Raw genomic sequence first — 57,671 nt, forward strand, 5'->3', positions numbered from 1 at the left:
TACTGTTATATATTAATTTACAACAAGTAAACCTGTTATGGAACAGCTAGTTGAAAGTTTTTTAACAGAGTATATTGTATACAAAGGGGAAGGTGGAATTTTAATATGTCAACACGTCAAGAAAAAATCCAAGCATTAGAAAAACAGTGGGAAGAAAACCCACGTTGGGCAGGCATTGAACGCGGTTATTCAGCTGAAGAGGTTGTTAAGTTACAAGGTTCTGTTGTACTTGAACAAACTTTAGCAGCTAAAGGTGCTGCTCGACTTTGGAATTCTTTACATGAAGAGCCGTTCATTAATGCATTAGGTGCATTAACTGGTAATCAAGCTGTACAACAAGTAAAAGCAGGATTAAAAGCAATTTACTTATCAGGCTGGCAAGTTGCTGCAGATGCTAACCTTTCTGGTCAAATGTACCCTGACCAATCCTTATATCCAGCAAACTCTGTACCAGCAGTAGTTAAGCGTATTAATCAAGCTTTACAACGTGCAGATCAAATCGATCATGCTGAAGGACGTGTAGATCAATTTGATTGGTTTGCTCCAATCGTAGCAGATGCTGAGGCTGGCTTCGGTGGTCCTCTGAATGTATTTGAACTTGTAAAAGGAATGATTGAAGCTGGTGCTGCTGGCGTTCACTTAGAAGACCAGTTAGCTTCAGAGAAAAAATGCGGTCACCTAGGTGGTAAAGTTTTACTTCCAACACAAAATGCTGTTCGTAACTTAATTGCTGCTCGTCTTGCAACAGATGTAATGGGTGTTGATACAATTTTAATCGCTCGTACAGATGCTGACGCTGCTGATATGGTAACATCTGATATCGATCCGCGTGATGCAGAGTTTATTACTGGTGAACGTACTCCAGAAGGCTTCTTCCGTACAAAACCAGGCATCAAACAAGCGATTGCTCGTGGTTTAGCTTACGCGCCATATGCAGATTTGATTTGGTGTGAAACTTCTAAACCATCACTTGAGGAAGCCCGTGAATTTGCGGCAGCTATTCATGCTGAATTCCCAGGTAAATTGCTAGCATACAACTGTTCACCTTCATTCAACTGGAAAGCGAATCTATCAGAAGAAGAAATCGCAGAATATCAACGCGAGTTAGGTAAGTTAGGCTATAAATTCCAGTTTGTTACATTAGCAGGTTTCCATGCATTAAACCACTCTATGTTTGAGCTTGCGCATGATTATAAAGATAATGGTATGGCTGCATACTCTAAGCTACAACAAGCTGAGTTTGCATCAGAATCAAAAGGCTACACAGCTACACGTCACCAACGTGAAGTTGGTACTGGTTACTTTGATGAAGTATCTCAAGTTATCTCTGGTGGTACTTCTTCTACAACAGCGATGGCTGGCTCTACAGAAACAGAACAATTCGTATAAGTCTGGAAAAGTACGCGTACATCTAAATTCATAATCATAGATCTGTCTCCTCCGCTCCTCCTAAAGCGGAGGATGACTATTTAAAATCGCAAAGGTGGGGGAAACAACTGATGGAACAAGCAACAACAGGTAAGCTTAAAATTGTTGGGGAACAAAACGAGCAAACAAAAGAAATTTTAACACCAGAAGCCCTTGAGTTTGTTCTTGCCCTGCACGAAAAATTTGATGCTCGTAGAAAAGAGCTGTTAGAGGCTCGTCAAGAACGTCAAAAGCGTCTTGATGCAGGTGAGAAACTCGACTTCTTACAAGAAACAAAGCATATTCGTGAGGGAGATTGGACAATTGCACCACTTCCAGCAGATTTGCAAGATCGTCGTGTAGAAATTACAGGACCTGTTGACCGTAAAATGGTTATTAATGCTCTAAACTCTGGTGCAAAAATGTTCATGGCTTGCTTTGAGGATGCATCTGCTCCGACATGGGAAAACATGATTGGCGGTCAGATTAATATGCGTGATGCTATTAATAAGACAATTGAATTCACACAAGCATCCAATGGTAAAACATATAAGTTAAACGAAGAAACAGCTGTATTATTAGTTCGTCCACGTGGTCTTCATTTACTAGAAAAGCATGTACTAGTGGATGGCGAACCGATCTCGGGTAGTTTCTTTGACTTCGGTCTGTATTTATTCCACAATGCTAAAAACGCATTGGCACAAGGTACAGGGCCTTATTTCTACCTACCGAAGCTTGAAAGCCATTTAGAGGCTCGCTTATGGAATGATGTCTTTGTTTTTGCACAAGATTATATCGGAATTCCAAAAGGGACAATTAAGGCTACTGTATTAATCGAAACCATTTTAGCAGCATTTGAAATGGATGAAATTTTATTTGAACTACGTGAACATTCAGCGGGTCTGAATTGTGGACGTTGGGATTACATTTTCAGCTATATTAAACGTCTGCGCAATCAACCTGATGTAATTTTACCGGACCGCGGACAAGTAACAATGACTGTACCATTCATGCAGGCATATACGTCTTTATGTATTCAAACATGTCATAAACGTAACGCTCCTGCGATGGGCGGTATGGCAGCACAAATCCCTGTTAAGGGTGATGATGATGCGAATGCTGTGGCTTTTGCAAAAGTTGCAGAAGATAAACGTCGTGAGGCAACAGATGGCCATGATGGAACTTGGGTAGCACATCCAGGTATGGTAGCAACGGCGATGGAACAGTTTGATGCGATTATGACGACACCAAACCAAATCCATAAAAAACGTGAGGATGTAAAGGTTACAGCGGAAGAATTAGTAGCTGTTCCAGAAGGTACAATTACACTTGAAGGTCTTCGTATTAACTGTAGTGTAGGGGTTCAGTACATTGCTTCTTGGCTACGAGGCAACGGAGCTGCACCGATTAATAACTTAATGGAGGATGCTGCAACTGCAGAAATCTCTCGTACACAAGTATGGCAATGGATTCGCCATCCAAAAGGTGTTTTAGAGGATGGGCGTGGTATTACATTGGCATTCGTACTAGAAGTCTTGGAGGAAGAGCTTGTGAAAATTAAAGAGGCTGTTGGGGAACAAGTCTATAACAGCGGTCGCTACGAAGAAGCTGCTGAGCTGTTTAAATCATTAATTGAGCAAGATGAATTTGCCGAATTCTTGACGCTTCCAGGTTACGAAAAATTAGCTTAACTTTCTTTCAGTAATCGCTGAAAGAGAGGAACTCATTCTAAAAGCGCCACGTTCTGTGACAACGACTGAGTGACCAACGTCGTGCTGTGTTGCTGCCGCTACGCTTTCGCACAGACAAAAACACGTTGCTGACGCTGCGTTAGCACTACGCTTTCGCGCAAAAAACATTTGTTGGCTCAAAGTCTCCGAACGGAATTATGCCGAGGCATAATTGATTGGAGATACAAATCTACTAAACGAACATATCCAACTTTCCTAGATTGTTGTGGACTAACTCGAATGGAGTCCACCCTATTTTCCACTAATGTTAACGAGCGGGGTCTGTTCCTCCGTTTCTTATTGAAAATCGAGCATGGTTATAAAATAAAAAGGGTCTACTTCTAAAAGTAAAGAGATTTAAAGGGGTGAAAGATGTCTTGCGGGCTTAGATGGGGAGCTTGTAAGACATCTTTTTATCTTCATTCTAAGGAGGAGCGTAAAATGCGTAATAAAGAATTATTATTAGTTCCTGGACCAACTCCAGTAGTAGATGAAATTTATGATGCCTTAGCAAGTGAAACGAGGGGACATACAGATCCCCGTTTTGTTTCGATCTATAAAAATGCCATAGAACAAACAAAAAAATTATTACAAACAGATGGCGAGGTTTTTGTCATAGCTGGATCTGGGACTCTTGCTATGGAAATGGCGATTGTTAATACAGTTGGCAAAGGAGAAAAGCTACTCGTAATTAGTCACGGTTATTTTGGTGACCGATTTACACCATTAGCCCAAGCTTATGGTATTCATGTAGAGGTACTACAGGCTGAATGGGGTAAGCAGGTCGAAGTTTCTGCAGTTGAAGAAAAATTGGCTGAGGGGGATATTAAAGCTGTTACTATTACACATGCGGACACTTCTACAGGTGTAGTATCCGATTTGGATGCTTTGGTACCAATCATTAAGAAGGCTGGGGCACTTGTTATTTTGGATGGAGTTGTGGCGACAGCTGCCCTTGATGAAAATATGAGCAAGGAATATGGCTGTCCAGACTATAAATTGGATATTGTTTTAACAGGGTCACAGAAGGCAATTGGTGTACCACCAGGTTTAGCGATTATCGCCTTCAATCAATCTGCTTTAAAGGCACGTGAAGCAATGGGTTCGATTCCTGCCTATTATAGCGATATTAAAAATTGGATTCCGGTAATGAATGATCCAGGAAAATACTTTGCAACGCCTCCTGTAAACTTAATTTATGCATATGATGTGGCGATGAACATTGTACTAGAAGAAGGGATGACAAAACGTGAGGCACGTCATGTCGCATATGGTTGCGCAATAAGAGCTGCATTGTCCACATATGGTATGGTGGCACTTGCTGAAGAAGCGGTTGCGGCACCTACGCTTAGCTGCTTACTGTATCCTGAAGGGGTAGAGGATGCAAAGTTCCGTGCGAAACTTGCAGAAAAAGGCGTGATAGTAGCTGGTGCACTAGCGCATTTAGCAGGAAAGGCCTTCCGTATCGGGCATATGGGTAACTAAACTGTTACGAAAAATTTAGATAAAACTATACAAATCTGTATAGAAGCATAGATTTATAACAGAATACCCTTCGTATCAAGCGATTGGTGCGAACTCCACGTTAATTGCTTTTAACTCCTAAAGCCTTGTGACCAAAGCGGAGCTGGAAACGGCAGACGTAACGGTGCGAAAGCAGAAAAAACAACAAGGATGGCATAAGCTGAAAAAAATTACTCAGTGTCCGTAAAGGATCATCGTGACAACGGAAAACGGTGGCGCTAAGTGCTTTGGCAATGGATGTTTAGCAGCGAACTCCTAAATCTCTAATGAGATAAGGAAGACGTTCAACGACTATCTCCTTGAGGGAGAGTAAAACCGCAAGCGAATGGCGGAAGAAAAATGTGGCTCTTATTAAAAGATAAGATGAAGATATAGTCTGCGCTTATGTGAAAGCATAAGAGGTCTACTCGTGAGAGAAAGACTGCATGAAGGGTTGCGCCTTTGTGTGAACAAGAAAAATATATACAAAAATAAAAATGTTAACAACCTCTCTAAATAGGGTAAATGCAGAATTTAAGCCTTTGGAGAGTCATATCCTAATGGCAGTAGCTTCGGCGAAACCAGGCTCGGAGAATAAGGAAGACACAAAAACGGAAGTCAAAAGATATAAGTCGTGTCACAGTAGAGATGTCTACATTTTTTAAGAAATGTATATGTTTTTCGTATCGGGAGTACAACCCCTGCAATGCTAGAAGAGGCAGTAAGATTAATAGGGGAAACATTAAATGAAGTAGGATGCATAGTGGATATAGAACAAGCTACTGCATGTTTACAAGAAAAATTAGCAATTGTTGCGAAATAGCTACTGTTGAAAAGAGATGTCTCATGATGTAATGGGACATCTCTTTGTCAATTCACAAAGCCGTCATAGCCTTTATTGCCAACGGTTTGTATAACTGTTGATTCAATTCGAGGTTCTTCTTATAGACCTCTAAAAATCTCCTTCTTCTTTATGCACAAAAAATGATAATTTGTTATGTTGGTTATATAACAAATATGGAGATGATAGGAATGTTTATTAAAATAGAGCCACAATCTGACGTACCCATTTATGAACAGGTAACACGTCAAATTATTGAAGGAATTGCAAGAGGGGATATGCAGTCAGGTGATACTTTGCCATCTGTACGTAATTTAGCCGCTGATTTAGGTGTTAATATGCACACGGTTAATAAAAGCTACCATGAGCTAGAGGAGAAAGGGATCATTACAATCAGAGCCAAATCAGGTGCTATTATTCGATCTACAGAGGAGCGAATCTTAACTCCTGAACAATTACAGCAAATTGAAAAAAATTTAAAGCCTGTTGTGGCAGAAGGAATGGTGCTCGGTGCTACAGTCGAGCAGATTGAGCGCATGATGAAAAAGGTATGTGCTGATTTGCAAATCCCAGTAGAAGGAGTGTAGCAAAATGTTGCTTGGCGTTTTTGCCATTACTTATATTGCTGTTGATTTCTTTCTTTTCGTTATAATATGAATGAAAGTAGTTATTAAAAAATCTTTTCATTCCTCGCGGAGCAACGTTCAACGATAGACTCAACGGATGCTTGCAGATTGTCTGCGGATGGGAGCGGAATTTTTTGGATTGGATGGAGGTAAGGCTTGAATGAAAATTCTCGTTGTAGATGATGATGTACATATTTTGCAGCTAGTAAATATTTATCTGACAAGAGAGGGCTATCAGGTGTTGCAGGCGGAAAATGGACAACAGGCCCTGCAATTACTTGAAGGAAACTTGCCTGATCTGGCTATTGTGGATGTCATGATGCCAGGGATGGATGGCTTTACATTAACCGAGACATTGAGCCAGGATTATGATATTCCTGTATTGTTATTAACGGCAAAGGGCGAGCTTGAAGACAAGGAACGAGGGTTTTTGGCAGGCTCAGACGACTATGTTGTGAAACCATTCGAACCTAAAGAATTACTGTTTCGCATAGCTGCCATATTGCGTAGACTAGATAAGAAAAATCAGGTAACAATCCAGGTGGGTAGACTAGTCATCGATCGTCGAAGTTTTGAAGTAATCATTGGGGAAGATACACTTGTTCTGCCTTTAAAGGAATTTGAGCTATTGGCATTACTAGCATCACGCCCGAATCAGGTGTTTACACGTAGTATTATTATGGAACAGGTGTGGGGCTATGATTATGATGGAGATGAGCAGACTTTAAATACGCATGTAAAGAGGATCCGTGAGCGTCTGCATCGTTATGAAACAGATGTTGAGATTACAACGGTACGTGGAGTGGGTTATAAGCTCGAGGTTAATGCATGATGAAAACGTTATATAGTAAGTTTGTTGTCACGACTTTGCTCGTTATGATTGGCAGCTTGTGTATCGGTTTTTTAGTAACAAATACTTATTATCATCAAGTTATAAAGGAAAAAAATGATGCTAAAAATGTGAATATTGCGCAGGATATTACGAAATACATCGAGACAGCAAAGCCTGACGATTTAGATAATTATTTTACAACTCTCGGCGAAATTGGTTATCAAATTTATGTAACAGCTGGTGATGAAGGGGAATTTTACGGTGGTAAATATCGCGATAAAACACTGTCATCTAATACTGTTGATCGTGTTTTAGAAGGGGAAATTTATCATGGTATGCGTGATTTTCCAAAAGAGACTTTTATGACAGGTTTTTTTGCGAATGAGCTAATTAATACGATAGGTGTACCATTTACATATGAAAATAAGCATTATGCACTGTTTATCAGGCCTGATATTCGCCTGTTATTCTCTGAGGTGCATACGATACTTGGTGGGCTTATTCTTGTGATGGCAGTACTTAGTCTATTGGCAATGCTACTTTTTGCAAAAGCATTAATTCGCCCTATTACACAGCTAACAGAGGCAACACATCAGCTTGCACATGAAAAGTTCGATACGTTACTGGATATAGATCGAGCAGATGAGATTGGACAATTAGCAGTTAGCTTTAATGTCATGACGGAAAAATTACAGGAGAATGATCGAATACGTAAAGAGTTTATTAGTAATGTATCCCATGATTTTCAGTCGCCGTTGTTGAATATTCAAGGCTATGTTGATTTGTTAAAGAATCCCTTGCTGACTGACAAGGAAAGGCAGGAATATACGACAATTATTGAGCTAGAAACGAAGCGTCTGTCGACATTAACGAAGCAATTACTTTTACTAACGTCACTCGATCAATCTACAAGGTTATTAAAGTGTGAGCCTTATCGTTTAGATGAGCAGTTGAAGGAAACGGTTAGAAAATATCGCTGGCAACTTGAAGATGCAGATGTACAATTATCGTATCAGCTTGAACCAGTAACATATGATGGTGATGCGGGTCTATTACAAAATGTTTGGGATAATTTATTGACGAATGCCATTAAATATAATGTTGAAGGTGGAGAAATTCATGTACACTTACAAGAATCCTCAACCTCTGTGGAAGTACTCGTCGAGGATAGCGGTATAGGGATGACTGCTGATCAATTACAAAAGGTATATGATCGCTTTTATCGCGCGGATGCCTCTAGAACAAAGCAAGGGACTGGGCTTGGACTGGCCATCGTAAAGCAAATTGCTGAGTTACATGGAGGAACGGTTCAAATGGAAAGTGTTATTAATTCGGGTACGAAGGTTCGTATCACCTTACCAAAACTGTAATGAGGAGTTCATGTAAAGTTCATGTTCACACGATAGACTACTGAATAAGTTGAAAAAGCTTAGGAGGAGTTAACGTATGGAACAAAAATGGAGTTTACGCCTTATTCGTCTTGCTGCGATTTTTGCCTTATTTGGTACGTATCTAGGTTCACATATGTCTGGTACTGGTAGTTATGAATATAGACCGATACATGCACACATTTTATTAGTTGGCTGGTTAAGCATGTTTGCATGGGGCATTTTCTATCGTGCCTTCAAAGTTAAATCACAAAAATTAGTAGCGGCACATGGTTGGACAGCAATTCTTGGTGTTTTTGGTTTAACAATCGGCATGTGGTTCTACAATATAAATCCATTTAATTTTAGTAATACATTTACATTGATTTTCTTTATCGTAGGTGGGACAACGCTATTAATTAGCTTTGCTTTATTTATCTTTGTAACATTTATGGTAGATCAAAAAGAAGACATGCAAAAATAATGATAAACCCGTGTCACGATCGTTAGAGGGTGACACGGGATATTTTTTTAGGAAAAACTATTCTATTTTTTCAAGAGACTTCTTAAGCCATTTTGTTGCCTCCGTATAATCCTGTGCAACACCTTGCCCTTTTTTGTAGAGAATACCGAGCTGGAATTGTGCTTTTTGATGCCCTTGATTGGCAGCCAATCGATACAGTTGGGCAGCTTTTACGAAATCCTTCGGTACGCCTTGTCCATGACTGTGCATTTGAGCTAATTGGTATTGTGCTTTGGCATGTCCCTTAGCAACAGCCTGTTCAATCCATTTTGCGGCTTCTGTGTAATCCTGTTCGACACCTTTTCCCTTATCAAATAAATTACCGAGCTGATATTGAGCGCCTGCATGTCCTTGGATGGCTGCAAGTCGATAGCAGCGCCGTGCCTCTTCTAAGTCCTGGGCGATACCCAATCCTTGTTCATATAACAACCCCAATTGATATTCTGCGTTAATATGAGATTGATCGGTAGCGGCTCTCCACCATTTCACTGCATCAACATAATTCAATTCAGTTGCATATAATAATGCGAGTTCGTACTGAGCGTCAGCATAGCCCTTTTCAGCAGCGGCTTTAAAAAGGGGTAAAGCTTTGTTAGGTTGTTGAAGTTGATATACATAGATGCGTCCAAGCTCAAAGCCTGCACTGAGATGTCCTTGGTGAGCAGCAAGCTGTAACCAATCTTTAGCTAAAGTAATATCATTTTCTTGGACATAAAGGACACCGAGACAGTATTGAGCATTTAGGTGTCCTTTATGCGCAGCGAGCTTAAACCATTTAGTAGCCTCTACGCGATCCTGAGTTATACCTTGACCAGTGTTATATAGCATCGCCAATTGAAATTCAGCATTTATATGGTCCTGAAGTGCAGCTAAGTGAAACCACCTCGCAGCTTCTTCAAAATTTTGCGAGATACCACGACCTTTAAGGTACAAATAGCCAAGATTATACTGAGCGCTTGCATCGCCCGCTAATGCAGCCATTTCAAAATAGGTTATAGCTTCCTCATAGCTCTGCTTGACACCAGTTCCATTGTGATAAAGGAAGCCAAGATTATTTTGAGCACTTGTATTCCCTTGATTGGCCGCTAGAATATACCACTTCGCTGCCTCGGCAAAGTTCGGTGTCATGCCAAGCCCTTGATTGTATAGAACGCCTAAATTATACTGTGCATCTGCATTTCCTAAATCTGCAGCCTCTTTATAATAACGAGCTGCTTCTTCATAATTTTGTATTACACCATGTCCTAAATGATAGAGCACGCCTAAGCTATAAAGTGCGTTTGCATCATTGTGCGAAGCGGCGCGTTCATACCACATTTTTGCTACCGCATAATTTTTCCTTACACCGCGGCCCTGGTTATAGAGTGCGCCTAAATTATATTGAGCACTTGCATTCCCTTGTTGTGCGGCAATCTCAAACCAATTTGCCGCATTTTTATAGGCCTCGGGTGACTGGTCATCTTGAAGCCATGTATTTAAATTAAACGCTGAAGTTATATCTTCAAAGGGGGCTATGTGAATCATTTTTTCCTTTAAGCTACGGTCATAGCGGTCAATAAACCATTCTACAATATCACTTATATAATCAAGAACGATTTTTGCCGCCTTTGCCTCCACGATTTCACTGCTATTACTAGAAGTCATTTTGTTTGCAAGATTCATTAATAGATATATGCGACGTGGATGAATTTTTGCAACAAAGCTTCGATTATTGAGTAATGATCGGGTATTTTTTAGCTTCGGTTCGGAATGCATTTCCAGCTTATAAAATTCATATAAAATTTCCTCCAGTACAAGGAGTGATTTTTGTAGAGATATAGCTGGCTTCGAGATGGCAAGCGAGCTAGCATCCTGAAAATTTTTAGCCAATTTAACGAAGGACAAAGCTTTTAATTTCTTGCAGTGATCTTGAGAAATTTCATATTGAATGACGATAGGGACTCACCTCTTTCGTAAAAATCCTCTTTTTTCATATATCGGGAAAAAATCAATATTATTGATGAGTTTAACTTGTTTCAGTAAATGTCTTTTGAGCGACAGGTACAGAAGTCTCCCCTCGCCGTAGCGTTAGCACTGTGCATCTGGACACAATGATGCCTAGGGATCGTTGGTTTGGAGTCATCGGTTGAATTGTCCTTTTTACATGATACTATTTTGTATAAGGATACTCGTAGAGATTCGTAGTAGCTATTGCTAAGAAAGTCATTCGGAGGATAGAAATAATGAAGAATATTGCAGCAATCATTCCAGCATTTAATCCACAACAATCACTTATAACTTATGTGCATCAACTATTAGCAACTACAATTACAAAGATTATTATTGTCAATGATGGCAGTGATGAAAAATATGCAGGCATTTTTGAAGAGTTAAAGAAAATTGACAGCTGTGAAGTGTTAGAGCATGACTGTAATATTGGAAAAGGTAGGGCATTAAAGACAGCATTTACTTATATATGGTCGCAAAGGGGTTTGTACCAGGGTGTGATTACAGTAGGGGCCCATGGTCAACATACATTACAAGATGTGAAATTAGTATTAACCATGACGAAGGTGTTTTCTGAAGGGATTGTGCTAGGGATACGTAACTTCCACTCTTCCGACAGCACTCTTTTATCATACTGGGGCAATCGTGTAACAAGCTTGTTTTTTGAGCTCCTTTATCATAGAAAACTAATGGATACACAAACAGGCTTACGATTTATCTCTATAAAAGAGCTACCATGGCTGCTAAAAGTAAAAGGTGAACGATATGACTATGACACAAATATGTTAGTTGCTGCACTTAAAAGAAAGTGTCCAATTTTTGAAGTAGAGATAGGCCAGATACGAATAAAGAAAAATACAGTGATCCAGTATGATGAAATAACAAATGCAAGGTCAATTATTGCTAAAATGCTTATGAACTATTTAAAACCAAGGAATAGGTAGGTTTAATTTTGAAATAATGTGCTAGGATAAAGAATAATAATTACTCAAGAACGTAGCGAGTATGAAAAAGGAGCAATGATGATGGAATATTCAGATCAAGTAAAAAATCGTGTGAAACGGATGGAAGGCCAGCTACGTGGGATTTTGAAAATGATGGAAGAAGGAAAGGATTGTAAGGCAGTCATTACTCAATTATCGGCAGTACGCTCAGCAGTAGATCGTACAGTAGGTGTAATTGTCAGTACGAATCTTTTAGAATGTGTACAAAATGCTGAAGGTGACGGCGAGAAAATGAATGAAGCTATTCAAGAGGCAGTCAATTTAGTAGTAAAAAGTCGTTAACATAAAGAAAAGCCAGCTTATGTAGAAAAGGCTATTCATAGATAGAAAACTCACTAAACAGGTGGGTTTTTATTTTTTGTTGCAAAAATCGATACTTATATTTTATTTAAGGGAGTTTTGACCTATGTATAAAAATTAACAATGTGGTTAAAAGTCATAGTTAGTGAACTTGTACGATAGATTTGTAGTTACTTTCTCTGTTATTCTTGATTACAAGAACATAACAAACGGGAAGGTGATTTATTATGAAAAAATGGTTGATAAGCGGTGCAGCATTACTGATGTTGAGTCCAACAGCAGCTTATGCTCAAAATACGGACACTCATCCAATACATACTTCCTCAGTTATTGCTCATAACGTAGTAGCCAATACCAAAGTAACAACTTGGGATCAATTCACAACAGAAATCGTAAAGCAATTAAATAATTTCGAATCGGAAATTAAAATTACATATAGCGGACCAATGACTGATTTCAATAAAAAAATTAAGGAGTCATTCGAAAAAGCTCAAGAGCAGGCGGTCTATGCGAGTGGTCACATGGAAAGTACTACTATTTCTGCAGATTCAGCGGGCAATGTGACATTTAAAATGAAATATTTCACAGACCAAACGCAAGAAGCGGCCGTACAAAAAAAGATTGATCAAGTATTAAAAACAATTATTAAACCTTCAATGACAGAGTTCGAAAAAGTAAAATCGATTAATGATTATATTGTTTCAAATACAGCATATAGTACTAAAACAAATGCTAGCCCTCATGGTGTATATGCATTGCTGATGGAGGGACAAGCTGTATGTCAAGGCTACGCGTTAACGGCCTATAAAATGTTGGAACAAGCGGGACTCGAAACTAAGTATGTTGTAGGTTATGTTAATGGTAACCAAGCACATGCATGGAATTTAGTGAAGGTTAATGGTCAATGGTACCATTTAGATACAACATGGAATGATCCATTACCAAATCGTTTAGGTGCCTCTTCGTACGATTATTTTTTAGTACCGGATGCACAGCTTAAGAAAGATCATACATGGATCGCTTCAGATTATCCTGCTGCAACAAGTACAACATTTAACTATATGCAAAATGTTCATTTCGCTTATCAAGTTAATAATACATTGTACTTTAGTAATACAGCGGATAACGATAAATTGTATAAGCTTGATTTAACAAACGGTAAGAAAACAAAAGTTATTGATAAACGTGCTTTGTATATTACAGGAGCGAACAACAATTTATATTTCAGTGATTACAGTAACGGTGGTTACTTAACAAAATTAAATCTTCAGACGTTAAAAACTGAGGTGCTTGTGAAGCAATCAGTGGCTGACTTAAGCATTAGTAATAATTATTTAAATTATTATGTTAATGCAAAAGAACAAAAGCTTAAAATAAACTAAGCTTTTATGTAAACAGGTCGCCGCTTGCGGATGCGACCACACCCTACAAATATCTTTATCTATTTATAAAATGAAAGCACAAAAGGACTTCCAAGTGAGTTCTTTGTGCTTTTTTTGTATATAATGAAAACAGGAAACAGTCGGAGGTGAGCATTTTGTGGAAAAAATTAGCCATTATCGTAATAATCGTAATTTTTATTGACCCAATCTATACAGCCGGTAAAGCAGTTGTACAACAAGTGATCACTTGGGCAAATAATGATGAAATAGAAACGATGCTTCTCTCAACAAAGGAAAAAATTATAGATGCTACTGCTAAGCTTTCAGAGAATGCCTCAATTGAAACGGCCACACCTATAGAAGAAAAGCCAGAAGAAGGGGTAGCCGTTACAGCTTCAACTTCCAAAACACCTGAAGCAACGTTAGTTGTCACGAATGCAAAGGAAATGGCTGATGCGATGTATGCATACTACAGTAGTTTTTCACCTACGTTTGAGATTCAATATAAAGGCAATACACAGCGGATTGAACAGATAGTGGAAGAAGCCTATGAAAATGCTATAAAGCGAGATGATTATGTATATGGGCATATTAGCAAACATTCTATTCGTTTTGAATATGGAGGGAAAACAGCTACCATCTTTGGTGAGCAAAGTTATTTAATGACACCAGAACAGGCGGCATCTGTTGAAATGAACGTCCAAGAGATTATAGCCTCTATCAATAAAAAATCATTAAGTGATGTAGAGAAGGTTAGGGCTGTCAATGATTATATCGTTGCCACCACCGCCTATACAGATCAAACGAATGCAAGTCCACATAGCGCATATACAGTGCTTGTAGAACATGGTGGTGTATGTCAGGGCTATGCATTGTTAGCGCATACGATGTTACAAAAGCTAGGGATAGAAACAAAATATATAGTAGGCTATGTTGGACAGCAAGGACATGCTTGGAATTTAGTAAAGTTGGACAATCAATGGTACCATCTCGATACTACATGGAATGATCCAGTACCTGATCGTAAAGGGTCGGTACGCTATCAATATTTTTTAGTGGATGATCGAACGATGGCAAAAGACCATACGTGGATTGCTGAAGACTACCCAAAAGCCACGGGTACAACGTATAACTACTTTCACGATGTAGATTTCCCAGCACAAGTAGGACAGCAAATATTTTATAGCAATATTTCTGACGATAATAAATTGTACGTGCTTGATTTGAAAACAGGTAAATCGAAGCGTGTTTCCCATTCGCGTGCACAATACATCGTTTATGCAGATGGTTGGTTATATTTTAGTAATTATTCACGCGGAGCGTATTTAACGAAAATTCGCCCAGATGGAAGCGGGGAGCAAATATTAAATCGTGAAGATACGAAGGATTTATTTGTGAAGGATGGCTATCTATATTTCACGACAAATGAACTGAAAAAGATGGCACTTTAACGTGATCAAAGAAAAAGAAGAGCCATACTTTATTTAATAGGGCACCTTAATTTCATTAACATAATAGAATTTTAACAACATGAAAAGCCTATGACATTACAGACTGTCATAGGCTCTTTTTGTGCGCTCTATAAGATAATAGATCGGTTGGTGCTGACATAAAGAAACTTCTATTTGCGGATACATCGATTTCATTTCCTGGGAAAAAATTTTAAAAATTAATGGATTATGCTTAATGGCACCACCATTACAATAAAGGTTAAATCCGTCTCCTTGATAGCCAGTTTTTTTCAACAAGGCGCTAGCAAGGAGCACTAACTCATGGGCAGCACGCATTGATATTTGAATGGCGGATGAATCCTTTTTGGTCACGGCATCTGCCAAAAAGGCACCCATTTTGGCAAGCTGTGCATTCGTGTAAGATGGGTGGAACAGCCAGGCAGCTAGCTCCGTAACATCGTGGATACATAAGTACTCATAGACAGTATCTTTTAATAGGGTTGGCTCACCACGCCCGTCTTCCATTCGGAAAATGGCGCGGATAACCTCTTGCCCTAACCAATAGCCACTACCTTCATCTCCGGCACGATGCCCCCAGCCACCTGCACGTACTATTTGCGAGCCATCAAATGCGTAAGCAATAGCTCCTGTTCCAGCTATGAGTAAAGCGCCTGCCTGTCCGGCAGTAACACCTAATAAAGTAGCTTGTGCGTCATTTTCAATAATAAGTGTTGTTATTTTAAGTTGTAATGCCGATAGCGCTTTATGAACAATGGCAGACACCATTTCATGATCTTTAGAAGAATCAATGCCAGCCATTGCAAAGGTAGCTACAGCAATTTGAGGGACGGCCTGACTTTGCAAAAACTGCTGTACATGTATTAAAAGCTCTTGCAATATTGCCGTAGCAGATTCAGCGCCAATAGCTTGATAGTTCGAGCCACCTATTGATTTAGTAAATTTTATTTCACCAGACTCGGCATGTACGACCGCACATGCCGTTTTTGTAGCACCACCGTCAATAATAAGTAGCCATTCCGTCATTGATTCCATTCCTCGATAAATACGGTTAATTGCTGTTCCGCCTCAACAATCATAGACTCCTTCAAGCGAATCCATTCATAAAGGTTATGAGCATTCGCCTTGGAGCGTTCAAGAGATGCCTTCATCGTTTCTGGCGCTGGGCCACCAGGTAATGTTCGGACACTGACAAAAGTCTCTGGCTTTAATGTGTTATAAAAATCCTCTTCAGAAATATTTAATGTTTTACCAGTAATCAATTTGGATTGGGTATTCGCTAGACCCCATGTCAGACTTGCAAGTGATTCCTCACCATGAGAGAGTAGGACCTTTACACACTTACTGACAATACTGTGTGCTTGGCGGAATGAAATCCCTTCAGAGCGCACTAACGTATCAGCAAGCTCCGTTACATTGGCAAAGCTATTCTCTGCACGATTTCTTAGTTTTTTCTTGTTTACATTCATCGTAACGACAAGTGAACCAAATAGCTTGTAAATCCCTATTAAACGGTCGATAGCACGCCATAAATAGGGCTGCATATCATCTTCAGTGTCTACGATATCTCCAAACGGTGTATTATGTACCATTTGCAATACTGTACTAGCATCTCCAACAACTGCAGATAGTAATGAACGTGTGTGCTCGATCGAAACGGGATTGCGCTTTTGAGGCATGATAGAGCTAATTTGTACGTATGGACTTGCCAGCGTAAAGGCATTGAATTCCTGTGTAGCCCATAGTAAAAAGTCTTGAGATGTACGACCGAGATTAAGTGCTGCAAGCTGAATAATACTTGCTGCCTCTGCAATATAATCCGCACCAGCAACAGCATCCCACGCATTTTCGATAATATCATCGAATGCCAATAACTCACACATACGCTCTCGACTAATGTTGAAGCCGGTTGTTGTTAATGCTGCTGCTCCCATACTGCTACGATTCACGGTTTTATAGACATGCTGCAAGCGTTCAAAGTCTCGTTCAAGTTGATCGATGACCGCTTTTAAATAATGAGCAAAGGTTGTGGGCTGTGCCTGCTGCGTATGTGTATAGCCAATCATAATCGTATCAACATGCTCCTCAGCAGCTGCGATTAAATCATCCCGTAATGTCAGTAATTCTCGCATGAGCAATAACAACTTTTTTCTTAAAGTCATACGATAGATGGCAATGCCCATGTCATTGCGACTTCTACCAATGTGAAGATTCCCAGCAACATCACCAGCAAGCTCTATTAATTTATTTTCGATACGGAAAAACAAATCCTCATATCGCGGGTTGTAATCCTCTATACGGTAATAGTTCAAGTCTAGTTTTTTAAGAGCAATACCGATTTGTTTGACTTCTTCTTTTTTTACAAGTCCTTGTTCTTCTAGCATTTTTAAGTGTGCAATATTGATTTGTAGCATGATTGTTAAAAAATTCTTCTTGGCTTCTTCATAAGCTGGCTGTAAGACAATTTTACGATAAATATTAGACGGGAAAATCATCCCATCTTCTTGCTGGGTTTTGTTGCGGAAATCTTCAAACATAGTAATTGCCCCCTAGTAGATTAGCAGTTATATGGCCGAACCAGCACTGCCTTTAGATAACTTCTCGGAAATAACAAGTACAATTAAAATTAAACAAATTTGTAAGACGCCATATGCACAAGCAGTTCCAAATTTAAACGCATATAATTTTTGGAATATCGCCACAGATAATGGGATTGTTGACGTACTATAAATAAGAATTGACGCTACGAATTCACCAAAGCTTTGAACAAGTGCTAGTAACGTACCTGCCAAAATGCCCGTAAATGTAAGTGGTAAGACAATACGTCTAAATGAATACCACCAAGTTGCACCTAAGCTTCGTGATGCTTCTTCGATAGACGGATCTAATTGCACAAGAGATGCCGATGTAGACCGGAAAACGAGCGGTAAATGTCTAATGAAATAGGCTAACGGCAAAATCCAGAACGTCCCAATCAGAACCTGATTAAAGGCGAATATATTTTCCGTACTAAAAGCGGCAATCAAATTGACAGCTACAACTGTTCCCGGTAATGCCCAAGGAACCATGATTAAAATATCGAGCAATGTCTTGCCTTTAAAATTTAAACGTACCATCGCATAGGCTGCTGCGACGCCGAAGAGGATATTGCCGAGTGTTGCAACGATCCCCATTTGAATGGAGTTCCAAATAGGTCGCCATGTCCGCTCATCCGTAAAGAGCGCTACATAATGATCCAGTGTATAGTCAGTTGGCAAAATTTGTGTTTTCCATGCCCCATCTACTGAAAATGAAATTAAGATAAGAACTAAAATCGGCAAAATTAAAATTAATGTACCTATAAAAGACGCGATAGTCGCAATCATCTTCATTCCTTTTGAAGAAACTTCAGATCGATGAACACTAATACCTTTGCTTAGATTTTGATAGTTTCGGCGGTTTTGATACCAACGCATAATAATTAAAAAGGTAATAGACACAAAGGATAGAATCATAGATTGTGTCGCTGCCATATCTAAATTCCCGTTCGTACGTGATAAATAGATTTGCATCGTCATCGTACGTTCGACACCGAACATTAAAGGTGCTGTATAGGACGCCATGGATATCATAAATACGAGTAAGGATGAGGCGACAATTGAGGGTGTTAACATGGGCAAAATAACCTTTGTCCATATTCGAATACGCCCTGCACCTAGGCTAGTTGCCGCTTCCTCTAGAGCTGGATCTAACCCTTTTATAGCAGCGGAGGCAGTCAAATAGAAGTAAGTGTACATTGTGAATGTATGGACAACAATAACGCCCCAGATGCCTTTTAATGAAAAGGGCACTTCATGTAAGCTGAATAGGTGTTGAAGCGCACGTGGGAATATACCGCTTTCCCCATATAAGAATGTAAAAGAAAGTACACCTACTAATGGCGGAAGAGCCATGGGTACCAAAACTAAAATAGAGAGTACACGTCTACCTGGAAAATCGTAACGCTCGAGTAAGAATGCCATGGTAACCCCAACGATTGCACAGCAAATAACACTAATAAGGGATATATATAAACTAGTCCATAATGCTTCTATATTGGCGGGGCTAGCGAAATTAAAAAACTGTTTATAATTAGCTAGCGCATCATCACTAGAAAAGCTTTCTAGAAAAGTTTGATAGAACGGGTATACCACATAGGCAAACAACACTAAAAATAAAGGTGCAACTAATATATACACAAACCAATTTGAGCTTGATAGTTGTGTCCATGCATTTCCTTCAGAAGGTTTGAGGTGCGTTTTTTCCATGTTGTTACCCTCCTATTCCCCTAAAAAATACAGTGAATCTTGGGCTATATTTAAAGTGATTTCTTCACCAATTTTTTTTAATTGACCGTTCATATTGATAATCATTACTTTTAGTGAAAAATCTAGACATTCCACAATATAGTTCACACTAACCCCTGTAAATTCCACAAAAGTGATTTTACCTGTTAATGTGTTTTCACCAGTACCTTGATGGATTGATTCAGGACGAATAGAAATAAACACTTTGTCTCCAATCATATGCGTTAAAGTGGGGGAGCTTTGTTGCTTTTGCCCAGTGAGAACAAGTCCACTTGCTGTTTTTACTTGTATATCGTTACCATTGACGGAGTCAATTGTCGCTTCCAGTAGGTTTGTCTCGCCAATAAAATCTGCTACGAAGCGGTTTGAAGGCCTATTATAAATTTCTTGCGGAGTACCGATTTGTCTGACGTTCCCATTTTCCATGACCATAATACGATCTGACATAGACATCGCTTCCATTTGATCATGCGTAACATAGATGGTTGTAACACCAAGCTCGGATTGAATACGTTTTATTTCAACGCGCGTTTCTTCGCGTAATTTAGCATCTAAATTAGACAATGGCTCGTCTAACAATAAAATATCCGGCTCTATCACAAGAGCTCTTGCCAAGGCAACCCGTTGCTGCTGCCCACCAGATAATTCATTTATTTTTCGATTGCCATATTGCGATAAATGTACAAGCCCTCTAATGCGGTCAACCTTTTGCTTAATCTCTGCCTTTGAAAATTTCCGTACTTGTAAGCCAAAGGCGATATTTTCGTCTACTGTCATATGAGGAAAGAGGGCATAATTCTGAAACACCATACCGATGTTCCGTTTATTGGGTTGAAGTCTTGTCACGTCTCCATCATCAAAAAATATTTTCCCTTCTGAAGGGTAATAGAAGCCTGCAATCATTCTTAAGGTTGTTGTTTTACCACAACCACTTGGGCCAAGAAACGTAAAAAACTCACCAGCTTGAATATGAAGATTTAAATCTTTTACACCAAACACTTGACCAAATTGCTTAGAGACATTTTCTATTTTGACACTTTTCAAATGCAATGCTCCTTTCTCGCAGTAAACTAGTTACACGAAGCCTCGAGCAAAAATTACTCGAGGCTTAAAACATGAACAATATTCAATAGATCGCTTTACGATGTTAGAGCCATTGGACAGTTAGGCGGCGTTGGTCACTTTTTCCCTTGGCCTTTAATATTGTTATCCCAATGCTCCATCCACTCGGCTTCTTTTTCAGACATGAGCTGCCAATCTATATCAAAAGTTTTTAAATCTAATTCTTGATACCACTCAGGCATTGCGGCTTTATCGATATCTGAGCGAGTAGGAATTTGATAGTATTCATTTGCTAATTGCGTTACCATTCCTTTTTCGAATAAGAATTCTACGAAGAGCTTTGCATTTTCTATATTCTTGGCATTGTTTACAACAGCTACACCATCTACTAAAATCGGTGCACCACTTTTCGGATAGATGTAATCAAACGGGTAGTCAGTCGTATATTTCTTTAATAAAATATCTTGTAAATTCCATAAAGAAACGCTGCCTTCTTGTCGTGTCATCTTTAAATAAAGTGCATTTGGATCTTGTGTATATTCTTTCGTGTTGGCATCTAATTTTAATAACCAATCGTAACCTTTCTCAGGTGTATCTGCGCCTTGACGTACAATCATAGATGAATAAATAGTACGCATCGTACCAGAAGCTAACACACCACGAATTAAAATTTGATCCTTCCATTTTGAATCTAATAAATCATCCCAGTCTTGTGGACCTGTTTCTTTCGTTAATAAATCACTGTTAATCATAATCACTTCGGGCAGTAGCATTTCCCCGAACCAACGACCATCTGCATCCTTATGCGCTGCATCAATGGAGTCGATAAAACTAGGCTTCCAAGAATGGAGTAAATCTTCATCGGCACCGACAATTAGTGCGGATTGCGTACCGCCCCACCAAAAATCTGCCTGAGGATTTGCTTTTTCACCACGTAGGCGTTCTAAGATTTGCTGTGCGCCCATCGTTAAAAACTCCACTTGAATGTCCGGGTACTTTTCATTAAACTGATCGATTACCTTTTGCACCATGGCTTCATCACGCCCCGTATAGATCACAAGCTTTCCAGATGGTGTAGCCGCTACATCCGTCTTTTCAGAATCAGACGTTTTGTCGTTAGCAGTTGCATCTTTTTTAGAATCCTTGTTGTTATCACTACTACAAGCAGCCAAGACAAGAAGCATCAGTACAAGTACAAAACCGAAGATACGTGTTTTTTGCATAATCTTCCTCCTTCCTAATAGTGAAAAACTTACATATAGCAGTATAATCCGGAGACTCTACATTAATGTTAGAATAATTGAAAAATTATAATGCCATGCTCGAATATTAAGAGAATAATAGGTATCAACGGCATTGGTGAAATAAAAAAATCCCCTCTAAAAAAGAAATTTATCAAGATTAAATGTAAATTCATCAATTTAAAAATTTCCAATAAAGTTGGTTATCAATATATGTTCAAAAACTAACAAATATTGATTTTAATAGTTTTGAAATGCATGTTACGGTTTGAAAAATAACTAAAATAAGGAGTCTCCAAAAATTGTCATCCCAAAGCTAGGGTGATGATCAAGAGGGGCTTTAATATGAGTAGTAAAGCTTTGAAGATTTTCACAGCTTTAACGATGATGTTGGGAGTGGTTTTTGGAAGTATGGAAGGGCGCTCTAGCAGACCGTAACATTGCGTTAGGCGGTGAAAACGGCAATTTCGGACCGAAAGACAACTTAACGCGTTCACAATTTACAGCGTTTATGTATCGAGCACTTGGTTTATAATTACAGAATGCTGAAAAAAGGGAGATGTATCAAAAATATGATACATCTCCCTTTCTAATTTAGATTAAAGTATTTACTTACTAACAGGTTCTAAAGATTTTTTCTTTTGTTGCCGCTGAGCAAGTATTGTCGGAAGCATCATACCGATAATAACCAAGAGAATACCTGCTATTTGTAAAGAAGTTAAGGGTTCATGTAGAACAATAACGGAAACGGTAACGGCAACGGGTAGCTCTATAGCACTTAAAATGGAGGCAAGCGCTCCTCCTACTTTCGGAATAGCTATAGAAAATAAGTAAATCGGCAAAATAATACCGAAGATCCCCAGTGCTAATCCAAATTTCCATAAGCCCTCGTTAAATAGTTTTCCATTCCAAATAATTTCAGGGTTTAGGAAAATACAAATTAAAATAAGGGCGACAAAGGAAACAATCAATACGCGTGATGTAGTGGTAATACCCTCCACATGACGTGAATTAAATTGGATAAAGCAAGCAAAGGTAAAGGCAGCTGTAAAACCAAGCAGCCATCCTTGAATAGCAATACCGCTTAAATCTACATTTAGTACACCAGCAGCTAAAATGGTTCCAGCAAATAATACAATGAGAGAAATCACTTCAGCTCGACTTGGTAAGCGTTTATGTAGCGCGCAATCTAATAATAAGCCGATCCAGGTGAATTGGAACAGCATGACTACTGCAAGAGAGGCTGGTAGATACTTTAACGATTCACCGTAGACAATTCCAGTAGTACCAGTAAATATTCCAGCGCAAACTAAAATAAGCAGTCCCTTTTTAGAAAGCTTCGGTAATTGCCTTTGCGTCGCTATAAAAATAGTTAGAACTAGCATAAAGCCAATAATATATTGACTTGATACTGCTTCTCCTGATGTAAAGCCGTGCTGCATAGCCACTTTGACAATTGTCGATAAAATCCCATAGCTACTTGAAGCGATCACTATTAATAGAGCGTATAATAAATTTTTATTCATGTTTTTGTGTTTCACATCCTAAAACTGTTTCACCATATGATGGAATGGTTCATCGATTATGGACCATGGCTCAGTAATAACAAAGCCCAGACGTTCATAAAGGCGACGAGCATCTTCTTTTTGTGTTTCAACATTTAATGATAATTTTGCATAGCCTCGTTTTTGTGTTTCTTCTATTGCAAATTGCAGTAATAATGTTCCAATTCCTTTTCTGCGAGCTTCTGGTGCTACACAAACAGTATCAATATAATATTCATCTTCGTGAGCCTCTTTATCGATGATAATAGATGGCGCATTTTTTTCTTCAAGCCATTTTACGAGATTTGCATCCATTTGAATGGCTTCAACACCATTATAGTAAACAAGAATTCCTAATACGTGCTCATTCTCAACAGCAACAAAGGTATTTAAATAGGAATGTCGATTGTCCTCACGTTTGAATAGTACAGTAAGTTCTTGTTCAACTGCTTTAGCTGTCTGTTCTCCTGTTAAACGGTTGGCAATATCACCAATTGCATCAATAATTAATGGTACAACGGCATGGGCATCCTGTGATTGCGCTTGTCGAATTGTAATACTCATTGTCAAAATCCTCACCTTTCTATATAGGCAAGTATAACAAAGATAGAGGATGTCTCAAGTTTTTGAGTATATAGAGATAAGTGTTGGCTTCTTTACTATTTTTCCGAAAGTTTAAAACTTTATTCGACAACAAATTTCGTGGTAATCTATAAGGTATAGACATTCGGGAGGACAACAATGACAAAGGAAGATAAGGATTTTATTTTAGTCTACGGAGACGCTTTTATTGACTATATTGCTGATGATGTAACAAATACATCTTTTACTAAATATATGGGTGGTGCAACGGTGAATGTTGCTGCAGGTATTAGCCGTATAGGTGCTCCATCTGCATTAATTACGATTACAGGAGATGACGAAGGCTCTGAATTTGTTCGAGATGGGCTTGCGCAAGAAGGGGTAAACCTGGATTATGCAGTTTTTGACCCTGCGAAGCGTGTTAGTGGTGTTTATGTACATTTAACAGAAGAATGTGAGCGAATTTTTAAGGATTATGTCGATGAGACGCCTGATTTACAAGTAGAAGCATCACAATTAAATGAAGCAGCTTTTAAACATGCATCTGCTTTAACTGTGTGCTCGGGTACAATGTTCCATCCTACAGCCCTTGAAACAACACGTGCCGCTGTAGAGATGGCAAAGGAAAAAGGGGCAATTATCGCGATGGATGCGAATATTCGTCCTCTTCGTTGGAGTAGTGAGCAAATTTGCCGTGAAACGATCACGTCATTTTTTGAGCATGTAGATATTTTAAAAGTCACGGATGATGAATTATTTTTCCTTACTGAAACGACTAGTTTGGAAGAGGGCATTGAGCAATTAAACAGTTATTTAGTGCCCATTATTTTAGTAACAGTAGGAGAAAATGGCACATATGCGGTATTAAACGGTGAAGTTATCCATGTACCGACAGAAAAGGTTGTGCCAGTAGATACTACAGGTGCTGGAGATGCATTTATGGCTGGTGTATTACGCGATGTTCATTACAATGGCTTACCTACAACGGAAGAGGAACTTGCTCGTTGTGTAAACTTTGGTAATAAACTAGGTGCTTTGGCAGCAACTAAAGCGGGGGCATTAACAGCTCTTCCGTATTATGATGATATTAAGCATTTGCTTAAATAGTCGTTTTGGAGCGTGCATACAATGGAGAAAAACTACGATGTATTAGTAAAGGATCGATTATTCTTTGGCGGTGCGAAAGACGCAGATTCTGCTTTTGAGCAAGAAAAGGTGGATGTTGTGATTGATGTTCGAGTAAACGGCTTAAGTACTGAGGAGCAGGAATTGGCTTCATATGAGTACAAGCATATGCCAATTGCTGATGAGGACATAGAAGTTGCGCCATCTATCCAAAAAGTAGCGAAAGAAATTGTTTCTGCCTATGATAATGGGCAGAAAGTGTACTTCCATTGTGGAGGCGGGGGAGGTCGCGCAGGTGTTGCAGCGACAGCCGTGTTAATGGAGCTTGGCGTAGCTAATTCTCTAGAGGAAGCGGAAGAGGCTGTAAAAAACGCTCGTCCACAAGTAACGATTCGCCCAAAAATGGCAGATGCTTTGCACAAGCTATATAAATAAATGAGAAGATGTACCAAAGGATTTTTCCAATTTGGTACATCTTCTTTTTTTAGTTAGTGAATTAACTGTTCATGATTTTTTTTAAAGACTTCAAACTTAGAGAAAAAAGGACTCATTACTCGAAGTTGGGGATGATATTGGTTAAAACGTCTACCATGTAAATTAACCTCACGTTACGGTAATCAAAAATAATAACTTGGTTTATTTTTGAAAATATAATTCACTTTTAATTTTTGTAAGTTAAAAATACAAATTTTGGAGTGATTTTATATGACAACATTTACACCATTACAAGAAGCTCAAGCCTTCGTTGAAGCGTTTTTACTATCTACGGAGCAGTCATCTTTAAGCCATCCTTATAAGAAGGATAAAGGTCGATATCCACGAGTGCGAAAATTTTTCCAAAACAATATATTAAATGGTACAAGTGATACTTCCACATATCAACAGGGTGTTGGACAAGTAATGATGTTCTGTGCCCAGTTCGCTCAACAAAAGGCACTAGCCGGCGAACGTGATGCAGTTTACAAGGAAATTGTTCATGCTGTTATTCCAAAGCTTATTAATAGAGCATTTAATTTTCCGACCATTAATCCATTAGCAGGCTTTATTTATCTTGGTGCGGCAATGCTTAAGAAGTTAGACGAATCCCAGGGCGATGTTTCACTTTCTAATGTTGATGTGTTGTTAGGGCGATACCGAGACTATTTTGCTAATGAAGTATTAAATTCTAAAGAATACTATGCTTTAATGTATCATCGTACGCCATCTGCTTGGATATACAATGATGAAGAAAAGTCGTACCGTTTTGCTACTGGTCCATATTCGGGGCAAATCGGATACTGGATCACGACCGCAGATTTATCCACCGATCCTCAAAAAAATTACTTAGAAATGCCAACAGTTCTTGATAGTTCAGGACAAGTTTCTTTTGCTGGTATTCAACCAGGAACAAGCGGTAGGGATTATATAGATCACCATTCCTATTACAACACTAAAAACGAGCGATTTATTCTTAATGCTTCACTTAACGCCATTGCTTTTTGGATGGCAGCGCATGTTTATGATGTAAAAGTAAATGGAACTGGAGCTTCATTAACTCCTGCATATAATATGAAAAATGCAATCCGAGATGTTCTTAGTTATACTCATTGGGGCTCTAACACCTCAGTTGCAAATGCTTCTAAAGGATGTTTCCAACAAGAGCCATTTAACAATTCATTAACTGCTAAAAGGGTTCTTCCGGTTCATGGATTTTACGAAGTAACCTTGGCAAATAATATGCTACGATCTCGATTCGATTCTCCGGCCTATAATACATTTGCAATAACATTCTTACAAATCTTTGCAAGCTTAATCGAAAATCCAACAGCTTCATCATGGTACAGTCTTGTTCCGAATGGTGATTCGGATTCAGGAGTTATGGTAACTCAGATGATTAATACCTACAAAGACATTTTCACTAACTATTCATCTATAAAAAACACTTTAATGAGTAATTTGTTTAGCCAAGCTAAATATTGGGGTATGTACATTCCGGAAAATGCTATGTTAGGCTCATCCGAGTTGATTAAAAATCCGTGGCAAATGCCTAATAAGGGTGAGGGGATTAATCAGGCCATGGTTGGATTGTTCAATGTTTATCCTGGAATTACAGGTCAAGGTTTTGCAAGTCTGAATAATAAAGTCGGAGAAGCCATTAAACTTCAACTTGATATAGGCCAAGCATTACATGGCCAAAGTCACTTCCCTTCGCACGGTCGTTCAGGCCTTTGGGATTTAGCTCGCTTAGATATATTAGCTGATGCTTCAAATGCAGATGGAACGGAAAGCTCTGCTACAGACCTTACTACTACTGATAAAGAATCTCCAAACTGTGCTGGAGCTCGTCGGGCATTTTACGCTTTAGCTATGGCGTTGGTGGTCGATAAAGTAAGGCATGTTGATTAGAAAAATAAATGGTATAGGGTAATTCTAATTTTAAAAAAATCATGCGTATGAAAAATAATAATTGATCTATACTATAAAGGATTACACTTCAAATCCTATGTGACTAGGAGGGTTAACCCGATGAGTAAGGTTGATCGATAGCTCTGAAGGACCATCATTACTGATTAAAGCTAAAGTACGGTTGTCTTAGGGATATCTTAAGATCCAATACGGAAGCGAGGCAGTGTGTCATGGAGGAATAAATGTAAGTGGTGATCAAACCCGGAAGAATATTTTTTCCGGGTTTTTTATTTGTGCGTCGGGCATGCGTATGAATGCATCACAATTTCTTTTTGGTATATTTTTTAATTATAGTAACTAAAATGGCAAGTAGAAATACGATAAGACTATTTATTAGCAAATAGTAGGCAAGATTCAACCCATAGAATACCGCAAAGGCATCACGAAGAATGAATAGTGCTAGTATAACTCCGATTCCACCAAATGCACCTGCTAGTAATAATATTGTGAAAGAAGCAAAATATAAACTTTTCCTTTTTTTGTAGGATATAAATCCAATAATATTTGCAACAACGATAGAAAAAACCATAAGTATTAAGAAAAATTCGCTCATTTAACTCTCCTTCTTTCATAAATATATTTCCCATTTACCCTAAACTGCTCTGTTAGTAAAAAAGCGATTGCTTTATTGAACAATCGCACCTCATTAGTTGAACACTTCAAAATGGATACTGCTGCGTTATTGTATCCGGATATTTTCTCAATTTCTTTTTCGTCTTTAAATTCATCGTTTTCGAACTGTACTTTAGCAACAAGCTCTAAATCGTCGAAATTTTTTTGCTCTACGATTTCTATTAGGAAGAAGGAATAATAATAGAAAACTGTGTTCCCTTTCCCTTTTCACTTTTTATTTCTATATCTCCGTTTAATCCTTTTACAATACTGTATGCAATCATCGTACCTAGCCCGGTTCCCTTCTCTTTTATAGAATAAAACGGCATAGCGATTCGATTTATCTCCTCAGAAGACATTCCAATTCCTGTGTCAATAATATCAATCACAATACGATTCTTTACCTTTTTCACATTAATTCGGAGCATCCCTCCATTAGTCATGGCTTCAATCCCGTTCGTTGCAATGTTAATTAAACACATTTTTAGATTATCGGTGTTGGCATATATATAGTAGGAACATTCATTATCGCTTTCAACTTTAACATTACATTGGATGGCGATCGGTAAAATAACCTCTATTACTTGCTCAACAATTGGTCTAATATCTAATAATTCTCTTGCAACATTTTGTGGTTTTATAAGGGACAAATAATCGTTAATAACGAGTTGCGCTTTTTCTAACTCCATTAGCATGACTTGTAAATAGTCATCCTTTTGCGTTTCAGAGATTTCGTTTTTACTAAACATCTGCATAAATCCATATACCGTAGTCAACGGGTTTCTTATTTCATGGGCTATAGACGCTGCTAATTCACAAGTCACCATAAATTTTTCTGCACGGTGAATTTTTCCTTTCATTTTAAACCTTTCTATCATTCCTTCAATTAAATAAAGAGACAATAAAACAGTCAGAATATTGATCACTATATAATTGAATAAAAAGTAAATAAAATCAGGTTGAACTTTATCGTTTATTCGTATTTGGTTCATTAAAGCGAATATAGAAAAGGAAATAGTGCAAAGAGACATAAGCAATAAGCTGAACAATATTTTTCTTTTTTTATAATAACCAGCAAGAAAATATTGAGATACCATAGTAATGGAAGTGGCCATAAAATATACAATAATGGCAGGGTAGACTCCGTCTCCGCCTAAGTAAAAACGGTAAGAAACAAATATAACAGTAATAAAAATAAAACTCCTAAAACCACCATAGAGAACAGCTAAAAGGATTGGGATAAGCCGTAAATCATATATGTATCCATAATCAAACTTAAAAGGGAATGTCATACATAGAACAACCGCAATGGATGAAAGAAAGGAAATTAATATAGTATTACGCGCTTCTTTTCCATCTTTATCTAACCAAAATATTTGATAGAAAAAAATACAAATGATAATAATGAATGCATTTAATAATAATGTCGTTATCCCCATGATCAGCGCCCCTAAATTGAGTAATAAATGTTAAAAAAGTGATAAAACACAAAAGGTTAAGATAATTATAAACATTTTTTCAAAAAAAGAAAGATGTTGAAAAAAGTGTAAAAAAAATTTGACTAACCTGCACCGTTAGCCACCCATGTAGCGCAAAAACCAACGCTACATCACAGAAAATAAAAGGTGATTAAGGTTTTTCATGGGAGTTCAATAATAGCAAGCCAAAAAGGCAATACCTTTAAAGAATCGCACTCATTTAGACTAGTTAAAATATATTCTTGATTAAACGAATCACCATTCTTGGTATAAATATTAAAATGTTCCAAACTATTTCAAATAAGATTGAATCTCGAATTTCAATAAGTATGTCTTTAAAAATGCCGCCCTGACCATTCTCTTTCCTAATTTTCATCCTCTATCTCCTAATAACTCAATATTTACTATTTCACCCCTACTAATAATTGTAGTGTAGCATTTTGTAATTTGATGAGTAACCTTGTTTCATTACCTGCTCCGTTAATTTAAGTACATTTCTTCACATACTTTAAAGAGAGGTCAACATAAATATCCAATTAAAATTATCCCACGTCTAAGAAATATATAGAGGAGAAGCTACATTTTGGGTATCAGCTAACAATAAGTTTTTGGTTTGTATGTCCGTAATATTTGTAAATTTTTTCTATACACATCAGAGCAAAATTGTTATAGTGATGATATAACAAAGGATGAGGTGATCTGTATGATGGAGGAGTTAGCAAAAGTTCCATGGGCAGTCATAGCGCCACTAATCATAGTTCAATTTATTTTAATGATTGTCGCTTTAGTCGACTTACGTAAAATCCATGCAACAAATGGGCCGAAAATTTTATGGGTGTTTATTATTATTTTCGTTAATCTTTTGGGGCCAATTGCGTACTTTATAGTTGGGAGAAAGCAAACATGACGACATTACTGCAAGTAACAAGCCTAACAAAGCAATTTGCAGGAAAAGTAGTAGTTGATGGAATTGAGTTCACATTAGCAGAAAATACATCGACAGCATTAATTGGACCAAATGGTGCAGGTAAAACAACGACTTTATCGATGTTAACAGGTCTATTAAAACCTACCTCTGGAATTGTAAAAATGTTAGATGGTGATTTAAGATCTACTATTGGTTTTTTACCACAATTTCCGCAATTTCATCCTTGGCTAAGTGCGCTAGAGTTTACTGAAATGGCTGCAAAGTTAAATGGTGTGTCTGCAAACAAGGCAAAATTAGAAGCACAAAAGACACTTGAGTTTGTGGGGCTAGGCAATGATATAAATAAGAAAATTGCTACATTTTCTGGTGGCATGAAGCAACGGCTAGGTATTTCCCAAGCAATTGTGCATAAGCCTAAATTATTGTTATTAGATGAGCCTGTATCTGCTTTAGATCCAGTTGGACGTAGGGAAGTACTTGATTTGTTAAAAGATCTACAACAAGAAACAACCATTTTATATTCGACTCATATATTGAATGATGCCGAGGAAATGACAGATCAATTATTATTTTTACGTGATGGAAAGCTAGTAGAGCAGGGAACATTGCATGAAGTGCGAGAACGCTTCGATGAACCAAATTATGTTGTTGAATTTAACACTGAAGAAGAGGCCGACCATTTTATTCAATCTGAACATATAGGCAAAGCGAAGGGCCGTTATGTATATATAGAAATCATTGATGAAAAGCCGAGTATGCAGGAGCTACTGCATCATTTAAGTAATGCTCCTTATAAAATACGGAAAGTGGAACAACAAACAGCTTCACTTGAAGAGATTTTCATGAAGGTGGCGAGAAAAATATGAGAGGATTTAATGTCCTTCTGCAAAAGGAATTCAGAGAAGCTTGGCGAAGCTGGAAGTTTTTATGGATACCTCTTGTATTTGCATTGCTCGGTATGAGTGATCCACTGACAAACTATTATATGATGGATATTTTAAATGCTGTTGGTAATTTACCGGAAGGCTTTGAAATGTTGATGCCAGAATTAATGCCAGTTGACCTATTACAAGCGTCCATCGGGCAATTTCAGACAATCGGGTTACTCGTATTAATGGCTACTTTTGTAGGGGCCATCAGTAAAGAAAGAGCAAGTGGCATGGCTACTTTATTGTATGTACGTCCTATATCGTTTGGCGCTTATTTTTTGAGTAAATTTATCGTTATGGGTACTGTTGGTTTTGTTAGTATTTTAGCTGGTTTTGCCGCGAGCGTTTACTACACGGTCGTACTTTATGGGACCTTTGAGATAGGGTCACTTGTGGCAAGTTTTTTCACGTATTTTTCTTGGCTACTCTTTGTGCTAGCAGTGACATTGATGATGAGTGCTACCTTTAAAACAATAGTTGCGACTTCATGTGCATTTATTGTTATTTTTATGGGGCAAATGATAAATGCAATAGTCGGCACATTTTGGACAGTATCCCCGTGGAAACTACCGTTATATGGCGTTCAATTAATTAGGGGCACGATGGAAATGTCTGATTTTTGGTGGAGTCTCATGATGACAATAATATCGACAATTGTTTGTATTAGTATTGGAACTTTCACGATGAAGAAAAATGCATCGATGACGAAAATTTAAAGGAAACATGGTAAAAATCTGCGTAAATTCTTTTGGTAGGGTACGAGCGCGAGAACTAAAAAAGCGTGCCTTGCCAATAGAAAATATAGCGGATTTTTACCGTATTATTTCTTAAATCATACCACCATTCATCAGTAAAATAAGACCAACTAAAAACATTACCCATGAAAGAGCTGAACTTGTGCTTTTATCAAAAAGTGCTTGTATTTTTCTTAACGGCGTAGTCATAAAGCGTCTGAATAGTATGTGTAAGCCGAGCAAGATGATTGCTGGCGTAATCATCATTAGATTATACCCGGCTATAATGGGCAACCATTCATAAAAAGCTAAATGATTACTTGTTAAAATGCCGATTGTAGCGAAATAGGGTAAAGCTGTTGCCACTTCTAATAGAGAAGTTGTGAACCCTAAAGCAATCATTGCTTCTATACTAAACGATTTTGGCTTAGGGGATCCCGAAGTATTTTTCTTCGGTACTAACCAACTCCCGACAAATAATATGGCACCTACAATTGTCATTACTAATCTAGCAGAATGGCTATTTAATGCATTGGCAATTGGATCAAAAACTACATCTAAGCCAAGCATTAAGAAAATGCCTGTACAAAAATAAAAAAAAGCTACTGTCGTTAAATATGCTAAGAGTAGTCGACTTTGCTGCTTTTTTGCCACAAGCAATACGTATACAGTCACACCGATTATAGCTGGACTAAACATATCTAATATAGCTAAGCCACCAATTAACAATAAACTTTCTGTGCTCATTGTTGGGGATCCCCTTTACTAATATTTTTAGCTTCATAAATAGTAAAAGCCTGATCAATAAAATGTAAGAAATCTTCCGCTAACGGATACAAGCCAAGCTGTTCGGACTGTGAAGAGGATTTTCGTATATCCCACATCTTTTCTAAAAATGATTCATTCCCTTTGTATTCCTCTGCTGCTTTTTCCATCATTCGTTTAATAATGCGTTGCACTGAAGCTGATTCAGCATCATAGCTTTCCTTCAATTCCCTTAATTGACCTAATAAACTAATCCACTCTAAAGAATGCGGATCATTGCGATTTATATTCGGGAGCTTTTGTATTAGCTTCAAATCAGTTTCAGAAAATATTTGTTGTCGAAATGCCTGCTTTTTCCCATTTTCTTGAGTAGAAAGTTTAATGATCTTTTGAATAAGTGATTCATTTAAACTTCCCTCGATGGTCAAAGCATGTTGTAATCCTAGTATAGCGCTTTCCATTTGCTTTAACTTGTTTTGCTCTGCTTGAACAAACGCAAGCTGATGATCTAAGCTTTCCGCCCAATCCCAAGATTCATTGAGTAATGGCTGAATTTCTTTTAAACGAAATCCTAATGTTTTTAAAAATACGATTTGTTGTAGTGTTTTCAGCTCTTCTTCACCATATAATCTGTGTCCACCTTCTGTTTTGGCTGTCGGGAATAATAAGCCAATCTCTTCATAATAACGCAGTGTTCGAACAGAAATCCCTGTTTGTTTTGATACTTCATGAATGACAAGCAATTAGCGCGCCCCCTTTTTAACTGTTACCAATATTGTACAAAATGACGTTGCGTAACTTTCAAGTAGTTTAGAGAAAAATTTTTTATCTTCATTCAGCAGAGGTTTTTGTAGCGAAAGCAAAGTGTCTAGGGCTATATTATGTACATCACTTATCTTGGAATATCCAAAACTTAGGAATATAATGTAGCTATAACTAGGATTTATCAAATAACTCGGAAAATATGAAAAAATAAATAGGGGAAGGTGAAAAAATTGGATATAGAAAATTCCAATCGCTTTCTTACAGCGTTTAATCGGATAGATCACAGGTTAAGAGATATTATCGGTGCAAAGGATTTTATGCCCTTTTATCGTCTTATCGATCAAGCTAAGAAGAAGGATGTACTAGTTCGTAAATACGAAGACGATTTGCGCTCTTACGCAGATTTACGAAATGCAATTGTTCATCATCGTACGTCCTTCGAATATGTAATTGCTGAACCACATATAGACGTAGTGGAAAGAATTGAATATATAGAGGGAAAACTGGCTAAGCCAAAACTTGTAGGACAAATGTTTTGCAAAAAAGTACTAGCTTTTCAGGAAACAGATTCGTTAAAACAAGTATTAAAAGTTATACGCCATCGTAAATTTACACAGTTTCCTGTATACAATAAAGATCAATTTAAAGGACTTGTGACGACAGTAGGAATTACAAACTGGCTAGCTATGGTAATGGTAAGCAATCAAATACCTAAGGAAGTTCCGACTTTGCACGACATTTTATTACATGAAAAAAATAGAGTGAATTACAAATTTGTGAGTAGATACATAACGATATACGAGGCTGAAGATATTTTTAAACAAGGCGTAGAGCGGGGAAGCCGTTTTGAGGCGTTACTAATAACGGAGCATGGGAAGCCACATCAAAAACTAATCGGCATCGTTACACCACTGGATATTGTAAAAATAGATTAAGCAAGACGAGACAAGCTGTTAAGGGCTTGATCGTCTTGCTTTATCCTTCAAGCTTACATATAGAGAGCCGTTTGCTTGAACTTGGGCAAAAAAGACATCTTCCACAGATTGGATATTTTGTTTTTTTAGCTTCTTCATAAGCCAATCTTCAGTCAACTCAAGTTCAACTAAGTTTTCATAAATAACCTGCCCATCTGAAGCTACTTCTGTTGGTATATAGGTTGGTGGTGTTACATCGGCCTTTACATCTTGTTTTGTAGCTGATTGTTCAGTAGGCTTTGGTAGCACACTAAGTTTACCCGTTGTTTCAAGTAATGCATATTGCACATCTTGTACAGAAAATATGGCTTGTTCTCGTAGCATCATTGTTAACTCATCCATATGCAAACGATTTTTCCTTAAAGCAGATTCTAAAATAAGTCCATTTTGAATAAGGATTGTAGGCTTATCATCAATGAGAACACGTGCTTTTTTAGATTTAATAGTAATAATAGTCATAAAATATGTTAAAGCACCCCACCAAATAAGAGAAATCATACCATCTAAAAAAGGGGTTTCAGTTTGTGAAGCAATTTCTGCAGCAATCGATCCAAATGTAATCCCTGTAATGTAATGGAAAAATGTTAGTTGACCTAGTTGTTTTTTTCCTAGGACTCGTGCCAGAATAAGAAGCACAAAGAAGGAAAGTGTTGTCCGAAGAATCATTTCCCAAAAGTTAGCATGAAAAAAACTTTCCATATATATATCAACTCCTTTAAACTACTGTCGAAAAATAGCTTGTGCAAAAAAGTCAATTGTATGCGACAATTATTCGTAAACGGAATTTTTAAATAATTTAGAAAGTGGGTGGCAACATGAAACAGGTTGGAAATTTTAATAACCCTGTTTATCCAATAATGATTGCAATAGCTGTTGCCCATCTTATCAATGATACGATGCAGGCCGTTATTCCAGCGATGTTCCCGATATTAAAGAGTGATTTAGGTTTAACCTTTACACAAATAGGGCTTATATCATTTGTCCTTAACATATTTGCCTCTGCTTTACAGCCAGTTGTTGGATTTGTCAGTGATAAAAAGCCGATGCCATATGCGTTGCCAATTGGTATGACTAGTTCGTTTATTGGTATTGCCATAATAGCGTTCACAACGCAATATTGGATCATTCTTATTGCGGTATTATTTTTAGGTTTTGGTTCGGCTATATTTCACCCTGAAGGATCAAAGGTGTCATTTATGGCAGCAGGTCCGAAAAGAGGACTTGCACAGTCAATTTATCAAGTAGGGGGGAATTCTGGTCAAGCCCTTGCGCCGCTCATTAGTGCCTATATTTTTGATGTTTTTGGACAACGTGGTGCCGCAATTGTCTTAGTGGCGGCAACGTTCGGAATTATTTTGTTGAGTAAAATTGCGGGATGGTATAAAAAGCAGTTGGAGCAAGAGCGCGTAGCAAAGAAAAAACGCGTGTTAGTTTCTACATTGCCCCCTTTAACAAAAAAACAAGTAGGTATTGCGTTAACGTTATTATTTACTATTATTTTTGCACGATCATTTTATACCACTAATATTACAAGTTTTTATGTATTTTATTTAATGGACCATTATGATGTTAGTCTTCGTCTTGGACAAATTTTAATTTTTAGCTTTATGGCATTTGGCGTCATTGGAACATTTTTCGGCGGTTCATTATCAGATCTGATTGGTAGAAAAAATGTTATTTTACTATCCGTTGTTGTACCAATGCCGTTTTGTTTAGCACTGCCGTATGTACCGTTATGGGCAGCTATGATATTTTTAGTAATTATCGGTACGCTCATTATGATTAGCTTCTCGGTAACCGTTGTCTATGCACAGGAGCTTGTCCCGACAAAAATTGGTACAATGGCGGGTTTAACAACTGGCTTTGCTTTCGGAATGGGGGCAATTGGAGCGATGGTAATTGGTGTATTAATGGATCATCGGGGTATCGATTTTACAATGATGGTCGTATCTTTGCTACCATTATTATTACTCGTGGCATTTTTCTTACCGAAGGATCAACCAGCTTCAGCGGTATAAGAACTTCCAGATAGATAAAAAAACGCGTCCTCGTGGAACGCGTTTTTTATTGACGTAGTGGTGATAAAAATTCAGCAGGTAGTCTTTCCTTATCTGCTACATAGCCTTCTAATATGTGGACTTCATGCATTTTATCATTGTAAGTGAATTTGAAAATGCCATTATCAAAGTCGGTGCCGATTTCTTTGAAAAATATACCCTCAATTGATACATATTTAGGACATGTAAATGCTACCTTAAAGTCTTCATTTTCTTTGATTAAATAAGCACGTACACCTTTTTCGTATGTATCGTTTGCATCATTGTCAGTTGGACGTTGGACAGCAACGATGTGAAAATCAACAAAAGGAACCTCTTTTAACAAGACGTTTAAGAATGAGCCCTTTGTAATTTCCTCCCAGCGACTCTGTGCGCTTTGGCCTACGATGATTTGTGAAATTCCATAATTTTTTGCCACTTCTGCAATAACCTTTTGTATGGGGCGTTTTTCATTATCCAGTAATATGAACTTTTCAATCTCAAGCTCTTCAGATAACTTTTTCCATTGCTCGATGTAGCTAGATTTCTCTGCATCAAATGCATCGAGGGGTTGCGAATCGACCGAAAGAATATACAATGGACAGTCTAACATTGTAGCCATTTTATGACCGCGTCGTATTAAACGTTCACCGTTAAGTCCATAGTAGACACAAACTAAAATACTTTCGTCTAAGCGCCCTTTTACATGCTTCATAAAAATTCCCACCTCATATCTTGTTGTTATTTTGTTATTTCTACTGTCTATTTTGAAAAAAGTATCTTAAAACAGCTAAAATCAACACTGATACAGTGCATTGTGCTCATTTATATTGTATACTTGAAAATGTATAAAAGTTAATGAAAATATATCGGGAAAACCTTGAGGAACGAGGTTTATCTCTATGCTTTACAGCGATTTACTTTATGCATCTTGTGTATTTAAACCAATTGCTTCTATATGCCACACTATTATGCAGTTAGTTAAATAGATAGTCAAGCGACTTTATATCTATGGTTTTTCGCGCATAGTCAATAGCAAATTGCTGGACGAAATTGATAGTAGGAGGTTTTCATTTGGTTACAGTTCTCATTGCGATACTTTTACCATTTATTTGTGCTGCGCTTATTCCCTTACTCTATAGGCGACTAAGGCGTATTACACATCTTGGCTGGTTTGTTTTATCTGTTCCATTCATTCTGTTTCTTTTACTCGCGCGCTACATTCCTCAAATTGCCGAGGGTAAAACGTTTATCCATACATATGAGTGGGTTCCCTCTTTTAATATAAATTTCTCAACTTACCTGGACGGACTAAGTATGATTTTTGGTTTGCTAATTACGGGTGTAGGTAGTTTAGTCATTTTATATTCTATTTTCTATTTATCAACGAAAGAATCTCTTCATCATTTTTACTGCTATTTATTACTATTCATGGGCGCTATGCTTGGCGTCGTCTTTTCAGATAATTTAATGGTATTATACACATTTTGGGAGCTAACAAGTGTGTCATCATTCCTGTTAATTGCATTTTGGCATCATCGTAAAGCCTCTCGTGCTGGTGCAAGAAAAGCCATGACAATTACCGTTTTCGGTGGCCTTTCAATGCTTGCGGGCTTTCTAATGCTTTATGTAGCATCAGGGACATTTAGCATTCGTGAAATCATAGCCAATGTCGAGGTTATACGTGATCATACACTGTTTATCCCAGCGTTAATCCTTATTCTAATCGGTGCATTTACTAAATCCGCACAGTTTCCTTTCCATATTTGGTTGCCAGACGCGATGGAGGCACCGACACCAGTCAGCGCTTATTTACATTCGGCAACAATGGTAAAGGCAGGTATCTATTTAGTTGCGCGTTTTTCCCCAGTGTTTGGAGGCGAGGCTGTTTGGTTCTGGTTAGTCAGTGTGATTGGTCTTATAACGTTGTTCTGGGGTTCATTTAATGCTGTGCGTCAAACTGATTTAAAGGCGTTATTGGCTTTTTCAACGGTTAGTCAGCTTGGTTTAATTATGTGTTTATTTGGGCTAGGATCAGTCGGCCATTATTACGGTTATGCTGAAAATTCTATACTTTATACGCAGGCAAGCTTTGCGGCGTTGTTTCATCTTATTAATCACTCAACATTTAAGGGCGCATTATTTATGATGGTCGGTATTGTCGATCATGAGGTGGGAACACGCGATATTCGTCGTCTCGGTGGTTTAATGGCCTTAATGCCTGTAACCTTTACAATTGCAGTTATTGGTAGTTTTTCTATGGCTGGATTACCTCCTTTTAATGGCTTCTTAAGTAAAGAAATGTTTTTCGCTGCAGTACTAGCTATTCGTCATGTAGAAGCCTTTTCAATTACTGATTTGGGCCTGTTATTTCCTATAGTGGCATGGGTGGCAAGTATCTTTACATTTGTTTACAGTATGATTTTAATAAGCCGAACGTTTTTCGGAAAACTACAGCCTGAAAAGATGGATAAAAAACCCCATGAAGCGCCATTAGGTATGCTACTCTCGCCAATCATACTGTGCGTATTCGTAGTTGGAATTTTCTTTTTCCCTAATGTGCTAGGACATTATATTTTAGAACCTGCTATGGCGAGTATTTATCCAACATTCCCATCAACTAGTGAATTAACACCACATATTCATGCTTGGCATGGCATTAATGCAGAATTGCTAATGACTCTTGGTGTCATTATTATTGGGATTTTCTTATTTAAAACGTTAAACAGCTGGAAGCCTGTATATCGAATATTCTCTCAAAGATATGCGTTTAATACGTACTACAATCGTATGCTTGAGTTTAGTGAAAATAGTTCTACAAAGCTTACTAATCGCTATATGACAGGTAATCTAACACATTATTTTGTCTATATATATGTATTCTTTGTTGCCTTAATTGCAGGATATTTTATTTGGTCGGATACGATTGCATTTGATTTTGCGAAGGATTCTACAATTGAGTCTTATGAGCTCATTTTAGTGTTTGTGATGATGTTCGCAGCAGTCTGGATGATTTTCGCCAAAGGACGTGTAACGGCGATGTTGTTGAATGGCGTGTTAGGCTATTCAATTGCGTTTTTCTTTGTTATTTTCCGTGCTCCTGATTTAGCGTTAACTCAATTAGTCGTTGAATCTGTGACAACTGCTTTATTCCTTCTTTGCTTTAAATATTTACCTGATTTAATGCCTGACGCCTCCCATAAAAAAGTGCAATGGTCTAAGGCGGTTATATCCATTTTCGTTGGTGCCACTGTTACATTAGTAGGCTTAGCGGTTGTCCATTTCGATCGCTTTGAGCCAGTGTCCACTTACTTTAATGATTCCTACGAATTAGCGGGTGGTTCAAATGTTGTTAACACCATATTAGGCGACTTCCGTGCATTTGATACGATGCTAGAAGTGGTTGTCCTTCTGATTGCTGGCTTAGGCGTGTATACACTAACGAAGCTAAAGCCACGAAAGGGGGAGACGGATCATGAAAATTAATGACGTTATTTTACGTACGGTTACAAAGACAATCGTATTCATTATTTTAACTCTTGGGATTTATTTATTCTTTGCAGGGCATCATGCTCCAGGTGGAGGTTTTATAGGTGGTCTCGTGCTGGCTTCAGGCATTGTTCTACTGTATTTAGCATATGACATTGAGACGGTGCATAAAGGGATGCCATTTGATTTTAAAAAGGTTGCAGCACTTGGCGTTTTACTGGCAACAGGCACAGCTATTGGCTCACTATTTTTTGATGTGCCGTTTCTATCGCAAGCTCATAGTTATATAAATGTGCCGATATTCGGGGAGATGAGCTTTTCGACTGTCACGCTTTTCGAAGCTGGCGTAGCTTTAACTGTTGTAGGTGTTGTGGTCACAATTATTTTAAGTATAAGTGAGGATGAATAGCCAATGGAGTCATTAATACTAGTTTTAGTGGGTGTATTAGTAGCTGTTGGGACGTACTTAATCCTCTCGAAACAGTTATTACGTGTGATTTTAGGAACTGCGGTATTATCGCATGCGGCGCATTTACTGATTTTAACGATGGGTGGATTGAAAAAGGGGAACGTACCACTCTTAGAAGAATCAGAAGGTCCTTACACAGATGCTCTACCGCAAGCCTTAATTTTAACTGCGATCGTGATTAGCTTTGCGGTGACGGCGTTTGTACTTGTTCTCGGTTACCGAGTCTATAAAACGAACGGTTCGGCGAATTTTGATGAATTGAGAGGTACGCCGGATGAGTAATCTGATTGTTTTACCATTAATTGTGCCGATTATTACGGCAATTTTACTTGTGTTTTTACGTGAAAATGTTATGTTGCAGCGCATCATTAGTTTATTGACATTAAGCTTTGTTGTCCTCATTAGTGTTATTTTATTGCTAGAGATTCAGGACCAAGGCGTGATGCGTATTGATTTTAGTGGCTGGGCACCGCCATTCGGCATTTTATTTGTTGCTGATTCATTCGCAGTCTTACTTGTGTTAATAGCAAATATTGTCGCAGCCATTTGTTTGTTATATGCCATGTTCACAATCGGTAAGAGCTATGAAAAGATGTATTTTTACCCGTTTGTCTTGCTTATGGTAGCGGGAGTTAATGGCTCATTTTTAACAGGGGATATTTTTAACTTGTTTGTGTGCTTTGAGGTTATGTTACTTGCTTCTTATGCACTTATTAGTTTAGGTGGCGATAAAATTCAGCTACGTGAAGCATTAAAATATGTGCTGATTAATGTTGTTGCGTCTTGGATTTTCCTAGTGGCATTAGCTTTTTTATATGGAACCGTTGGAACATTGAATATGGCACATATTTCTGTCCGTGTTATGGAGGCTGGGGCTGACCCCCTTATTACGACTGTAGCGCTCATTTTCTTAATTGTCTTTAGTTTGAAGGCTGGACTATTATTATTTTTCTGGCTTCCAGGCTCATACAGTGCACCTCCAACAGCTATAGCCGCACTTTTTGCAGCATTATTAACAAAGGTTGGAATTTATGCCCTTGTTCGCACCTTTACATTACTTTTTCCAAATAACACTGAAGTGACGCATATGGTACTTGGGATTATGGCAGGGCTGACGATTATTGCTGGATGTATGGGAGCACTGGCAGGGAGAGATGTAAGAACAATTGCTGCTTATAATGTCCTTATTGGTGTTGGATTTATAGTAGCTGGTCTTGCCATCGGTACTGAGTCTGCCTTACAGGGCGTAACATACTATTTGATGCATGATATGGTGGCTAAAGCCATGTTGTTTTTAGCCGTTGGGATGATGATTTATGTTACTGGTGAAACGGTAATCGATAACATGAGTGGGCTTATTCGGAATTATCCTTTTTTTGGATGGCTTTTCTTTATTGTTATGTGTTCACTTGCAGGGATTCCACCGTTAAGTGGATTTTTAGGTAAGATTTTAATTGGACAAGGTGCAATTGAGGGCGGAAATTTTGTTCTACTAGGGCTAGGGTTTTTATCTAGTTTAATTGTTTTATATTCACTCTTACGAATATTTCTTTCCTCATTCTTTGGGGAAACAATTATTAGTTTAGAAGATGAAAAGCCGTTACCGAAGCGCATTGTATTGCCATTAACCTTGTTGGTAGCTTGTACAATTGGTTTAGGAATTGGAGCGGAATGGATGGCGCCATATGTAATAGATGCAGCAGAAACACTCTACACACCATCAATCTATATTGATGCAGTGTTGGATGGTGCAACATGGCAAGGTGAGGTGAATAAATAATGGCGATGCAATTTATCTTGAATTTATTTATTGCAACACTTTGGTTATTGTTACAAGATGAAGTGATTCCGCAGTTTTCGACATTTTTAATGGGGTTTATCGTAGGAATAGGGATATTATATGTCATGCATCGCTTTTACGGCACACAATTTTATTTGCGACGTGTGTTTTCAATTATAAAATTATTATGGCTCTTTAACTGGGAGCTCCTAATATCGAGTTACAGCGTGTTAAGACAAATTACTACGCGGAAACTAAATATTACTCCTGGCATATTTACGTATAAAACAGAGCTCAAGGGAGATTGGGAAATAACAGCACTTGCGTTGCTCCTCACACTTACCCCAGGTTCAGTAGTGATGGAGGTTTCTGAAGAGGGCGATGTGTTTTATATCCATGCAATGGATATTGAACAATCGAAAGAAGCTGTCGTTCGTTCCATAGGAAAATTTGAACAAGCAATCATGGAGGTGACACGCTAATGATTGAAAAAATTTTACTGTTGGCGCTTGCATTATTCAGTGTATCTATTGCGTTATCGCTGTTTCGTGTTATTCGAGGACCTTCGTTGCCTGATCGTGCCATAGCACTTGATACAATTGGTGTTAATTTACTGTCAGCAATCGCTATTGTTTCGATTGTATTGAAAACAAAGGCGTATTTAGAAGCCATTTTAATATTAGGTATTTTAGCTTTTATCGGCACCATAGCGTTTACGAAATATATTGAAAGAGGTGTGATTGTTGAACGTAGATCAAATGATTGAATGGGCGGCGGTCATCCTTATTTTGATTGGCTCCATTGTAAGTGTTATTAGTGCATTTGGGATGATTCGTTTACCTGATGTATACACACGCTCACATGCTGCGACGAAAAGTTCGACATTGTCGGTTTTAACCTGTCTATTGGGCACATTTATTTACTTTTGGGTGCATGATGGATATGTTAGTGTACGTTTAATTTTAGGTATTGTCTTCGTCTTTGTAACAGCTCCTGTGGCAGGGCATTTAATATGTCGCGCGGCGTATCGCTCTCGCGTACCTTTAGCGGAAGGATCGGGAGAGGATGAGTTGAAGGAAAAGCTATTCGCAGATGAAACATAAGATAAGTAGAAGACCTCCAATTTTTGGGGGTCTATTTTTTTTAGAAATCTAAGTTATTTTATGGAATTCTTGCGATGTAGGGATAATTGTAGAGCAATTAGAAAATAGTAAGATAACGTGCATATAAGGTAAGTTGGTTTTTAGGTTTGAATAAATTGATTTATCAGAAAATTTTGTGTATAATATTTTATCCAAAAATTTTTAGTTTAGCTTGATTATTGTTTAAAAAGAGTATATCTTAATTAGCAGATAGATTTTTTATTCTTAAAAGTGAATAAATATCCATTTGGCTATTTTCGAGAACTAGATTCTCATAAACAATAAAACATAAATAAAAGGAGATTGTTGAATATGAAGAACAAATTTTTCATGCTAATGCTCGTTCTAGTCATTGGTGTACTAGCGGCATGTGGCACAAAAGAAGATAAAGCAAATAATGCAAGTTCAAATGCAGACAAAGGCACAGAAGAAAAGCAAGTATTAAAAGTAGGTACTTCAGCTGATTATGCACCATTTGAGTATGTTGACGTAGCAAAAGGTGAAGAAATGATCGGTTTTGATATCGATTTAATTAAATTAGTTGGTGAAAAACTTGGTGTAGAAATACAACTTCAAGATATGGACTTCAACAGCCTAGTGCCAGCGCTACAAGCAGGTAAAGTTGATGTTGTTATTTCTGGAATGTCACCGAACAAAGAACGTGAAAAAGTTGTAGACTTCTCTGATAAATATAATCAAACAGAGCAAGTGATCATTGTAAAAAAAGATAGTGGTATTAAAAAAGAGGCTGACTTAGCTGGTAAAAAAATCGGTGTACAAACAGCTTCTATCCAAGAAAATTTAGGTAATACTATTGCTAAAGACGTAGATGCAACAGTTGAAGGACGTACACGAATTCCTGAAATTATCCAAGACATGATGTCTAAACGTTTAGATGCCGGGATTGTAGAAGGTGGAGTAGCGAAAGGCTATTTGAAAACAAATGATCAACTAGAAGCGTTCCCAGTTAAAGAGCAACCTGAAGATTTTAAAGCAATCGCTGTTCCTGAAGGTAGCGATCTTAAAGATAAAATTAACAAAGCATTAAAAGAATTAGCTGATGAAGGTAAAATTAAAGAGCTAGAAGAGAAATGGTTAGAAAAAGTTCAATAAGCTAGTTGAAATGCGATAGCTCTATTCAGGGCTATCGCTTGTGCTTTTCATTTCCTAAAAAAAGAATGAGAAAGGAGGGGACGCTGTGAATTTAGATTTTACAGCTATCATTCCCTCTATTCCTTATATATTAAAAGGAATAGGTGTTACACTTCAAATCGCAATCGGTGCGTCAATCATCGGTTTTATAATTGGTATATTACTAGCATTGTGCAAAATTGGTAAAGTGAAAGTCTTGCGCTGGATTGCAGATTTTTATACATCGATTTTCCGCGGTACACCACTCGTATTACAATTAATGATTATTTACTATGCAGTGCCACAGTTATTAGATATTCAAATTGATCCAGTACCAACGGCTATTATTGCATTCGGGTTAAACTCAGGTGCTTATATTTCTGAAATCATTCGGGGTGGTATTAATGCGGTTGATAAAGGTCAGATGGAAGCGGCACAGGCACTAGGTATTCCATATGCAAAAATGATGAAGGATATTATTATCCCACAAGCAGTAAAAAATATATTACCATCTTTAGTGAATGAGTTTATTACATTAAATAAAGAAACAGCCGTTGTAACAGTTATTAGTGCACTTGATATTATGCGTCGAGCGTATATTGTAGGTGGCGCAACATATCGCTATCTAGAGCCTTTACTATTTGCAGGTGTAATCTACTACATTATGACGCTTGTATTAACGTTCCTTGGTAAACGAATTGAGAAAGGAATGAGAAAAAGTGATTAAAATCGAAGATTTACACAAATCATATGGACAAAATGAAGTACTAAAGGGTATTTCAACAGAAATTAAAGAAAAAGAAGTAATTGCCATTATCGGACCATCAGGATCTGGTAAATCAACATTCTTACGTTGCTTAAATTTGTTGGAGGAGCCAACGAGCGGAACAATTACAATTGCTGGTGACGTCCTGACGGATAAAGGGACAGATATTATGAAGATCCGTGAAGAAGTCGGCATGGTATTTCAACATTTTCATCTTTTCCCTCATAAAACAGTACTTGAAAATTTAACATACGCACCGATCAATGTTAAGGGTATGGACAAGACAGCTGCTATCAAAAAGGCAGAAGATTTATTAACGAAGGTAGGTCTTTTTGAAAAGCGCAATGAATATCCAAACCGTTTGTCTGGAGGTCAGAAGCAGCGTGTTGCCATTGCTCGAGCCCTTGCCATGGATCCAAAAGTAATTTTATTTGACGAACCAACCTCAGCTCTTGATCCTGAGATGGTAAAAGAGGTATTGGCTGTTATGAAAAATCTTGCGGATACTGGGATGACCATGTTAATCGTAACGCATGAGATGGGCTTTGCTCGTGAGGTAGCGGACCGAATACTATTCCTTGATGGTGGTAAGTTAATTGAGGATGCACCACCAGAGGAGTTTTTTACAGCTCCGTCTACACAGCGTGCGAAAGATTTCTTAGAAAAAGTATTATAAACGAGAAAACGCATTTAGACCTCCTTATAGGAGTATCTAAATGCGTTTTTTTGGTATCTCTATAAATTAGTAGGCAGATAGAAGGGTCGAAGCGATGGAATGAGGGACCGAGGTGACGGAAAGGAGAGTCAAGGCAATGGATAAAGGAGTCAAAGGACGGATAGAAAGGCTGAAACGATGGAAAGAAGAGCCAAAGTAACGGAAAGAAAAGCTAAAGTGACGAATAGAAGAGTAACTCAATGAGAATAATTTTGCGTTATTCTTTTTGTGCAATCTGTGGATTTTCAGAGCATTGACTTACAATTCGAACGTTTTAAGCTTATAATAGAAGAGTCAGAGATTTTTCTGAAAAAGTAGCCACAAAGTGAGCGATTGCGATTGAAAAAATTATTATACGTAGTTTTCTTTCTTGTTTTTATAGTCGTTTTTTTGTACGTAAACAATCACTGGCTGGTTGTAAATAAGCATGTATTCGAATCAGAAAAAGTGCCTGCCAGCTTTGATGGGCTTCGCATAGTACAAGTATCAGATTTACATGATGCCCTCTTTGGTGACAATCAACAGAGACTAATAGCAACGGTTAAAGCGACAAATCCAGATTATATTTTTATCACAGGTGATGTGATTGATAGCAATCGCTATGATTTGGAGCAAAGCCTACAGGCAGTTCGAGGGCTAGTTGAAGTAGCGGATGTTTATTATGTACTAGGAAACCATGAGGTAGCGACAAATAAGGTAAGTGAAATTTATGAGGCGCTCTCATCGTTAGGTGTACATGTAATGACCAATCAATCGACCGTGCTAGAGCGCAACGGGGAGCGCTTGGCGATTATTGGTATTGAAGATCCGTTAATGGGTAGATCGACGGAAGAAATGTTGGAGATTGCAACAGCTGGTCTTCCGGATGATATGCTAAAGCTGTTATTGGCGCATCGACCAGAAGTGTTTAATACGTATGTAAATCATGGTATAGATTTGGTGTTTTCAGGACATGCACATGGTGGGCAAGTTCGTATTCCTGGACTTGGAGGACTTGTTGCGCCAGGACAGGGGCTATTTCCAAAATATACAGCTGGTGTCTACGAAGACGGAAAGACTAGTATGGTCGTCAGCCGAGGATTAGGCAATAGCACTGTACCATATCGCATTTTTAATCTTCCGGAAATTATTGTGATGGATTTAAAGAAAAAATAAGCACTGCGTGAATGCTACGCAGTGCTTTCAATTTGCTTTCGTTCAATACGTTTAACAAGGAAAATACTTAATTCATATAAAATAATCATTGGTATTAATACGAGTAGCTGGCTAATAAAATCAGGTGGTGTCATGACAGCAGAACCGACCCCCATCACGATATATGACCAGCCTCGTATTTTTTTCATGGATTCAGCTGTTAATACACCGATGGATGATAAAAAGAGAGCTACTATAGGTAACTCAAAGAGAAGTCCAAGTGGTATGGTTGTCATAACTAAAAAATGCATATATTCACTTGCGGATATCATGACATCAAAATTAGTCGCTCCCACGCTTACTAAAAATGAGTAACTGAGCGGATTTACAATAAAATAACCGAAAGTTACGCCTAGTAAAAAGAGTACAAGCATTATAGGTGCATAAAGACCAAGAAAACGACTTTCTTCTTCCTTTAACCCTGGCTTTACGAAGCTCCACAAAAAATGAACTAGAAATGGCATGGAAAGCCCAAAAGCTAGCGTTGTGGAAATGGTCATGTAAAACTTGATGACCTCTAACGGACCTAAAATGATTAGTGAATGGCCTCGAGTTACAAAAGGAAACCAAATATTAATGGTGGAGAACACAATTATAAAAAATAGGATAAATACGATTAGCCCTTTAATAATTTGCTTTCGTAGTTCTGTAATATGTTCAAGCAATGATGTCACAGGAAAAAGCGGTTGATTAGCTACAATATCCTGTTCGATTGTCTCTATTATTGGAACTTCAACAAAAGCCTCCACAGATGTGGGAGGCTCAGCTGCTTTCTTATCAAGAGGGCTTAAATATTTTCTTTTTCCGTCCTCATATGGATCCATAGGAACCCCTCCTACGAAGCATCAGATTTTTTTTCGACCTTTTTTGTAGGTTCGTCATCGTCATCGATAAGCCCCTTCGTAGATTTTTTAAATTCTGCAAATGTTTTACCTACTGCACCGCCGATTTCTGGCAATTTTTTTGGACCAAACACGATTAAGACAATCACTAAAATGATGATTAAACCAGGTACTCCAATTGCTCCAAGACCTCCCATAAGTCTTGCCTCCTTTTAATAAAATATCTAGCCTTATCAATTGCTTTTACACTAAAGAACCACCTGATTTACTATACTTTACAACACCCTCTGCGCAGCGATAAGCTAGTGCCCCTAAAGTACCTGTAGGGTTATAGCCGCTATTGTGAGCAAAGCTTCCGGCACTTACGGCAAAAAGATTTTCTACATCCCAATGCTGAAGATAATTATTGACGACGCCATTCTCTGGTTTTAAGCTCATAACTGTCCCGCCTGTATTATGTGTTGTTTGATACGGTACGATATTGTAATCAGTAATTTCAGCGTTTGGAACAACGGTTTTGGCACCCATTTCTTTCATAATGTCAGCTGCACGCGCTGAAATGTATTTATGAAGTGCACGATCTTGATCTGTAAAGTTGTATGTTAACTGCATTAAAGGTAAGCCGTAAGCATCCTTATACACAGAATCAAGAGACAAATAATTTTCTTTATGTGGCATCGAAGCACCTTGTGCACCAATACCGAATGAGCGTGTATAGTAATAAATCGATTGCTTTTTAAACTCTGGTCCCCATGCCGGTGTATCAGGAGGCGCTGGATTTGAGCCGATAGGGCGAGTCCCTGTTTGTGTCAAAGCTATATTTCCACCATGAATAAAATCTAAGTCACTATGGTCGAAATTATCGCCATTATAATCATCTAAGCTTACGCCGAGAGAACCCGCACCCATAAATGTGTTGAATTGCTCATCAAAGAACCCTACAGCTCCAGGGAGTATCTGATAGCAATAGTTTCTTCCTAGTGTTCCTTTTCCTGTAGCGGGATCATATCGTTCTCCGATTTTAGAAACCATTAATAACTTCGCATTATTAAAGACATAGCTTGTAAGTACAACTACATTCGCGGGTTGAATAAATTCTTCACCAGATACCGTATCGACGTATTTGACGCCAGTCACTTTATTGCCTTGTTTTAAGATTTCGACAACGTTAGCGTTATAGCGTAAGTCGAAGTTACCTGTTTTTAATGCAGTAGGAACAACAGTAATTTCAGCAGATGATTTTGCACCATATTCACAACCGAAGCGTTCACAGAAACCGCAATATTGACAAGCATTAATTGTTTCACCATCAGGGTTCTTATAAACTTCTGATACGTTTGCAGAAGGAACCATGTAAGGTGATAGTTTAAGGTTTTTTGCCGCCTTTTCAAATTTTTCAAGCATGGGTGTCATTTTCATAGGCCCAGTAGGATAAGGATTTGAACGTTTGCCGCTAAATGGATTTTTGTCATCACCAGAAATACCTGTTGTTTTTTCGAACTTATCAAAATAAGGCTCGAGCTCATCGTATGTTAATCCCCAATCTTGTAATAAATAATCAGGTCCAAGCTTATTAGGTCCATAATGTTTGTCTGTTAGTGTCTTGATTTGGAAATCATATGGTAAGAAACGATAAGTCATGCCATTCCAGTGAGTACCAGCTCCTCCAAGCCCTTCACCGAGTAAAAAAGAACCAAGCTGACGCATAGGCAATGCTTTCATGTTGCGATTATTGCGGAAGGTTATCGTTTCCTTTGAAAGATTTTGCATTATATCGTAACGAATGGCGTAACGATACTCGTCGTGGATAGCCTGAAAATCCTCTGTGCCACGCTTTTGTCCACGTTCCAAACCAACGACCTTCAAGCCGGCCTTTGAGCACTCTGCAGCGACAATGCCGCCAGTCCATCCTACACCGACCGTTACAACGTCTACAGATGGTAATGTTGTTGCCATTTTCTACACCCCCGTATATTTAGTGGCTGCCTAATGAATTAGGCTCAATTTTTTGGAATTTCGGATCTTCGATTTGAGTAATATACGTCATTTGATGACCAGGGAAGCCTTTCATACGCCAGCCGTCCATATTACGATTTCCACCATATATTGGGTCAGAATAAGCACCCTCTAATGTTGCTGCGCGTAATAAAGTAAAGAAGAGTGCAGAAGTCACGCCACTCATTTGCACTTCACCTTTCTGGAAGGCCGTTAAAATTTCATCCATTTGCTTGCCATCTAAATCATTAAAGCTTTTTTTGTAGCGATTCTGTGCTTCCGACTCCAGCTTTTGAACACCTTGCTTAAAAATTTCTGCACGTGTTAAACGACTCTGATAACCTTGTGTTGGAGCGCCCTCGCCAAATGGTCCATGCATATATTCTTTAGAATTACTTCCGTATTGCCCTGCTAGCTGATGATCGATAAAGTAGGGCACATCTAAGCCCTTTGCTCCTGGACCTAAATCATCCTCAGGGAAAATACGTTCAGTTGCATTTGTTAAAATATTAAAATCTCTTTGATTCATAAAAAACATTTTAGCTTTTGGCGAGCCAGTCTCTTCAGTAGCAGTTCCATGCTGACCATGCTCAAGCGTGGCAGTTCCTTTACCAGGCATGTTATAGCCTACAAGACCACCTATTAATCCACCGCCGACTAAAGTGCCTGCTGCGATCCCTGTTGTTTTTAAAAAATCACGACGTGAAATATCTTTTTCAGGACTCATAGAAATCCTCCCCTCAAAATGTATAGAAACTATTCTATTTTTTATAATCAGCAAAAAAAGTAAATTATAATCAGGAAATATTGGAAAAATATTTAATTTCATTCGATTGGTAAAGTGGTTTGATGTAATCGAGATAAGCTGTGGATTAATTGTGGATAATATGTTGATAAATGCAAGCTCTTAGGAATTGATTATTTAAACTATAATCATTGATGGGGGAGATCGTAGCAATAGAACGTGCAGCAAGTGATGATGTGGATGAATGAAAAAAGGAGCTTCCCTAGCAACAGAGAGCTCCTTTTTTGTAATTTATCATCAAAAAGATCAGTTTAGTACTTCTTGCATTGCTTCCAATAGTTGCTCGGTAGAGATAATGTGCTCGCCACCGCCTTGTACCATTTGATCACTTCCGCCACCTTTTCCATTAATGAGTGGCAGTGCCTTTGTAGCAATGTCTCTCATACTTTTCTCAACTTTTGCACCACGAGCTGCGACAAACTGAAGCTTGTCTTCATTTTCTGAAACAAGTAATACGATAGCTTCTGTCTGCTCAGCGACAATAGTTCTTGCTAATTTTTGAAGCTCTTGCATAGTGCGCTGATTAAAGGCGGCAGTAATAATGCGCTCGTTACTTGAAACTAGCGCTGCTGCTTCATAATTTAGCAGCTCTTCTTTTGCCGCCAAAAGTGCTTTTTCTGTATTTTTCTGTGTTGTTAAGATTTTTGTAAGAGCTGAAGCTGCCTCAACTTCAGGAACACTCAATTGTCTTGCCACGTCAGCTAGTACTTTCTTTCGCATGGCAAGCTCTGCTAAAACTCGATGGCCACAAACAAAAGAAACACGAATATTGCCCTTCATTTTTTCCGTTCCAAGAATTTTTATCGCGCTGACTTGTCCCGTTGATGTTGGATGGGTACCACCGCAGCCATTGTAATCAAAATCGGGAATAATAACTAAACGAATATCTCCTGTCACCGCTACCTCTTTACGTAGGTTATAGTTTTCAAGTTCCTTTTCTGTAATCCACTTCGTTTCAATTAGACGATTCTCTAAAATAATGTCATTGGCACGAGCTTCCACGGCTACAAGCTGTTCTTCTGTAAGCGCGTCTACAGCAATATCAATTGTGACCTGCTCACTACCTAAGTGGAAGCTCACAGTTGGTGCATCAAAAAGCTCCACAAAAGCAGCAGTTAAAATATGTTGACCTGCATGCTGCTGCATATGATCAAATCGTCGTTGCCAATTCAATGTACCATGCACTTCTCCAGCTAAATTTGAAGAGTCGCCTTGAATATAATGACGGATTTCATCATTAATTTTCTCGACATCAATGACCTCGATATCATTTAAAGTACCCGTGTCATGAGGTTGTCCGCCTCCTGTTGGATAAAAAGCAGTGTTTGATAGCACCACGTAGTTACGGCCTTCTTCGTCAGTTCCTTTACTGACAACTGTTGCATCAAATTCTCGTAGCATAACATCTTGGTAATATAGTAGCTCTTTCAAGAAAAAAGCCTCCTTTATATGTAGAGTATCCTTAAGAGAAGCGTGTCTCTAAATTAGTTTCCATTTAATTGTGGCATAATTACTTATAGGTGTATACGAGTTTTCTAGTTGACCCATGCTGAATTTGATTTAATATATAAAAGAACAGGTTAACTTAAAGGAGATAATACAATGGAAATTACACAATTCTCAGTGGAAGAAATTTTAGATCCAACAAACATTATTGAAGGTAAGCGTTATGAATTTATTTTAGATGTAGATATCGATGAAGAAGATGAGCTTTATCATGAGGCAGGAATTGAAATTCGTGTACTAATCGCTGAGAAAGGTGAAGAGTCATTTATTTTAAATTACTTCATCATGGAAAAAGCAGAAGGTGAGTACTTAGATTTTGCATTAGAGGATGATGAGCTAGAAGAAATTTTAGCATTCTGCAAAGAAGAAATTACAAAAGCATAAGTGAATCATGCAGGTAAAGAAAAATTTCTTTACCTGTTTTTTTATTAAGAATTATTTAAGCTTGCTGAAATATTAGTGTTGTGTTTAAAGGTTAAGCTAAGTTATAGAATAAAAAAGAGGATTTTAAACAAAGAGGTGCTTTATGTCAGTTTATACACATTCTATTATGGTAGCTTCTTTAAAACAATCGTGCTATCCTTTGTGCTATTTGTACCTTGGCTTATTTATATGTATCGAAAATACGGCTATTTATCTTTTTCTAAAACAATTATTATGTTCTCACTTATTTTTTACTTTTTATCGGCACTGTGTCTAGTTTTGCTATCTTTCCCAGAAACAAGAGATACTTGTTCTCTACAATCTACGGATACAGTTTATTATAATTTGCATCCTTTTCAATTTGGCACTGATATTTTAGAAGATAGTGGGATTGTTCTAACGAATCCATCTACATGGCTTTATATTGCGAAACAACCAGCTTTTTTCTAAGCCTTCTACAATTTCTTACTGCTCATGCCGTTTGGCGTATACTTGCGTTATTTTCTTAAAAAAGAGAGTACTGGAAGCGTGCATTTCTTTTTAGCTTTTTGCTAACATTGTTTTATGAGGTAACACAAGTTACAGGAATTTATGGCATCTTTTATTGTGCGTGTTGGTGCACTAGTAGGGTTCTTTTTAGCACCTGTTGTATGGGCGCTGTTTCCTTCTCAGGCAGCGGTAGAGGCTAAAGCAGCTGAAATGGCCAAAAAAGATATCGTCAAGCCATTATCCATTTTGCTGGCACTAGCAATAGATTTATTTATTGCACATTGCATTTGGATGATCATTGGTGCTGTAATTGGTTATAGTAATGCTTTAGAATTTTTAGTAAAAATTGCTTTGTATTTGTTGGTATTTGGTGTTGTCCCAAGTTTTGCAAATGGCGCAACGTTAGGGATGAAATTTGTGCGATTTACGATGGTCAGCGAAAAAGGCAAAAGTATCATATAGCAATCTTGGCGCCGTTGTGCGGCAATTCTCGAAGTAGTATGTATGTCTAAGATCATCGCAATTCTAGGCCATACTCAATTAGATATGGACTCACCATTCTATGTACTACAAATTGTCATTACCATGCTTGCCTTTATAGCGTCCCTTGTTCTAATGATGGTTATTGCTATTCATCTAGTTCGAGTCATCATAAGTGGAGGGAGAAGACGTTTATTTATGGACCAGTAGGCAGCCTTAATAGCAACGAGGAAAAAATAAGGGGGATTGTTGGATGAAATACGTAATTATCGGCGGAGATGCAGCCGGAATGTCAGCAGCAATGGAAATATATCGAAATGTACCAGGAGCAGAGATTACTTCTTTAGAACGTGGATTTATTTATTCATATGGGCAGTGTGGCTTGCCCTATGTTGTAGATGGGCGTATTTCATCGACAAAGCGTCTTATCGCAAGAGACGTTGAAACATTTCGTGATAAGTATCGTATTGATGCCCGTGTTGGTCATGAGGTTAACGGAATTGATGTAGACAGGAAGCTTGTTCTTGGAACGCAGTCGTCAGGGGAAACATTTGAAATTCCCTATGATAAGCTACTTATTGCAACAGGCGCAAATCCTATTATGCCTGTAGAGAAGGGTTCGGATTTAACGGGTATACACACGGTGAAAACAATACCTCAGCTAGATGATTTACTAGCGGATTTAACGTCAGAAATAGAAAATGTAACGATTATAGGTGCAGGTTATATTGGGCTTGAGATGGCCGAGACGATACATGCTTGCGGCAAAAAAGTAAGATTAATTCAACGAGGTAGCTATGTTGCAAGAATTCTAGATGAAGAACTTGCGCTACATGTTCATGAGGAAGCAAAAAAGAATGACATCGAGCTTGTGCTAAATACAAAAGTAGAGGCGTTTGAGGGAAATCAACGGGTTGAGCGTGTAATTACGGACAATGGCGAATTTGATACGGATTTAGTCATTATGGCTACAGGTATTAGACCGAATACACAGTTTTTAGAGGGAACAGGGATAGCGCTAGCTAAAAATGGTGCCATTATTGTCAATCGACATTTAGAGACATCTGTCGAAAATATTTATGCTGCAGGAGATTGTGCTACCCATTTTAATATTGTGAAAGAGCGCTTAGATTATGTACCTCTTGGAACGACAGCTAATAAGCAAGGTCGTTTAGCGGGCCTCAATATGTCAGGTAAGTTTGCGCCGTTTCGTGGTATAGTGGGTACTTCAATTTTAAAGTTTTTCAATTTAACGATTGCCACGACAGGTATTAATGAGCGTAATGCGAAAAAGTTAGGTTTTGAATATGAGGCATTTAAATTGTCTGCCCGCCATATTGCTGGCTATTATCCAGGTGCCCAACGGATATTTATTAAAATTGTTGTTCGTAAGCGAGATCAGCAGCTTTTAGGAGCACAAATTGTTGGACCGGCAGGAATTGATAAACGGATCGATGTGTTTGCAACAGCTTTATACAATAAAATGACGTTACCAGATTTACTAGATTTAGATTTAGCTTACGCGCCTCCATTCAATGGTGTTTGGGATCCTCTACAGCAGATTGCCAGAAAAAATGCGCGTTTATAACATAGGGGGAATAAGAAATGAGCATTTACGACATTCAAGTTGCTTTAGAAGATGGTACTGAATATAGCTTAGATCGTTATAAGGGTAAGGCAATGTTAATTGTTAATACGGCTTCAAAATGTGGTTTTACACCGCAATTTGAAGAGTTAGAAGGTTTATATAAAAAATACCAGGATGAGGGCCTTGTGATTCTTGGATTCCCATCAAATCAGTTTAAGCAGGAGGTAGCGACTGCTGAGGAAGCGGCGTCACAATGTCGTTTGACATATGGAGTGACCTTCCCTATGCATGAAATTGTGAAGGTCAATGGTAAGGATGCACACCCTATTTTTGAGCATTTGACATCACATTCAAAGGGCTTTCTCGGCAACAGTGTAAAATGGAATTTCACAAAATTCCTTGTGAATCGTAACGGTGAGGTTGTTGGACGTTACGGATCAGCTGATAAGCCAAGTAGCTTTGAGGAGGATATTAAAAAAGTATTAGCAGAATAAAGTTAGAGGATTCACGCACAATTTTGTGTGTGAATCCTTTTTTGCTTTTTGGCAGGTGGATGTCGATAAAATTTAAAAGTTAGGTGATAACAATAAAAAGTTGGGTGACATTTTGTTAGAACTTATGTCATGTAGATAGGTTGATTGGAGTGATGACTGACGCCCCCAGGAAGCTTTGCTCTGCGTGAAAGCGAAGCGTCAGCGGCAATGTTTTATCTATGCGAAAGCGAAGCGTCAGCGGCAATGTTTTATCTGCGCGAAAGCGAAGCGTCAGCGGCAATGTTTTATCTGTGCGAAAGCGAAGCGGCAGCAACAATGTTTAATCTGCGCGAAAGCGAAGCGTCAGCGGCAAATGTTTAATCTGTAGCGAAAGCAAAGCGACAGCAACAATGTTTAATCTGCGCGAAAGCGAAGCGTCAGCGGCAAATGTTTAATCTGTAGCGAAAGCAAAGCGACAGCAACAATGTTTTATCTGTGCGAAAGCGAAGCGGCAGCAACAAAGCGCCCAGTCGGAACGGAAATCCACCCCACATTGTGCCTACGATTTAAGGTTGTTGTAAGCTTGCGTCAAATTTGCTGTAAGTTTGGGGTCGTATACTAAAGTCAGAAAGAAGAGGTGAGCGTTTATGACGCCATTATTAAAGGTACAAAATGTTGAAAAGACTTACGGCAAAGGCGCAAATACATTTACAGCGCTATCGAATATATCATTTGAAGTAGAAAAAGGGGAGTTTGTTGGTGTAATGGGGCCTTCCGGGGCTGGGAAATCGACGCTACTCAATGTATTAGCCACGATTGATACGCCAACGACTGGTGAAATCGTTATTGGCGATGCAAACTTAGCGCGCATGAAGGATGCAGAGTTAGCAGATTTTCGTCGCGACAATCTAGGCTTTATCTTCCAAGACTATAACTTACTTGATTCATTAACAGTGCGTGAAAATATCGTACTGCCGCTTGCAATTGCAAAAGTGCCAACAAAGGCCATTAATGCAAGAGTAGAACGCATAGCCGCATTGTTTGGTATAAAAGAGTTACTCGATAAATATCCATATCAAATTTCAGGTGGGCAAAAGCAACGTACCGCATCATCACGTGCATTAGTAACAGAGCCAAAGTTAATTTTTGCGGATGAGCCGACGGGTGCTCTTGATTCAAAATCAGCAACAGACTTGCTTGAAAGTTTAAGTGATCTGAATCATTCTCAAGCTGCCACTATTATGATGGTTACGCATGATGCATTTGCAGCAAGTTTCTGTCAGCGCATACTATTCATTCAGGACGGACAGCTTTCTAAGGAAATTCATCGTGGTACTCAAACAAGAAAGCAGTTCTTCCAAGAGATTTTACAGGTGCTTGCTGGCATCGGAGGTGGGGTAAATGACGTTATTTAGTTTAGCGCGTAAAAATATTCAACGCAATTTGTCGAATTACTTTTTATATATCGCCTCGATGGTATTCAGTATCGTTATCTACTTTACGTTTGTCACATTGAAATATAATGACGATCTTTCAGCCTTAAAGCAATCGTCACAGCAAATTAAAGGTTTGATGAGTGCATCTTCTGTTGTGCTATTATTCTTTATCGTCATCTTTATGGCGTACTCCAACTCGTTTTTTATGAAGAAACGTAAAAAGGAAGTAGCTCTATACTCACTACTAGGTGTGCGTAAACAGAAAATCGGCTTAATGCTCTTTTTCGAGAACTTAGTAATAGGGCTTGTCTCTTTAGTACTTGGTATTATTCTTGGATTCTTTATGTCACAAGGTTTATTAATGATTTTAGTGCGTCTGATGGGCTATGAGGTTGTAGGTAGTTTAACATTTTCCTCGGAGGCACTAGTAAAT

At 38.2% G+C, this 57,671-nt stretch carries 60 protein-coding genes (1 of these 60 cut by a window edge); 40 read left to right on the forward strand and 20 right to left on the reverse strand.

From position 1 onward, the window contains the following. The first annotated feature begins 105 nt into the window (after nucleotides 1-105). Nucleotides 106-1,389 (forward strand): isocitrate lyase, encoded by a 1,284-nt coding sequence (gene aceA / locus AB9L17_RS00700; RefSeq protein WP_068986159.1) that lies wholly within the window; start codon nucleotides 106-108, stop codon nucleotides 1,387-1,389. A 110-nt stretch (nucleotides 1,390-1,499) separates the two neighbouring features. Beyond that, complete coding sequence (aceB, locus tag AB9L17_RS00705; RefSeq protein WP_068986158.1) at nucleotides 1,500-3,098, forward strand: malate synthase A; 1,599 nt, start codon at nucleotides 1,500-1,502, stop codon at nucleotides 3,096-3,098. On the opposite strand, the gene AB9L17_RS00710 is transcribed toward aceB, so the two are convergent. Beyond that, complete coding sequence (locus tag AB9L17_RS00710; protein WP_375199920.1) at nucleotides 3,090-3,266, reverse strand: hypothetical protein; 177 nt, start codon at nucleotides 3,264-3,266, stop codon at nucleotides 3,090-3,092. The genes aceB and AB9L17_RS00710 overlap by 9 nt on opposite strands. A 312-nt stretch (nucleotides 3,267-3,578) precedes the next feature. On the opposite strand from AB9L17_RS00710, the gene AB9L17_RS00715 reads away from it, so the two are divergent. The 5 genes from AB9L17_RS00715 to AB9L17_RS00735 all read left to right on the forward strand — a co-directional run bounded on the left by AB9L17_RS00715 (nucleotide 3,579) and on the right by AB9L17_RS00735 (nucleotide 8,790). After that, nucleotides 3,579-4,622 (forward strand): pyridoxal-phosphate-dependent aminotransferase family protein, encoded by a 1,044-nt coding sequence (locus tag AB9L17_RS00715; RefSeq protein WP_083227098.1) that lies wholly within the window; start codon nucleotides 3,579-3,581, stop codon nucleotides 4,620-4,622. Nucleotides 4,623-5,672: 1,050 nt separating this feature from the next. Beyond that, nucleotides 5,673-6,068, forward strand: coding sequence for a GntR family transcriptional regulator (locus tag AB9L17_RS00720; RefSeq protein WP_223555185.1), 396 nt, complete (start codon nucleotides 5,673-5,675; stop codon nucleotides 6,066-6,068). A 199-nt stretch (nucleotides 6,069-6,267) separates the two neighbouring features. Then, nucleotides 6,268-6,939 carry a response regulator transcription factor gene (locus AB9L17_RS00725; RefSeq protein ID WP_068986156.1) on the forward strand — a complete coding sequence of 224 codons (672 nt, stop codon included), beginning with the start codon at nucleotides 6,268-6,270 and terminating at the stop codon, nucleotides 6,937-6,939. Then, nucleotides 6,939-8,309 carry a sensor histidine kinase gene (locus tag AB9L17_RS00730; RefSeq protein WP_068986163.1) on the forward strand — a complete coding sequence of 457 codons (1,371 nt, stop codon included), beginning with the start codon at nucleotides 6,939-6,941 and terminating at the stop codon, nucleotides 8,307-8,309. Before AB9L17_RS00725 ends, AB9L17_RS00730 begins: the two co-directional genes overlap by 1 nt. A gap of 76 nt (nucleotides 8,310-8,385) precedes the next feature. After that, complete coding sequence (locus tag AB9L17_RS00735; RefSeq protein WP_068986155.1) at nucleotides 8,386-8,790, forward strand: hypothetical protein; 405 nt, start codon at nucleotides 8,386-8,388, stop codon at nucleotides 8,788-8,790. A 57-nt stretch (nucleotides 8,791-8,847) separates the two neighbouring features. Here AB9L17_RS00735 and AB9L17_RS00740 read toward each other — a convergent pair whose 3' ends face one another. Then, nucleotides 8,848-10,713, reverse strand: coding sequence for an SEL1-like repeat protein (locus AB9L17_RS00740; RefSeq protein WP_223555183.1), 1,866 nt, complete (start codon nucleotides 10,711-10,713; stop codon nucleotides 8,848-8,850). A 338-nt stretch (nucleotides 10,714-11,051) separates the two neighbouring features. Between AB9L17_RS00740 and AB9L17_RS00745 the strand changes: the two genes are divergently transcribed. From AB9L17_RS00745 to AB9L17_RS00760, 4 genes are all read left to right on the forward strand, one after another. After that, nucleotides 11,052-11,759 carry a glycosyltransferase family 2 protein gene (locus AB9L17_RS00745; RefSeq protein ID WP_223555181.1) on the forward strand — a complete coding sequence of 236 codons (708 nt, stop codon included), beginning with the start codon at nucleotides 11,052-11,054 and terminating at the stop codon, nucleotides 11,757-11,759. 81 nt (nucleotides 11,760-11,840) lie between these two features. After that, entirely contained in the window at nucleotides 11,841-12,101 is a 261-nt protein-coding gene (locus tag AB9L17_RS00750; RefSeq protein ID WP_053993550.1) for a metal-sensitive transcriptional regulator, read from the forward strand. Between the two features lie 245 nt (nucleotides 12,102-12,346). After that, nucleotides 12,347-13,501, forward strand: a complete 1,155-nt coding sequence (locus tag AB9L17_RS00755) for a transglutaminase domain-containing protein (RefSeq protein ID WP_068986152.1) — start codon at nucleotides 12,347-12,349, stop codon at nucleotides 13,499-13,501. A 146-nt stretch (nucleotides 13,502-13,647) separates the two neighbouring features. Next, nucleotides 13,648-14,952, forward strand: coding sequence for a transglutaminase domain-containing protein (locus AB9L17_RS00760; protein WP_375199921.1), 1,305 nt, complete (start codon nucleotides 13,648-13,650; stop codon nucleotides 14,950-14,952). Between the two features lie 96 nt (nucleotides 14,953-15,048). Here AB9L17_RS00760 and AB9L17_RS00765 read toward each other — a convergent pair whose 3' ends face one another. The 5 genes from AB9L17_RS00765 to AB9L17_RS00785 form a co-directional block, all read right to left on the reverse strand. Continuing rightward, on the reverse strand, nucleotides 15,049-15,996 hold the full coding sequence (locus AB9L17_RS00765) for an N-acetylglucosamine kinase (protein WP_223555177.1): 948 nt from the start codon (nucleotides 15,994-15,996) through the stop codon (nucleotides 15,049-15,051). Beyond that, entirely contained in the window at nucleotides 15,993-17,507 is a 1,515-nt protein-coding gene (gene argH, locus AB9L17_RS00770) for an argininosuccinate lyase (protein ID WP_223555175.1), read from the reverse strand. The genes AB9L17_RS00765 and argH overlap by 4 nt, the downstream gene beginning before the upstream one ends. A gap of 27 nt (nucleotides 17,508-17,534) precedes the next feature. Further along, nucleotides 17,535-19,256, reverse strand: coding sequence for an ABC transporter permease (locus AB9L17_RS00775; protein ID WP_223555174.1), 1,722 nt, complete (start codon nucleotides 19,254-19,256; stop codon nucleotides 17,535-17,537). A 12-nt stretch (nucleotides 19,257-19,268) separates the two neighbouring features. Continuing rightward, nucleotides 19,269-20,339 (reverse strand): ABC transporter ATP-binding protein, encoded by a 1,071-nt coding sequence (locus tag AB9L17_RS00780; protein ID WP_223555172.1) that lies wholly within the window; start codon nucleotides 20,337-20,339, stop codon nucleotides 19,269-19,271. Nucleotides 20,340-20,473: 134 nt separating this feature from the next. After that, a complete protein-coding gene (locus AB9L17_RS00785) occupies nucleotides 20,474-21,580 on the reverse strand; it encodes an extracellular solute-binding protein (RefSeq protein ID WP_223555169.1) in 1,107 nt (368 codons plus the stop codon). A 421-nt stretch (nucleotides 21,581-22,001) separates the two neighbouring features. On the opposite strand from AB9L17_RS00785, the gene AB9L17_RS00790 reads away from it, so the two are divergent. Next, nucleotides 22,002-22,133 (forward strand): S-layer homology domain-containing protein, encoded by a 132-nt coding sequence (locus AB9L17_RS00790; protein WP_223555168.1) that lies wholly within the window; start codon nucleotides 22,002-22,004, stop codon nucleotides 22,131-22,133. Nucleotides 22,134-22,206: 73 nt separating this feature from the next. On the opposite strand, the gene AB9L17_RS00795 is transcribed toward AB9L17_RS00790, so the two are convergent. Beyond that, the gene (locus AB9L17_RS00795; protein WP_068986145.1) at nucleotides 22,207-23,124 is read right to left on the reverse strand and encodes an EamA family transporter; all 918 of its coding nucleotides are present in this window, start codon (nucleotides 23,122-23,124) and stop codon (nucleotides 22,207-22,209) included. A gap of 18 nt (nucleotides 23,125-23,142) precedes the next feature. Next, the gene (locus AB9L17_RS00800; RefSeq protein ID WP_068986144.1) at nucleotides 23,143-23,706 is read right to left on the reverse strand and encodes a GNAT family N-acetyltransferase; all 564 of its coding nucleotides are present in this window, start codon (nucleotides 23,704-23,706) and stop codon (nucleotides 23,143-23,145) included. 177 nt (nucleotides 23,707-23,883) lie between these two features. Here AB9L17_RS00800 and AB9L17_RS00805 point away from each other — a divergent pair, with 177 nt between their 5' ends. The 3 genes from AB9L17_RS00805 (at nucleotide 23,884) to AB9L17_RS00815 (ending at nucleotide 27,234) form a co-directional block, all read left to right on the forward strand. Next, nucleotides 23,884-24,831, forward strand: a complete 948-nt coding sequence (locus AB9L17_RS00805; protein ID WP_068986143.1) for a carbohydrate kinase family protein — start codon at nucleotides 23,884-23,886, stop codon at nucleotides 24,829-24,831. A 21-nt stretch (nucleotides 24,832-24,852) separates the two neighbouring features. Then, on the forward strand, nucleotides 24,853-25,284 hold the full coding sequence (locus AB9L17_RS00810; protein ID WP_375199922.1) for a protein-tyrosine phosphatase family protein: 432 nt from the start codon (nucleotides 24,853-24,855) through the stop codon (nucleotides 25,282-25,284). Between the two features lie 270 nt (nucleotides 25,285-25,554). Then, nucleotides 25,555-27,234 (forward strand): hypothetical protein, encoded by a 1,680-nt coding sequence (locus AB9L17_RS00815; RefSeq protein WP_223555166.1) that lies wholly within the window; start codon nucleotides 25,555-25,557, stop codon nucleotides 27,232-27,234. Between the two features lie 319 nt (nucleotides 27,235-27,553). On the opposite strand, the gene AB9L17_RS00820 is transcribed toward AB9L17_RS00815, so the two are convergent. Together AB9L17_RS00820 and AB9L17_RS00825 are read right to left on the reverse strand one after the other, a co-directional pair. Beyond that, nucleotides 27,554-27,847, reverse strand: coding sequence for a 3-isopropylmalate dehydrogenase (locus AB9L17_RS00820; protein ID WP_068986140.1), 294 nt, complete (start codon nucleotides 27,845-27,847; stop codon nucleotides 27,554-27,556). 241 nt (nucleotides 27,848-28,088) lie between these two features. Further along, nucleotides 28,089-29,345: a sensor histidine kinase gene (locus AB9L17_RS00825; protein ID WP_223555164.1), complete on the reverse strand. Its 1,257-nt coding sequence runs from the start codon at nucleotides 29,343-29,345 to the stop codon at nucleotides 28,089-28,091. Between the two features lie 742 nt (nucleotides 29,346-30,087). On the opposite strand from AB9L17_RS00825, the gene AB9L17_RS00830 reads away from it, so the two are divergent. From AB9L17_RS00830 to AB9L17_RS00840, 3 genes are read left to right on the forward strand one after another with little or no spacing between them, the layout of a single operon-like run. After that, a complete protein-coding gene (locus tag AB9L17_RS00830; protein WP_068986138.1) occupies nucleotides 30,088-30,291 on the forward strand; it encodes a PLDc N-terminal domain-containing protein in 204 nt (67 codons plus the stop codon). After that, on the forward strand, nucleotides 30,288-31,178 hold the full coding sequence (locus AB9L17_RS00835; protein ID WP_223555161.1) for an ABC transporter ATP-binding protein: 891 nt from the start codon (nucleotides 30,288-30,290) through the stop codon (nucleotides 31,176-31,178). The genes AB9L17_RS00830 and AB9L17_RS00835 overlap by 4 nt, the downstream gene beginning before the upstream one ends. After that, a complete protein-coding gene (locus AB9L17_RS00840; protein WP_375199923.1) occupies nucleotides 31,175-31,957 on the forward strand; it encodes an ABC transporter permease in 783 nt (260 codons plus the stop codon). Before AB9L17_RS00835 ends, AB9L17_RS00840 begins: the two co-directional genes overlap by 4 nt. A 111-nt stretch (nucleotides 31,958-32,068) precedes the next feature. Here AB9L17_RS00840 and AB9L17_RS00845 read toward each other — a convergent pair whose 3' ends face one another. Both AB9L17_RS00845 and AB9L17_RS00850 read right to left on the reverse strand, forming a co-directional pair. Then, nucleotides 32,069-32,722, reverse strand: coding sequence for a GAP family protein (locus AB9L17_RS00845; protein ID WP_068986135.1), 654 nt, complete (start codon nucleotides 32,720-32,722; stop codon nucleotides 32,069-32,071). Further along, a complete protein-coding gene (locus AB9L17_RS00850; protein WP_068986134.1) occupies nucleotides 32,719-33,483 on the reverse strand; it encodes a MerR family transcriptional regulator in 765 nt (254 codons plus the stop codon). The genes AB9L17_RS00845 and AB9L17_RS00850 overlap by 4 nt, the downstream gene beginning before the upstream one ends. A gap of 243 nt (nucleotides 33,484-33,726) precedes the next feature. On the opposite strand from AB9L17_RS00850, the gene AB9L17_RS00855 reads away from it, so the two are divergent. Further along, nucleotides 33,727-34,440 carry a CBS domain-containing protein gene (locus tag AB9L17_RS00855; protein WP_375199924.1) on the forward strand — a complete coding sequence of 238 codons (714 nt, stop codon included), beginning with the start codon at nucleotides 33,727-33,729 and terminating at the stop codon, nucleotides 34,438-34,440. 18 nt (nucleotides 34,441-34,458) lie between these two features. Here the strand turns inward: AB9L17_RS00855 and AB9L17_RS00860 are convergent, their stop codons facing one another. Further along, entirely contained in the window at nucleotides 34,459-35,178 is a 720-nt protein-coding gene (locus tag AB9L17_RS00860; protein ID WP_083227096.1) for a DUF421 domain-containing protein, read from the reverse strand. A gap of 116 nt (nucleotides 35,179-35,294) precedes the next feature. Between AB9L17_RS00860 and AB9L17_RS00865 the strand changes: the two genes are divergently transcribed. Further along, nucleotides 35,295-36,497: an MFS transporter gene (locus AB9L17_RS00865; protein WP_223555157.1), complete on the forward strand. Its 1,203-nt coding sequence runs from the start codon at nucleotides 35,295-35,297 to the stop codon at nucleotides 36,495-36,497. Nucleotides 36,498-36,543: 46 nt separating this feature from the next. On the opposite strand, the gene AB9L17_RS00870 is transcribed toward AB9L17_RS00865, so the two are convergent. After that, a complete protein-coding gene (locus AB9L17_RS00870) occupies nucleotides 36,544-37,230 on the reverse strand; it encodes a universal stress protein (RefSeq protein ID WP_068986132.1) in 687 nt (228 codons plus the stop codon). A gap of 359 nt (nucleotides 37,231-37,589) precedes the next feature. Between AB9L17_RS00870 and AB9L17_RS00875 the strand changes: the two genes are divergently transcribed. The 11 genes from AB9L17_RS00875 (at nucleotide 37,590) to AB9L17_RS00925 (ending at nucleotide 47,162) form a co-directional block, all read left to right on the forward strand. Then, a complete protein-coding gene (locus AB9L17_RS00875; RefSeq protein ID WP_068986131.1) occupies nucleotides 37,590-40,001 on the forward strand; it encodes a Na+/H+ antiporter subunit A in 2,412 nt (803 codons plus the stop codon). Further along, entirely contained in the window at nucleotides 39,991-40,413 is a 423-nt protein-coding gene (locus tag AB9L17_RS00880; protein ID WP_068986130.1) for a Na(+)/H(+) antiporter subunit B, read from the forward strand. Before AB9L17_RS00875 ends, AB9L17_RS00880 begins: the two co-directional genes overlap by 11 nt. A 3-nt stretch (nucleotides 40,414-40,416) precedes the next feature. Then, nucleotides 40,417-40,755, forward strand: a complete 339-nt coding sequence (locus AB9L17_RS00885) for a Na(+)/H(+) antiporter subunit C (RefSeq protein ID WP_068986129.1) — start codon at nucleotides 40,417-40,419, stop codon at nucleotides 40,753-40,755. Then, nucleotides 40,748-42,253, forward strand: a complete 1,506-nt coding sequence (locus AB9L17_RS00890) for a Na+/H+ antiporter subunit D (protein ID WP_375199925.1) — start codon at nucleotides 40,748-40,750, stop codon at nucleotides 42,251-42,253. The genes AB9L17_RS00885 and AB9L17_RS00890 overlap by 8 nt, the downstream gene beginning before the upstream one ends. Continuing rightward, entirely contained in the window at nucleotides 42,253-42,735 is a 483-nt protein-coding gene (locus AB9L17_RS00895) for a Na+/H+ antiporter subunit E (protein ID WP_375199926.1), read from the forward strand. Before AB9L17_RS00890 ends, AB9L17_RS00895 begins: the two co-directional genes overlap by 1 nt. Next, on the forward strand, nucleotides 42,735-43,019 hold the full coding sequence (locus AB9L17_RS00900) for a Na(+)/H(+) antiporter subunit F1 (protein ID WP_068986126.1): 285 nt from the start codon (nucleotides 42,735-42,737) through the stop codon (nucleotides 43,017-43,019). The genes AB9L17_RS00895 and AB9L17_RS00900 overlap by 1 nt, the downstream gene beginning before the upstream one ends. Beyond that, nucleotides 42,997-43,356 (forward strand): Na+/H+ antiporter subunit G, encoded by a 360-nt coding sequence (locus AB9L17_RS00905; RefSeq protein ID WP_068986125.1) that lies wholly within the window; start codon nucleotides 42,997-42,999, stop codon nucleotides 43,354-43,356. Before AB9L17_RS00900 ends, AB9L17_RS00905 begins: the two co-directional genes overlap by 23 nt. A gap of 351 nt (nucleotides 43,357-43,707) precedes the next feature. Continuing rightward, complete coding sequence (locus tag AB9L17_RS00910) at nucleotides 43,708-44,508, forward strand: transporter substrate-binding domain-containing protein (protein ID WP_068986124.1); 801 nt, start codon at nucleotides 43,708-43,710, stop codon at nucleotides 44,506-44,508. Between the two features lie 85 nt (nucleotides 44,509-44,593). Beyond that, nucleotides 44,594-45,253, forward strand: coding sequence for an amino acid ABC transporter permease (locus AB9L17_RS00915; protein WP_068986123.1), 660 nt, complete (start codon nucleotides 44,594-44,596; stop codon nucleotides 45,251-45,253). Beyond that, a complete protein-coding gene (locus tag AB9L17_RS00920; protein ID WP_223555150.1) occupies nucleotides 45,246-45,968 on the forward strand; it encodes an amino acid ABC transporter ATP-binding protein in 723 nt (240 codons plus the stop codon). Before AB9L17_RS00915 ends, AB9L17_RS00920 begins: the two co-directional genes overlap by 8 nt. Before the next feature lie 378 nt (nucleotides 45,969-46,346). After that, nucleotides 46,347-47,162 (forward strand): metallophosphoesterase, encoded by an 816-nt coding sequence (locus AB9L17_RS00925; RefSeq protein ID WP_068986120.1) that lies wholly within the window; start codon nucleotides 46,347-46,349, stop codon nucleotides 47,160-47,162. A 14-nt stretch (nucleotides 47,163-47,176) separates the two neighbouring features. On the opposite strand, the gene tatC is transcribed toward AB9L17_RS00925, so the two are convergent. The 5 genes from tatC to AB9L17_RS00950 all read right to left on the reverse strand — a co-directional run bounded on the left by tatC (nucleotide 47,177) and on the right by AB9L17_RS00950 (nucleotide 52,274). Further along, on the reverse strand, nucleotides 47,177-48,025 hold the full coding sequence (gene tatC, locus AB9L17_RS00930) for a twin-arginine translocase subunit TatC (RefSeq protein ID WP_223555149.1): 849 nt from the start codon (nucleotides 48,023-48,025) through the stop codon (nucleotides 47,177-47,179). An 11-nt stretch (nucleotides 48,026-48,036) separates the two neighbouring features. Further along, nucleotides 48,037-48,240: a twin-arginine translocase TatA/TatE family subunit gene (tatA, locus tag AB9L17_RS00935; protein ID WP_068986118.1), complete on the reverse strand. Its 204-nt coding sequence runs from the start codon at nucleotides 48,238-48,240 to the stop codon at nucleotides 48,037-48,039. Between the two features lie 46 nt (nucleotides 48,241-48,286). Further along, nucleotides 48,287-49,999 (reverse strand): GMC family oxidoreductase, encoded by a 1,713-nt coding sequence (locus AB9L17_RS00940; RefSeq protein WP_068986117.1) that lies wholly within the window; start codon nucleotides 49,997-49,999, stop codon nucleotides 48,287-48,289. A 19-nt stretch (nucleotides 50,000-50,018) separates the two neighbouring features. Continuing rightward, on the reverse strand, nucleotides 50,019-50,765 hold the full coding sequence (locus tag AB9L17_RS00945) for a gluconate 2-dehydrogenase subunit 3 family protein (RefSeq protein WP_068986116.1): 747 nt from the start codon (nucleotides 50,763-50,765) through the stop codon (nucleotides 50,019-50,021). A gap of 324 nt (nucleotides 50,766-51,089) precedes the next feature. Then, entirely contained in the window at nucleotides 51,090-52,274 is a 1,185-nt protein-coding gene (locus tag AB9L17_RS00950; RefSeq protein ID WP_068986115.1) for an alanyl-tRNA editing protein, read from the reverse strand. Between the two features lie 171 nt (nucleotides 52,275-52,445). Between AB9L17_RS00950 and AB9L17_RS00955 the strand changes: the two genes are divergently transcribed. The 9 genes from AB9L17_RS00955 to AB9L17_RS00995 all read left to right on the forward strand — a co-directional run. Continuing rightward, the gene (locus AB9L17_RS00955; RefSeq protein WP_068986114.1) at nucleotides 52,446-52,733 is read left to right on the forward strand and encodes a DUF6509 family protein; all 288 of its coding nucleotides are present in this window, start codon (nucleotides 52,446-52,448) and stop codon (nucleotides 52,731-52,733) included. A 135-nt stretch (nucleotides 52,734-52,868) separates the two neighbouring features. Then, nucleotides 52,869-53,222, forward strand: a complete 354-nt coding sequence (locus AB9L17_RS00960) for a hypothetical protein (protein ID WP_375199927.1) — start codon at nucleotides 52,869-52,871, stop codon at nucleotides 53,220-53,222. A gap of 141 nt (nucleotides 53,223-53,363) precedes the next feature. Continuing rightward, nucleotides 53,364-53,723, forward strand: coding sequence for an RDD family protein (locus tag AB9L17_RS00965; RefSeq protein ID WP_223555146.1), 360 nt, complete (start codon nucleotides 53,364-53,366; stop codon nucleotides 53,721-53,723). A gap of 42 nt (nucleotides 53,724-53,765) precedes the next feature. Further along, nucleotides 53,766-53,951, forward strand: a complete 186-nt coding sequence (locus tag AB9L17_RS00970) for a hypothetical protein (RefSeq protein ID WP_223555144.1) — start codon at nucleotides 53,766-53,768, stop codon at nucleotides 53,949-53,951. A gap of 43 nt (nucleotides 53,952-53,994) precedes the next feature. Further along, a complete protein-coding gene (locus AB9L17_RS00975; RefSeq protein ID WP_223555142.1) occupies nucleotides 53,995-55,329 on the forward strand; it encodes an FAD-dependent oxidoreductase in 1,335 nt (444 codons plus the stop codon). 17 nt (nucleotides 55,330-55,346) lie between these two features. Next, nucleotides 55,347-55,823, forward strand: coding sequence for a glutathione peroxidase (locus AB9L17_RS00980; protein ID WP_223555141.1), 477 nt, complete (start codon nucleotides 55,347-55,349; stop codon nucleotides 55,821-55,823). A gap of 207 nt (nucleotides 55,824-56,030) precedes the next feature. After that, entirely contained in the window at nucleotides 56,031-56,183 is a 153-nt protein-coding gene (locus tag AB9L17_RS00985) for a hypothetical protein (protein WP_375199928.1), read from the forward strand. A 266-nt stretch (nucleotides 56,184-56,449) separates the two neighbouring features. Further along, nucleotides 56,450-57,217 carry an ABC transporter ATP-binding protein gene (locus AB9L17_RS00990; RefSeq protein ID WP_223555137.1) on the forward strand — a complete coding sequence of 256 codons (768 nt, stop codon included), beginning with the start codon at nucleotides 56,450-56,452 and terminating at the stop codon, nucleotides 57,215-57,217. Continuing rightward, a protein-coding gene (locus AB9L17_RS00995; RefSeq protein ID WP_068986110.1) for an ABC transporter permease crosses the window boundary here: on the forward strand, nucleotides 57,204-57,671 show its beginning. 1,401 nt of this gene lie beyond the right edge of the window; the window shows 468 of its 1,869 coding nt (coding positions 1-468); its start codon is at nucleotides 57,204-57,206; its stop codon lies beyond the right edge, outside the window. The genes AB9L17_RS00990 and AB9L17_RS00995 overlap by 14 nt, the downstream gene beginning before the upstream one ends.

Origin of the sequence: Lysinibacillus sp. RS11, from assembly GCF_042019215.1 — a bacterium.
Classification (GTDB): domain Bacteria; phylum Bacillota; class Bacilli; order Bacillales_A; family Planococcaceae; genus Lysinibacillus; species Lysinibacillus xylanilyticus_A.

What these genes read in the sequence shown, in the direction of transcription:
- aceA (WP_068986159.1), top strand. Translation starts at nt 106, where the DNA reads ATGTCAACACGTCAAGAAAAAATCCAAGCATTAGAAAAACAGTGGGAA.
- aceB (WP_068986158.1), top strand. Translation starts at nt 1,500, where the DNA reads ATGGAACAAGCAACAACAGGTAAGCTTAAAATTGTTGGGGAACAAAAC.
- AB9L17_RS00710 (WP_375199920.1), bottom strand. Translation starts at nt 3,266, where the DNA reads ATGTTTTTTGCGCGAAAGCGTAGTGCTAACGCAGCGTCAGCAACGTGT.
- AB9L17_RS00715 (WP_083227098.1), top strand. Translation starts at nt 3,579, where the DNA reads ATGCGTAATAAAGAATTATTATTAGTTCCTGGACCAACTCCAGTAGTA.
- AB9L17_RS00720 (WP_223555185.1), top strand. Translation starts at nt 5,673, where the DNA reads ATGTTTATTAAAATAGAGCCACAATCTGACGTACCCATTTATGAACAG.
- AB9L17_RS00725 (WP_068986156.1), top strand. Translation starts at nt 6,268, where the DNA reads ATGAAAATTCTCGTTGTAGATGATGATGTACATATTTTGCAGCTAGTA.
- AB9L17_RS00730 (WP_068986163.1), top strand. Translation starts at nt 6,939, where the DNA reads ATGAAAACGTTATATAGTAAGTTTGTTGTCACGACTTTGCTCGTTATG.
- AB9L17_RS00735 (WP_068986155.1), top strand. Translation starts at nt 8,386, where the DNA reads ATGGAACAAAAATGGAGTTTACGCCTTATTCGTCTTGCTGCGATTTTT.
- AB9L17_RS00745 (WP_223555181.1), top strand. Translation starts at nt 11,052, where the DNA reads ATGAAGAATATTGCAGCAATCATTCCAGCATTTAATCCACAACAATCA.
- AB9L17_RS00750 (WP_053993550.1), top strand. Translation starts at nt 11,841, where the DNA reads ATGGAATATTCAGATCAAGTAAAAAATCGTGTGAAACGGATGGAAGGC.
- AB9L17_RS00755 (WP_068986152.1), top strand. Translation starts at nt 12,347, where the DNA reads ATGAAAAAATGGTTGATAAGCGGTGCAGCATTACTGATGTTGAGTCCA.
- AB9L17_RS00765 (WP_223555177.1), bottom strand. Translation starts at nt 15,996, where the DNA reads ATGACGGAATGGCTACTTATTATTGACGGTGGTGCTACAAAAACGGCA.
- argH (WP_223555175.1), bottom strand. Translation starts at nt 17,507, where the DNA reads ATGTTTGAAGATTTCCGCAACAAAACCCAGCAAGAAGATGGGATGATT.
- AB9L17_RS00775 (WP_223555174.1), bottom strand. Translation starts at nt 19,256, where the DNA reads ATGGAAAAAACGCACCTCAAACCTTCTGAAGGAAATGCATGGACACAA.
- AB9L17_RS00785 (WP_223555169.1), bottom strand. Translation starts at nt 21,580, where the DNA reads ATGCAAAAAACACGTATCTTCGGTTTTGTACTTGTACTGATGCTTCTT.
- AB9L17_RS00795 (WP_068986145.1), bottom strand. Translation starts at nt 23,124, where the DNA reads ATGAATAAAAATTTATTATACGCTCTATTAATAGTGATCGCTTCAAGT.
- AB9L17_RS00800 (WP_068986144.1), bottom strand. Translation starts at nt 23,706, where the DNA reads ATGAGTATTACAATTCGACAAGCGCAATCACAGGATGCCCATGCCGTT.
- AB9L17_RS00805 (WP_068986143.1), top strand. Translation starts at nt 23,884, where the DNA reads ATGACAAAGGAAGATAAGGATTTTATTTTAGTCTACGGAGACGCTTTT.
- AB9L17_RS00810 (WP_375199922.1), top strand. Translation starts at nt 24,853, where the DNA reads ATGGAGAAAAACTACGATGTATTAGTAAAGGATCGATTATTCTTTGGC.
- AB9L17_RS00815 (WP_223555166.1), top strand. Translation starts at nt 25,555, where the DNA reads ATGACAACATTTACACCATTACAAGAAGCTCAAGCCTTCGTTGAAGCG.
- AB9L17_RS00820 (WP_068986140.1), bottom strand. Translation starts at nt 27,847, where the DNA reads ATGAGCGAATTTTTCTTAATACTTATGGTTTTTTCTATCGTTGTTGCA.
- AB9L17_RS00825 (WP_223555164.1), bottom strand. Translation starts at nt 29,345, where the DNA reads ATGGGGATAACGACATTATTATTAAATGCATTCATTATTATCATTTGT.
- AB9L17_RS00830 (WP_068986138.1), top strand. Translation starts at nt 30,088, where the DNA reads ATGATGGAGGAGTTAGCAAAAGTTCCATGGGCAGTCATAGCGCCACTA.
- AB9L17_RS00835 (WP_223555161.1), top strand. Translation starts at nt 30,288, where the DNA reads ATGACGACATTACTGCAAGTAACAAGCCTAACAAAGCAATTTGCAGGA.
- AB9L17_RS00840 (WP_375199923.1), top strand. Translation starts at nt 31,175, where the DNA reads ATGAGAGGATTTAATGTCCTTCTGCAAAAGGAATTCAGAGAAGCTTGG.
- AB9L17_RS00845 (WP_068986135.1), bottom strand. Translation starts at nt 32,722, where the DNA reads ATGAGCACAGAAAGTTTATTGTTAATTGGTGGCTTAGCTATATTAGAT.
- AB9L17_RS00860 (WP_083227096.1), bottom strand. Translation starts at nt 35,178, where the DNA reads ATGGAAAGTTTTTTTCATGCTAACTTTTGGGAAATGATTCTTCGGACA.
- AB9L17_RS00865 (WP_223555157.1), top strand. Translation starts at nt 35,295, where the DNA reads ATGAAACAGGTTGGAAATTTTAATAACCCTGTTTATCCAATAATGATT.
- AB9L17_RS00870 (WP_068986132.1), bottom strand. Translation starts at nt 37,230, where the DNA reads ATGAAGCATGTAAAAGGGCGCTTAGACGAAAGTATTTTAGTTTGTGTC.
- AB9L17_RS00880 (WP_068986130.1), top strand. Translation starts at nt 39,991, where the DNA reads ATGAAAATTAATGACGTTATTTTACGTACGGTTACAAAGACAATCGTA.
- AB9L17_RS00885 (WP_068986129.1), top strand. Translation starts at nt 40,417, where the DNA reads ATGGAGTCATTAATACTAGTTTTAGTGGGTGTATTAGTAGCTGTTGGG.
- AB9L17_RS00890 (WP_375199925.1), top strand. Translation starts at nt 40,748, where the DNA reads ATGAGTAATCTGATTGTTTTACCATTAATTGTGCCGATTATTACGGCA.
- AB9L17_RS00895 (WP_375199926.1), top strand. Translation starts at nt 42,253, where the DNA reads ATGGCGATGCAATTTATCTTGAATTTATTTATTGCAACACTTTGGTTA.
- AB9L17_RS00900 (WP_068986126.1), top strand. Translation starts at nt 42,735, where the DNA reads ATGATTGAAAAAATTTTACTGTTGGCGCTTGCATTATTCAGTGTATCT.
- AB9L17_RS00910 (WP_068986124.1), top strand. Translation starts at nt 43,708, where the DNA reads ATGAAGAACAAATTTTTCATGCTAATGCTCGTTCTAGTCATTGGTGTA.
- tatC (WP_223555149.1), bottom strand. Translation starts at nt 48,025, where the DNA reads ATGGATCCATATGAGGACGGAAAAAGAAAATATTTAAGCCCTCTTGAT.
- tatA (WP_068986118.1), bottom strand. Translation starts at nt 48,240, where the DNA reads ATGGGAGGTCTTGGAGCAATTGGAGTACCTGGTTTAATCATCATTTTA.
- AB9L17_RS00940 (WP_068986117.1), bottom strand. Translation starts at nt 49,999, where the DNA reads ATGGCAACAACATTACCATCTGTAGACGTTGTAACGGTCGGTGTAGGA.
- AB9L17_RS00945 (WP_068986116.1), bottom strand. Translation starts at nt 50,765, where the DNA reads ATGAGTCCTGAAAAAGATATTTCACGTCGTGATTTTTTAAAAACAACA.
- AB9L17_RS00955 (WP_068986114.1), top strand. Translation starts at nt 52,446, where the DNA reads ATGGAAATTACACAATTCTCAGTGGAAGAAATTTTAGATCCAACAAAC.
- AB9L17_RS00965 (WP_223555146.1), top strand. Translation starts at nt 53,364, where the DNA reads ATGGCATCTTTTATTGTGCGTGTTGGTGCACTAGTAGGGTTCTTTTTA.
- AB9L17_RS00970 (WP_223555144.1), top strand. Translation starts at nt 53,766, where the DNA reads ATGTCTAAGATCATCGCAATTCTAGGCCATACTCAATTAGATATGGAC.
- AB9L17_RS00975 (WP_223555142.1), top strand. Translation starts at nt 53,995, where the DNA reads ATGAAATACGTAATTATCGGCGGAGATGCAGCCGGAATGTCAGCAGCA.
- AB9L17_RS00980 (WP_223555141.1), top strand. Translation starts at nt 55,347, where the DNA reads ATGAGCATTTACGACATTCAAGTTGCTTTAGAAGATGGTACTGAATAT.
- AB9L17_RS00985 (WP_375199928.1), top strand. Translation starts at nt 56,031, where the DNA reads ATGTTTTATCTATGCGAAAGCGAAGCGTCAGCGGCAATGTTTTATCTG.
- AB9L17_RS00990 (WP_223555137.1), top strand. Translation starts at nt 56,450, where the DNA reads ATGACGCCATTATTAAAGGTACAAAATGTTGAAAAGACTTACGGCAAA.